Annotated in this window: 51 protein-coding genes and 1 riboswitch (1 of these 52 only partly in view); of the genes, 40 read left to right on the forward strand and 11 right to left on the reverse strand. The window is 73.0% G+C overall.

Going from position 1 to position 57,027, the window contains the following annotated elements:
• The 9 genes from infB to NMK34_RS08650 all read left to right on the forward strand — a co-directional run.
• Positions 1-2,122, forward strand: a 2,122-nt coding sequence (gene infB, locus NMK34_RS08610; RefSeq protein WP_318332946.1) for a translation initiation factor IF-2, incomplete at its 5' end; no start/stop codon positions are given.
• An 82-nt stretch (positions 2,123-2,204) separates the two neighbouring features.
• Positions 2,205-3,248: an SAM-dependent methyltransferase gene (locus NMK34_RS08615; protein WP_318332947.1), complete on the forward strand. Its 1,044-nt coding sequence runs from the start codon at positions 2,205-2,207 to the stop codon at positions 3,246-3,248.
• A gap of 41 nt (positions 3,249-3,289) precedes the next feature.
• The gene (locus NMK34_RS08620) at positions 3,290-3,583 is read left to right on the forward strand and encodes a DUF503 domain-containing protein (RefSeq protein ID WP_013284668.1); all 294 of its coding nucleotides are present in this window, start codon (positions 3,290-3,292) and stop codon (positions 3,581-3,583) included.
• 181 nt (positions 3,584-3,764) lie between these two features.
• Entirely contained in the window at positions 3,765-4,253 is a 489-nt protein-coding gene (rbfA, locus tag NMK34_RS08625; protein ID WP_262013630.1) for a 30S ribosome-binding factor RbfA, read from the forward strand.
• Positions 4,250-5,260, forward strand: coding sequence for a bifunctional oligoribonuclease/PAP phosphatase NrnA (locus NMK34_RS08630; RefSeq protein ID WP_318332948.1), 1,011 nt, complete (start codon positions 4,250-4,252; stop codon positions 5,258-5,260). Before rbfA ends, NMK34_RS08630 begins: the two co-directional genes overlap by 4 nt.
• A gap of 136 nt (positions 5,261-5,396) precedes the next feature.
• Positions 5,397-5,804, forward strand: coding sequence for a hypothetical protein (locus NMK34_RS08635; protein ID WP_145822828.1), 408 nt, complete (start codon positions 5,397-5,399; stop codon positions 5,802-5,804).
• Entirely contained in the window at positions 5,804-6,013 is a 210-nt protein-coding gene (locus NMK34_RS08640) for a DUF6186 family protein (protein WP_175438725.1), read from the forward strand. Before NMK34_RS08635 ends, NMK34_RS08640 begins: the two co-directional genes overlap by 1 nt.
• A gap of 550 nt (positions 6,014-6,563) precedes the next feature.
• A complete protein-coding gene (locus NMK34_RS08645; protein ID WP_240322302.1) occupies positions 6,564-7,073 on the forward strand; it encodes an adenylate kinase in 510 nt (169 codons plus the stop codon).
• A gap of 47 nt (positions 7,074-7,120) precedes the next feature.
• A complete protein-coding gene (locus NMK34_RS08650) occupies positions 7,121-8,443 on the forward strand; it encodes an MATE family efflux transporter (RefSeq protein ID WP_318332949.1) in 1,323 nt (440 codons plus the stop codon).
• Positions 8,444-8,450: 7 nt separating this feature from the next.
• Here NMK34_RS08650 and NMK34_RS08655 read toward each other — a convergent pair whose 3' ends face one another.
• Together NMK34_RS08655 and NMK34_RS08660 are read right to left on the reverse strand one after the other, a co-directional pair.
• A complete protein-coding gene (locus NMK34_RS08655; protein WP_114919687.1) occupies positions 8,451-9,392 on the reverse strand; it encodes a hypothetical protein in 942 nt (313 codons plus the stop codon).
• Entirely contained in the window at positions 9,386-10,390 is a 1,005-nt protein-coding gene (locus NMK34_RS08660) for a hypothetical protein (RefSeq protein ID WP_318332950.1), read from the reverse strand. The genes NMK34_RS08655 and NMK34_RS08660 overlap by 7 nt, the downstream gene beginning before the upstream one ends.
• A gap of 108 nt (positions 10,391-10,498) precedes the next feature.
• On the opposite strand from NMK34_RS08660, the gene truB reads away from it, so the two are divergent.
• The 7 genes from truB to NMK34_RS08695 all read left to right on the forward strand — a co-directional run bounded on the left by truB (position 10,499) and on the right by NMK34_RS08695 (position 18,205).
• Entirely contained in the window at positions 10,499-11,383 is an 885-nt protein-coding gene (gene truB, locus NMK34_RS08665; RefSeq protein ID WP_036310423.1) for a tRNA pseudouridine(55) synthase TruB, read from the forward strand.
• A gap of 32 nt (positions 11,384-11,415) precedes the next feature.
• Positions 11,416-12,342, forward strand: a complete 927-nt coding sequence (locus tag NMK34_RS08670) for a bifunctional riboflavin kinase/FAD synthetase (RefSeq protein WP_013284677.1) — start codon at positions 11,416-11,418, stop codon at positions 12,340-12,342.
• Between the two features lie 182 nt (positions 12,343-12,524).
• Complete coding sequence (gene rpsO, locus NMK34_RS08675; protein ID WP_013284678.1) at positions 12,525-12,794, forward strand: 30S ribosomal protein S15; 270 nt, start codon at positions 12,525-12,527, stop codon at positions 12,792-12,794.
• Between the two features lie 219 nt (positions 12,795-13,013).
• On the forward strand, positions 13,014-15,362 hold the full coding sequence (locus NMK34_RS08680; protein WP_318332951.1) for a polyribonucleotide nucleotidyltransferase: 2,349 nt from the start codon (positions 13,014-13,016) through the stop codon (positions 15,360-15,362).
• Positions 15,363-15,483: 121 nt separating this feature from the next.
• Positions 15,484-16,851 carry a pitrilysin family protein gene (locus NMK34_RS08685; RefSeq protein WP_318332952.1) on the forward strand — a complete coding sequence of 456 codons (1,368 nt, stop codon included), beginning with the start codon at positions 15,484-15,486 and terminating at the stop codon, positions 16,849-16,851.
• 54 nt (positions 16,852-16,905) lie between these two features.
• The gene (gene dapB / locus NMK34_RS08690) at positions 16,906-17,667 is read left to right on the forward strand and encodes a 4-hydroxy-tetrahydrodipicolinate reductase (RefSeq protein ID WP_318332953.1); all 762 of its coding nucleotides are present in this window, start codon (positions 16,906-16,908) and stop codon (positions 17,665-17,667) included.
• A gap of 76 nt (positions 17,668-17,743) precedes the next feature.
• Entirely contained in the window at positions 17,744-18,205 is a 462-nt protein-coding gene (locus NMK34_RS08695; RefSeq protein ID WP_318332954.1) for a GNAT family N-acetyltransferase, read from the forward strand.
• 68 nt (positions 18,206-18,273) lie between these two features.
• On the opposite strand, the gene NMK34_RS08700 is transcribed toward NMK34_RS08695, so the two are convergent.
• Positions 18,274-20,397: a glycogen debranching N-terminal domain-containing protein gene (locus NMK34_RS08700; RefSeq protein ID WP_318332955.1), complete on the reverse strand. Its 2,124-nt coding sequence runs from the start codon at positions 20,395-20,397 to the stop codon at positions 18,274-18,276.
• 174 nt (positions 20,398-20,571) lie between these two features.
• Here NMK34_RS08700 and NMK34_RS08705 point away from each other — a divergent pair, with 174 nt between their 5' ends.
• The 4 genes from NMK34_RS08705 (at position 20,572) to NMK34_RS08720 (ending at position 24,896) form a co-directional block, all read left to right on the forward strand.
• Positions 20,572-21,534: a LacI family DNA-binding transcriptional regulator gene (locus tag NMK34_RS08705; RefSeq protein WP_318332956.1), complete on the forward strand. Its 963-nt coding sequence runs from the start codon at positions 20,572-20,574 to the stop codon at positions 21,532-21,534.
• A 25-nt stretch (positions 21,535-21,559) separates the two neighbouring features.
• The gene (locus NMK34_RS08710; RefSeq protein WP_318332957.1) at positions 21,560-22,807 is read left to right on the forward strand and encodes an extracellular solute-binding protein; all 1,248 of its coding nucleotides are present in this window, start codon (positions 21,560-21,562) and stop codon (positions 22,805-22,807) included.
• Positions 22,808-22,891: 84 nt separating this feature from the next.
• Positions 22,892-24,010: a sugar ABC transporter permease gene (locus NMK34_RS08715; RefSeq protein ID WP_318332958.1), complete on the forward strand. Its 1,119-nt coding sequence runs from the start codon at positions 22,892-22,894 to the stop codon at positions 24,008-24,010.
• A 1-nt stretch (position 24,011) separates the two neighbouring features.
• A complete protein-coding gene (locus tag NMK34_RS08720) occupies positions 24,012-24,896 on the forward strand; it encodes a carbohydrate ABC transporter permease (RefSeq protein ID WP_318332959.1) in 885 nt (294 codons plus the stop codon).
• 78 nt (positions 24,897-24,974) lie between these two features.
• Here the strand turns inward: NMK34_RS08720 and NMK34_RS08725 are convergent, their stop codons facing one another.
• Positions 24,975-25,568 carry a GNAT family N-acetyltransferase gene (locus NMK34_RS08725; RefSeq protein ID WP_318332960.1) on the reverse strand — a complete coding sequence of 198 codons (594 nt, stop codon included), beginning with the start codon at positions 25,566-25,568 and terminating at the stop codon, positions 24,975-24,977.
• Positions 25,569-25,603: 35 nt separating this feature from the next.
• Here NMK34_RS08725 and NMK34_RS08730 point away from each other — a divergent pair, with 35 nt between their 5' ends.
• Entirely contained in the window at positions 25,604-26,908 is a 1,305-nt protein-coding gene (locus NMK34_RS08730) for a glycosyltransferase family 87 protein (protein WP_318332961.1), read from the forward strand.
• Here NMK34_RS08730 and NMK34_RS08735 read toward each other — a convergent pair.
• Entirely contained in the window at positions 26,813-27,358 is a 546-nt protein-coding gene (locus NMK34_RS08735; protein WP_318332962.1) for a GNAT family N-acetyltransferase, read from the reverse strand. The genes NMK34_RS08730 and NMK34_RS08735 overlap by 96 nt on opposite strands.
• 79 nt (positions 27,359-27,437) lie before the next feature.
• On the opposite strand from NMK34_RS08735, the gene NMK34_RS08740 reads away from it, so the two are divergent.
• The 6 genes from NMK34_RS08740 (at position 27,438) to NMK34_RS08765 (ending at position 34,875) form a co-directional block, all read left to right on the forward strand.
• The gene (locus NMK34_RS08740) at positions 27,438-28,667 is read left to right on the forward strand and encodes a winged helix-turn-helix domain-containing protein (protein WP_318332963.1); all 1,230 of its coding nucleotides are present in this window, start codon (positions 27,438-27,440) and stop codon (positions 28,665-28,667) included.
• A complete protein-coding gene (locus NMK34_RS08745; RefSeq protein WP_318332964.1) occupies positions 28,657-29,295 on the forward strand; it encodes a DUF2752 domain-containing protein in 639 nt (212 codons plus the stop codon). Before NMK34_RS08740 ends, NMK34_RS08745 begins: the two co-directional genes overlap by 11 nt.
• A 398-nt stretch (positions 29,296-29,693) precedes the next feature.
• Entirely contained in the window at positions 29,694-30,431 is a 738-nt protein-coding gene (gene thyX / locus NMK34_RS08750) for an FAD-dependent thymidylate synthase (protein WP_128138493.1), read from the forward strand.
• A gap of 52 nt (positions 30,432-30,483) precedes the next feature.
• A complete protein-coding gene (gene dapA / locus NMK34_RS08755; protein WP_318332965.1) occupies positions 30,484-31,410 on the forward strand; it encodes a 4-hydroxy-tetrahydrodipicolinate synthase in 927 nt (308 codons plus the stop codon).
• 51 nt (positions 31,411-31,461) lie between these two features.
• The gene (locus NMK34_RS08760) at positions 31,462-33,150 is read left to right on the forward strand and encodes a ribonuclease J (protein WP_135243833.1); all 1,689 of its coding nucleotides are present in this window, start codon (positions 31,462-31,464) and stop codon (positions 33,148-33,150) included.
• Between the two features lie 174 nt (positions 33,151-33,324).
• A complete protein-coding gene (locus tag NMK34_RS08765; RefSeq protein WP_318332966.1) occupies positions 33,325-34,875 on the forward strand; it encodes a S1 family peptidase in 1,551 nt (516 codons plus the stop codon).
• 63 nt (positions 34,876-34,938) lie between these two features.
• On the opposite strand, the gene NMK34_RS08770 is transcribed toward NMK34_RS08765, so the two are convergent.
• Both NMK34_RS08770 and NMK34_RS08775 read right to left on the reverse strand, forming a co-directional pair.
• Positions 34,939-36,636 carry a YbjN domain-containing protein gene (locus tag NMK34_RS08770; protein ID WP_412098860.1) on the reverse strand — a complete coding sequence of 566 codons (1,698 nt, stop codon included), beginning with the start codon at positions 36,634-36,636 and terminating at the stop codon, positions 34,939-34,941.
• Positions 36,585-37,064, reverse strand: a complete 480-nt coding sequence (locus NMK34_RS08775; RefSeq protein ID WP_194799809.1) for a YbjN domain-containing protein — start codon at positions 37,062-37,064, stop codon at positions 36,585-36,587. Before NMK34_RS08775 ends, NMK34_RS08770 begins: the two co-directional genes overlap by 52 nt.
• A gap of 113 nt (positions 37,065-37,177) precedes the next feature.
• Between NMK34_RS08775 and NMK34_RS08780 the strand changes: the two genes are divergently transcribed.
• Positions 37,178-39,634 carry an FtsK/SpoIIIE family DNA translocase gene (locus NMK34_RS08780; RefSeq protein ID WP_318332968.1) on the forward strand — a complete coding sequence of 819 codons (2,457 nt, stop codon included), beginning with the start codon at positions 37,178-37,180 and terminating at the stop codon, positions 39,632-39,634.
• An 89-nt stretch (positions 39,635-39,723) separates the two neighbouring features.
• Positions 39,724-41,493, forward strand: coding sequence for an ABC transporter ATP-binding protein (locus NMK34_RS08785; protein ID WP_318332969.1), 1,770 nt, complete (start codon positions 39,724-39,726; stop codon positions 41,491-41,493).
• A 16-nt stretch (positions 41,494-41,509) separates the two neighbouring features.
• Here NMK34_RS08785 and NMK34_RS08790 read toward each other — a convergent pair whose 3' ends face one another.
• Positions 41,510-42,445 (reverse strand): helix-turn-helix transcriptional regulator, encoded by a 936-nt coding sequence (locus NMK34_RS08790; RefSeq protein WP_318332970.1) that lies wholly within the window; start codon positions 42,443-42,445, stop codon positions 41,510-41,512.
• A 200-nt stretch (positions 42,446-42,645) separates the two neighbouring features.
• On the opposite strand from NMK34_RS08790, the gene lanL reads away from it, so the two are divergent.
• The 4 genes from lanL to NMK34_RS08810 are packed head-to-tail and all read left to right on the forward strand — an operon-like array spanning position 42,646 to position 45,897.
• Positions 42,646-45,396 (forward strand): class IV lanthionine synthetase LanL, encoded by a 2,751-nt coding sequence (lanL, locus tag NMK34_RS08795; protein ID WP_318332971.1) that lies wholly within the window; start codon positions 42,646-42,648, stop codon positions 45,394-45,396.
• Positions 45,396-45,584, forward strand: coding sequence for a hypothetical protein (locus NMK34_RS08800; RefSeq protein WP_318332972.1), 189 nt, complete (start codon positions 45,396-45,398; stop codon positions 45,582-45,584). Before lanL ends, NMK34_RS08800 begins: the two co-directional genes overlap by 1 nt.
• A 10-nt stretch (positions 45,585-45,594) precedes the next feature.
• Positions 45,595-45,750 (forward strand): hypothetical protein, encoded by a 156-nt coding sequence (locus tag NMK34_RS08805; RefSeq protein ID WP_318332973.1) that lies wholly within the window; start codon positions 45,595-45,597, stop codon positions 45,748-45,750.
• 12 nt (positions 45,751-45,762) lie between these two features.
• Entirely contained in the window at positions 45,763-45,897 is a 135-nt protein-coding gene (locus tag NMK34_RS08810) for an ALQxL family class IV lanthipeptide (protein WP_318332974.1), read from the forward strand.
• A gap of 66 nt (positions 45,898-45,963) precedes the next feature.
• Here NMK34_RS08810 and NMK34_RS08815 read toward each other — a convergent pair whose 3' ends face one another.
• A complete protein-coding gene (locus NMK34_RS08815) occupies positions 45,964-46,278 on the reverse strand; it encodes a multidrug efflux SMR transporter (protein WP_318332975.1) in 315 nt (104 codons plus the stop codon).
• 59 nt (positions 46,279-46,337) lie between these two features.
• Positions 46,338-46,403: riboswitch (guanidine-III (ykkC-III) riboswitch) on the reverse strand.
• A gap of 96 nt (positions 46,404-46,499) precedes the next feature.
• Between NMK34_RS08815 and NMK34_RS08820 the strand changes: the two genes are divergently transcribed.
• The 7 genes from NMK34_RS08820 to pspM all read left to right on the forward strand — a co-directional run bounded on the left by NMK34_RS08820 (position 46,500) and on the right by pspM (position 52,676).
• A complete protein-coding gene (locus NMK34_RS08820; RefSeq protein ID WP_318332976.1) occupies positions 46,500-47,423 on the forward strand; it encodes an ornithine cyclodeaminase family protein in 924 nt (307 codons plus the stop codon).
• 50 nt (positions 47,424-47,473) lie between these two features.
• On the forward strand, positions 47,474-48,976 hold the full coding sequence (gene rimO, locus NMK34_RS08825; RefSeq protein WP_318332977.1) for a 30S ribosomal protein S12 methylthiotransferase RimO: 1,503 nt from the start codon (positions 47,474-47,476) through the stop codon (positions 48,974-48,976).
• A 47-nt stretch (positions 48,977-49,023) separates the two neighbouring features.
• Entirely contained in the window at positions 49,024-49,605 is a 582-nt protein-coding gene (gene pgsA, locus NMK34_RS08830; RefSeq protein ID WP_318332978.1) for a CDP-diacylglycerol--glycerol-3-phosphate 3-phosphatidyltransferase, read from the forward strand.
• A gap of 122 nt (positions 49,606-49,727) precedes the next feature.
• Complete coding sequence (locus NMK34_RS08835) at positions 49,728-50,267, forward strand: CinA family protein (protein WP_318332979.1); 540 nt, start codon at positions 49,728-49,730, stop codon at positions 50,265-50,267.
• A gap of 211 nt (positions 50,268-50,478) precedes the next feature.
• Positions 50,479-50,919 (forward strand): helix-turn-helix transcriptional regulator, encoded by a 441-nt coding sequence (locus tag NMK34_RS08840; RefSeq protein ID WP_318332980.1) that lies wholly within the window; start codon positions 50,479-50,481, stop codon positions 50,917-50,919.
• A gap of 127 nt (positions 50,920-51,046) precedes the next feature.
• Entirely contained in the window at positions 51,047-51,898 is an 852-nt protein-coding gene (locus NMK34_RS08845; RefSeq protein ID WP_318332981.1) for a PspA/IM30 family protein, read from the forward strand.
• 16 nt (positions 51,899-51,914) lie between these two features.
• A complete protein-coding gene (gene pspM / locus NMK34_RS08850) occupies positions 51,915-52,676 on the forward strand; it encodes a phage shock envelope stress response protein PspM (protein WP_318332982.1) in 762 nt (253 codons plus the stop codon).
• A 203-nt stretch (positions 52,677-52,879) separates the two neighbouring features.
• Here the strand turns inward: pspM and NMK34_RS08855 are convergent, their stop codons facing one another.
• Complete coding sequence (locus NMK34_RS08855; RefSeq protein ID WP_318332983.1) at positions 52,880-56,536, reverse strand: fibronectin type III domain-containing protein; 3,657 nt, start codon at positions 56,534-56,536, stop codon at positions 52,880-52,882.
• Positions 56,537-56,666: 130 nt separating this feature from the next.
• Positions 56,667-57,027, reverse strand: the end of a protein-coding gene (locus tag NMK34_RS08860; RefSeq protein ID WP_318332984.1) for a DNA-formamidopyrimidine glycosylase family protein. 461 nt of this gene lie beyond the right edge of the window; only the last 361 of its 822 coding nucleotides appear in the window; its start codon lies off the right edge, out of view; the stop codon is at positions 56,667-56,669.

The raw sequence follows: 57,027 nt of genomic DNA on the forward strand, positions 1-57,027 counted from the left end.
CCGCGGTGGACCCGGTCCCGGCGGCGGTGGCGGTGGCTACCGCGGTGGWCCCGGTGGTGGCGGCGGTGGCGGTGGCTACCGCGGCGGTCCCGGTGGTGGCGGCGGTGGCGGTGCGCCCGGCGGTGGTTTCCGTCCGGGTGGTCCGGTCGGCGGCGGTGGCCGTCCCGGCGGCGGCGGCCGTGGCCGTGGCGGTGGCGCGGCGGGTGCCTTCGGGCGTCCCGGCGGCCGGCCGACCCGCGGTCGCAAGTCCAAGAAGCAGCGCAGACAGGAGTTCGACAACCTGTCGGCCCCGACCATGTCCTCGGGCGCGCCCCGCGGTCAGGGTCAGGTCGTCCGGTTGTCCCGTGGCGCCTCGCTGTCGGACTTCGCCGACAAGATCAACGCCAACCCGGGTTCGCTGGTCCAGGAGATGTTCAACCTGGGCGAGATGGTGACGGCGACCCAGTCGTGCTCCGACGAGACCCTGCAGCTGCTGGGTGAGCACCTCGGCTTCGACGTGCAGATCGTCAGCCCGGAGGACGAGGACCGCGAGCTGCTCGCGCAGTTCAACATCGACCTCGACGCCGAGGTCGCGGCGGACCGCCTGGTCAGCCGTGCGCCGGTCGTGACCGTCATGGGTCACGTCGACCACGGTAAGACCAAGCTGCTCGACGCGATCCGTAAGGCGAACGTGGTGGCCGGCGAGGCGGGTGGCATCACCCAGCACATCGGCGCCTACCAGGTCCACGTCCCGCACGAGGGCGAGGACCGCGCGGTGACGTTCATCGACACCCCGGGTCACGAGGCGTTCACCGCCATGCGTGCCCGTGGTGCCCAGGTCACGGACATCGTGATCCTGGTGGTCGCGGCCGACGACGGCGTCATGCCGCAGACCATCGAGGCGCTCAACCACGCCAAGGCGGCGGACGTGCCGATCGTGGTCGCGGTCAACAAGGTCGACAAGCCCGAGGCGAACCCGGACAAGGTCCGCCAGCAGCTGACCGAGTACGGCCTGGTCGCCGAGGAGTACGGCGGCGACACCATGTTCGTCAACGTGGCGGCCAAGCCCGGTATCGGCATCGAGGAACTGCTCGAGGCCGTGCTGCTGACCGCCGACGCGTCGCTGGAGCTGACCGCTCCGATCGACGGGCCGGCGCAGGGTGTCGCGATCGAGGCGCACCTGGACAAGGGCCGTGGTGCGGTGGCGACCGTGCTGGTGCAGAAGGGCACCCTGCGTGCCGGTGACTCGATCGTCGCCGGTGGGGCGCACGGCCGGGTCCGGGCCATGCTGGACGAGAACGGCAAGCCGGTCGACGAGGCCGGTCCGGCCCGTCCGGTCATGGTGCTGGGTCTGACCACGGTGCCGGGTGCGGGTGACACCTTCCTGGCCGCCGAGGACGACCGCACCGTGCGGCAGATCGCCGAGCAGCGTCAGGCACGGCGGCGGGCGGCGTCGTTCGCCAACTCCCGTGGCCGGGCCACTCTCGAGACGCTCATGGAGCAGCTCAAGGAGGGTGAGAAGACCTCGCTCAACCTGGTGCTCAAGGGCGACGTCTCCGGTTCCGTGGAGGCGCTCGAGGACGCGCTGTTCAACCTCGACATCCCGGAGGAGGTCCAGCTTCGGATCATCCACCGGGGCGTGGGCGCGATCACCGAGAGCGACGTCATGCTCGCGAGCGCCTCGTCCGAGGCGGTCACGATCATCGGCTTCAACGTGCGGGCCTCGAACAAGGTCCGCGAGATGGCCGACCGCGAGGGCGTGGAGATCCGGTACTACACCGTCATCTACCAGGCCATCGAGGAGATCGACGCCGCGCTCAAGGGTCTGCTCAAGCCGGAGTACGAGGAGGTCGAGCTGGGCACCGCGGAGATCCGCGACGTCTTCCGCTCGTCCAAGATCGGCAACATCTCCGGCTGTATCGTCCGGTCCGGCCTCATCCGCCGCAACGCCAAGGCGCGGCTGCTGCGGGACGGGGCGGTCGTGGCGGACAACCTCACGATCAGCTCCTTGAAGCGGTTCAAGGACGACGCGACCGAGGTCCGCGAGGGCTTCGAGTGTGGTCTGACGCTGGGCGGTTACAACAACGTCCAGGTCGGCGACGTCATCGAGACGTTCGAGATGCGCGAGAAGCCGCGCGCCTGACGACCACGCGTACGACCGGCCGGCGGCCGGGGCCTTCGGGCCCCGGCCGCCGCCGTCTGCGCAGGCTGCGACAATCTGCGGCGTGACCGGGTACGCACTGCTCCTCGCCCCCTCCGCCAACCGCGTCTACGCCGACGCGGCGGCCCGGCTGGCCCGCGCCGAACTGGCCGTGTTCGCCGGTTCCGGCGTGCTGGGCGTCGTACCGGCCGACGCGGAGGTGACGCGGATCGGCGGGGTGGAGTACCTGACGTTCACCACCGGCGGCCCCGGGCTGGGCGAGCGGGATCTGGCCCATCTGGCGAACCTGTCGGCGGCGTACGCGCTGTTCGAGCGGGTCGGCGACGACCTGCTGCGGCCGGTGCCGCTGCGCCCGCTGGCCCGGTACGACTCCGACCTGATCACCATTCCCAAGTACGCCGGCAAGACCAACGAGCAGTTCACCCGCCTGCTGCTCAACGTCACTGTGCTCGCCTCCGCCGCCGCGGCGCGGATGCTGGACGGGCCGGTGGTGGTGCTGGACCCGCTCTGCGGCCGGGGCACCACGCTCAACCAGGCGCTGATGTACGGCTACGACGGCATCGGCGTGGAGCGGGACAGTCAGGACGTGGAGGCGTACGCGGCGTTCCTGCGCACCTGGCTGCGTCGCAAGCGGCTCAAGCACACCGCGGAGACCACGTCGGTGCGCCGGGACCGCAAGCTGGTGGCCCGCCGGTTCGAGGCGGTGCTCGCGCCGTCGCGGGACGAGCACCGGGCCGGGGCCACCCAGCGGGTCACCGTGCTGAACACCGACACCACCCGGGCCCGGGAGGCGCTGCGCCCCCGGTGCGCCGACGTGATCGTGACCGACGCGCCGTACGGGGTGGCGCACGGCAGCCGTACCGATCAGGGGTTGTCCCGCAGCCCGCTGGAGCTGCTCACCGCGGCCGTGCCGGTGTGGCGGGAGCTGCTGCGCCCCGGCGGCGCGATCGGGCTGTCCTGGAACACCCACGTGGCGCCGCGGGCGCAGGCGGAGGCGGTGCTGGCCGCCGCCGGGCTGCACGTGCTCGACGGCCCCGGCTTCGGTGACTTCGCGCACCGGGTCGACCAGGCGATCGAGCGGGACGTGCTGGTGGCTGTCGCGCCTTAATCGCGTGCCGGGCCGGGCCGCCCGGCGTACCGTTGCTCGCCGTGTATACCGGAACCGCACTGTTCGACCTGTTGCTCCCGGGTGACTCCCGGTCCCTGAAGGCCAAGCGGTCCTACGTCCGGCCGATCGTCGCCGCGCTGCGCAAGTTCGAGGTCTCCGCCGCCGAGGTGGGGGCGCTGGACCTGCACGGCCGGGCCGAGATCGGGGTGGCGGTGGTGGCCGCCGAGCCGGCCCACGTCCGCGAGGTGCTCGACTCCTGTGAGCGGCTGGTCGCCGCCCGTCCGGAGACCGAGCTGCTGTCGGTGCGCCGTCGCCTGCACGGCGCGGACGACTGACGGCGCGTCCTGCCGCACTCCGGCCGTGCCGCGCGACGGCCGGCCGGGCGCGGGTAGTGTTCTTCAGCGTTGGGCGGTCGGACCCGGCGGCGCCCACGCGCTCGCCGTCTCCGGCCGACGGCCCGGGTCGTATGGTGACCCGGCGTCGTCATGGGTACAGGTGATCCCGGAGGTGGGGGACATGACGGATCAGGCAAAGGTTCGCCGGCACGCGGAGCGCATCCGGGAACTCGTCGCGTCGGTGGTGCGCAGCCAGATCAAGGATCCCCGGCTCGGCATGATCACGATCACCGACGCCCGGATCACCGCCGACCTGCGCGACGCCACTGTCTTCTACACGGTGCTCGGCGACGCGGCGGCTCAGGCGAGCACCGCCGCCGCGCTGGAGAGCGCCAAGGGCATGCTGCGCAGCACCGTCGGCAAGGCGCTCGGGCTGCGGCACTCGCCGACGCTGACCTTCGTCCTGGACGACGTGCAGGACCAGGTCAAGCACATCGACGACCTGCTGGCCGCCGCGCGTACCGCCGACGCCGAGGTGCAGCGGCTCGCCGCGAAGTCCTCGTACGCGGGCGACGCCCAGCCGTACCGGGTCGAGGACGACGAGGACGCCGACGACGCCTCGGCGGAGGACGAGGACGACGACGAGCCGCGCGCCGGCGAACGCCGGTGACCGAGGCGGGGCCCACCGAGACCGCGTGGGCGGCCGCCGTCGCGGCGGTACGCGACCTCCCCGCCGACGCGCGGGTGCTGCTGATCTGCCACGTGAACCCGGACGGGGACGCGCTGGGCAGCATGCTCGGCTTCGGGCTGGGCCTGCGCCGGCTCGGCGTACGCGATCTCCAGGCCACCTTCCCCGGCCCGCCGGAGGTGCCGGAGCCGTTCCGCTGGATGCCCGGGGTGGACCTGCTGGTGCCGCAGGACGACGCGTACCCCGCGCCGGACCTGGTGATCTGCTTCGACGCGGCGAGCGAGTCGCGGCTGGGCGAGCTGGCCGACCGGCTGGACACGGCGGGCGCCTCGCTGGTGCTCGACCACCACGCCTCGAACACCGGCTTCGGCCGGATCAGCCTGGTCGACCCGCACGCCGCCGCCACCTCGGTGGTCGCGCTGGAGCTGCTGGACCGGCTCGGCGTGACGCTGGACGCGGAGATCGCGACCGGGCTGTACGTCGCGCTGACCACCGACACCGGCTCGTTCCGGTTCGAGGCGACCACCCCGGCCGTGCACGAGACGGCGGCGCGCCTGATCGCGACCGGCATCCGGCCCGGCGACATCTCCCGGCGGATCTTCGACACCCGCCCGTTCGGCGCCGTCCGCCTCTTCGGCGAGGTGCTGGGCCGGGCCACGCTGGAACCGGCCGCCGCCGCCGGGCACGGGCTCGTCTGGACGTACGCGACCCGCGACGACCTGGTCCGCCACGACCAGCCCGCGTACGTGCTGGAGGCGCTGATCGACTCGGTGCGCTGCACCGCCGAGGCGGACGTGAGCTGTGTGGTCAAGCAGGCCGGCGAGGCCGAGTGGGCGGTGTCGCTGCGCAGCAAGGGCGCTGTCGACGTGAGCCGGGTGGCGGTGGCGCTCGGCGGCGGCGGGCACCGGTTCGCCGCCGGCTTCACCGGCCGGGGAGCGCTCGACGAGGTGCTCGGCCGGATCCGCGCCGAACTCGCTGTCGCCCCTTAGCGGATGGATTGTCCCTGAATTTCTGCCGTGCCGAGGTGCGGCGGCGATCTGAAGTGTGAGCTGATCGGCGGCTTTTCCGGGGATTACGAGGCGTGCCAGCCTTTCCGCCGTGCGTGACGCTGGGGACAATCGGGTGATGGATCATCCCCGTGAGCTCACCGTCGAGGCGCCCCGGGCCTGGGACCGGCCGGTCGTCTCCGTGCCGGTGCTGATCTGCCTCTCTCTGGTCGGCGGCCAGATGCCGTCCTTCTCGACCGCCGCGAACCTCTACATCCTCACCACCGGCGGGGGGTTGATCTGGGTCGGCCTGAGTAACCGGGTGCCCCGGCGTCCGGCGCCGCGCCGGCTGCCGTCGGTCGCGCTCTGGTGGCTGGTCCCGGTGACCGTCTTCGGGGTCTTCGAGGGGGCGACGTTCGTGATGGCGGCGGGTGACGACTTCCCCACCTTCTCCCGGCTGGCCGATCCGCTACTGGAGGACAACCTGGCCCGTTCGGCGGCCTGGTTCGCGTGGCTGTCCGCGTTCTGGGGACTGGTGCGCCGATGATGCGGGCACTGGCGATCGGCGGGTTCGGAGTCTCGATCGTGCTGTTCGCCGTCGTCGAGTGGGCCGCGCGCCGGGAGGGGTCGAGGATCCCGTCGCTGGCCGACGTCTGCGCGTTCGTGATGCGGTACGAGGTGGGCCCGGTACCGGTCGGCCGGATCGGGCTGTTCGGTTTCTGGTGGTGGCTGGGCTGGCACTTCCTGGCCCGCTGACCGCCCTCGCCGGGCCGGGACGACGACATTGATCTTTCCGCATTTCGGGAACAGTGGGCAGTATCTGGAAAGTGAACGTTAATTTGGGTGCGGGACCGGCGCTTCGCGGCGCTGGTCACGGGCGGTGGTGCCGCACCCGGCTTCGCCTCCCTCCAGGGTCAGACCGACCCGGGCTCCCGCTGCCAGGCGAGCCGCTCCGGTGATCCCGGACCGCTGCCGGGCGCTCAGCCGCCGACGACTCCCGGTCGCGGCGCGACCCGTCGTCGCGCCGAGCCGGAGCGCCGGGCGCCCGTAGGACCGCCACGTCCCGGCGGTCCGCACCCTGGAAGGACCTCACATGCCCAGCAAGCGCAAGCCGCAGACCGAGACCACCACCGACGAGGCGCGCGAGCAGATGCGCCGCGCGCTGCAGACCTCGATGGACACCCGTCAGTGACGTACGCCGTCCGGCGGTGACGCCGGCCGGGCCCGCGGACCACACCCCGGCCCGACGCCGACGTCACCGCCGCTCGGGGCACATCGCCGCCCCGCACGCCGCTACCGTCGCCCGGTGCGACGCATCCTCGTGGTCGGCAGCTCCGGCGCCGGCAAGAGCACGCTCGCCGGTGAACTGGCCCGGCGACTCGACCTTCCCCTGATCCACCTCGACCGGCACTACTGGCGCCCCGGCTGGACCGCCTCCGCCCCGGCTGACTTCCGCGCCGAGGTGGCCGCGCTCGCCGCCCGCCCGGCCTGGGTGATGGACGGCAACTACGCGAGCACGCTCGACCTGCGGCTGCCCCGCGCCGACCTGCTGGTGCTCTGCGACACCTCCCGGCTGCGCTGCCTGGTCCGGATCGTCCGCCGCCGGTGGGCACATCGCGCCGCGCCCCGCCCCGACCGGCCCGAGGGCTGCCCGGAGCGGCTCGATCTCGACTTCCTGCCCTACGTCTGGCGTTACCCCCGCGACTCCCGGCCCCGGGTGCTGGCCGCGCTGTCGGAGCACGCCCCCGGGCTGCCGGTGCGCCGCCTGCGCGGGCGCCGTGACACGGACCGGTTCCTGGCCGACGTTAGTAAGTAGTCCCCTGCCTTGCGGACCTTACCGAGGGCGTGCCAGGATCGGCGGCGATGAGCACCACTGCCGCCCCCGCCGTCACCGCCTCGCCGCGGCGGATCGCCGCGCTCGCGCTGCCCGCCCTCGTGGTGCTGGCCGCCGAGCCGCTCTACGTCCTGGTCGACACCGCGGTGGTCGGTCACCTCGGCCGGGTGCCGCTGGCCGCGCTCGCCGTCGGCGGCACGGTCATGACGCTCACCGCCTGGGTCGGCACCGTCGTCGCGTACGGCACCACGGGCCGCTCGGCCCGCCGGTTCGGGGCGGGGGACCGGGCCGCCGCGGTCGCCGAGGGCGTCCAGGCGTCCTGGCTCGCGCTCGCCACCGGAGTGCTGGTGGCGGTCGCCATCGGCATCGGCGGCGGCGCGTTGGCGCGTACCCTCGTCGGCGGCCCCGGCGAGGTGGCCGACGCCGCCGCCGGATGGCTGCGGATCGCGGCGCTCGGCGCGCCCGGCCTGCTCCTCGCCGCCGCCGGCAACGGCTGGCTGCGCGGCATCCAGGACACCCGCCGCCCGCTGCTGTTCGTGCTCGGCCCGAACCTGCTCTCCGCGGTGCTCTGCCCGCTGCTGGTCTATCCGGCCGGGCTCGGCCTGGTCGGCTCGGCGGTGGCGAACGCGATCGCGCAGACGCTCTCCGGGGTGCTGTTCGCGGCGGCGCTCGTGCGCGAGCGGGTCTCGCTGCGGCCCCGGCCCCGGATGATCGGGCAGCAGCTCGTGCTCAGCCGGGACCTGCTCGTGCGGGGCGTCGCGTTCCAGGCCAGCTTCCTGTCCGCCACAGCCGTCGCGGCCCGCTTCGGCGCCGCCGCGGTCGGCGCGCACCAGATCGCCGTACAACTGTGGTTCTTCACCGCGCTGGTGCTCGACGCGCTGGCCATCGCCGCGCAGTCGCTGGTCGGCGCCGCGCTCGGCGCCGGCGACGCAGCCGGCGCGCGGTTCCTGGCCCGCCGCGTCGCGCTGCTCGGCGGCCTGTGCGGCGTGGCCTTCGCGGTGCTCATCGCCGCCGGTGCCGGCGTGGTGCCGTCGTGGTTCAGCTCCGATCCGCAGGTACGCGAGCAGGCCATGACGGCCTGGCCCTGGTTCGTCGCGCTCCAGCCGATCGGCGGCGTGGTGTTCGCGCTCGACGGGGTGCTGATCGGCGCGGGCGACGTGCGCTACCTGCGCAACCTCACGATCGTGTGTGCGTTCGGCGGGTTCCTGCCGGCGATCTGGCTGGCCTACGGGTTCGACCTCGGGCTGGGCGGGATCTGGGCCGGGCTGACGCTGTTCGTGGTGCTGCGGCTGGTCGGCCTGCTGCTGCGGATGCGCTCGGGCGCGTGGGCGGTGGTCGGCGCGGTCCGCTGACCGCTCGTCAACAGGAGACCGGCAGCTCGATCGGGTGCTCCGGGTCGTACAGCGCGTCGGGGTCCTCGGGGGAGCCGATGCCGGCCGGGTCCAGGCCGCCGGGGCGGATCAGGCCGAGCTTCACGGCGTCGCAGTCCACGCCCGACCCGTAGCTCGACATCCGGTGCAACCAGAGCCCCCGGTCCGCCCGTGCCACGTCGTCGGCGTGCGGCAGCCGCCAGACGATCTCGTCGTGCAGCACGACCACCGAGTGGCCGGATCGGGAGCCGAGGTCGCGGAACCCGTAGACCCAGACGAAGTTGCTGGTCACCTCCAGCATCCGTACGCCGTCGGCCTGCCGGACGGCGCGGTAGGTGAACCGGCCCTTCGTCCGCGGCTGGTCCGGGGTGAGCCGGGCGTCCGGGGCCAGCCGGGTCGCGTACGTGGCGATCGTCTCGGTGGACCAGTCCTTCCGCACCGACTCCCGGGCAGCCGGCGCGACGTGACGCAGCAGCGGGGCCGGGCTACCGCCGGTCATGAACGCGCGGTCCAGGCGGGCGGTCAGCATGGCGGCGCGGACCCGAGCCAGCCCGGCGGACACCTCGGCGCCGGTGAAGCCGCCGGTCGGCCGGGCCGGTGGCAGCACGATCCCGGCCGCCCCCGCCGGCCAGTCCGCCGCCGGCGTTCCGGCGAAGACGTCCGGTGAGGCCGTCGGTCCCGCGGTCGCCGGAGCGCCGGTGACCGCGGGGGACGGCGCGGCTGCCGGACGCCGGAGCTGCCGGTGGCCGTAACCGGCGGCACCGGCCGCGGCGGCCAGCAGCAGCACCACGCCGAGCGCGGCCATCAGCCGGCGGGCGCGCCGCCGGCACCAGATCCGCAGGCGTACGGCGAGACTCGGCCGGATCTCCCGCTCCAACCGGTCCAGCCAGTCGGGGTAGCCGTCCCGCTCGGATCCCCTCGGGCTCAGCACGGGTCCGCGACCTTCAGCGAGCGGTCCAGGTCGTACACGGCGTCCGGGTCTTCCCCGGCGCTGCCGGCGTTCCCGTAGGTCGGCGTGATCTCCAGCTCCAGGAGGCCCTTGCTCAGACCGGCGCACTCCACGTTCGTCACGTAGGAGTTCGCGTCCCGCATCCACAGACCTCGGGAGCCGGTGACGACGTCCGCCGGGAGGGGCACCTCCCAGATCACTGTGTCGTGCACCAGGATGACGTCCGAGACCGACGGGGCGCGGGTGCTCCGGGCGGCGTAGACCCAGACGAAGTTGCTGGTGATCTCCAGTACGCGGATGTCGTACGCATCGCGGGTCGCGCGGTACGAGATCCGCCCCTGCACCCGGGGCGGGTCGTTCGTCAACCGGGTGCCGGGCCCGAGCCGGGTGGCGTAGTTGGCGGCGCCGCCGGCCGTGAAGTCCTTCCGGATGCTGGCGCGGGTGTCCGGGGCGAACTGGCGCACCAGCCGATCCGGGCTCTTCGCGGTGAAGAACGTACGGTCCAGCCGGCCGGTGACCAGGGCCTTGCGTACCTTGGCCAGACCGTCGGCCACCTGCTTCTCGGTGAACGGGCCGGTCCGCTTGGCCCGGGGCAGCGCGATCCCCGCCGCACCCTCGGGGAAGCCGGCCGCGGGGGTGCCGTCGAACGGGCCGGCGGCCGGCGGGGGCGACGCGGAGCTGACCGCCTGCTCGCCGCTCGGCGGGCTCGTCGTCGGGTATGCCGTCGAGATCTCGCGCCAGCGCTGGAAGCCCTGGTAGCCGAGGCCGCCGACGAGCCCGAAGAACGCGAGCAGCGCCAGCACGAGTACGCCGCCGAGCAGCTTGCCGGAGTGCCCGCCGAGCGCGATCCGCAGGCGGTCCGCCCGGCCGGGCGGCACCTCGGGCGCCGGCTGACGCAGCCAGTCGGGCACCCGTCCCAGCTCGTCCTCCGGCGGTCGGCCGGCGGCGTAGGGGTCGGGGGCGGAGCGGTGATCGGTCATCGGACTTCCCGGGCGGACGGGGCGGGGGCGCACGATCTTGACACCCCGCCGAAGCTGGGCGGTATCCCCCGCAGGGCCGATCACCGCCGTCTGGCAGGCTTGGCGGTCGTGAGCACAGACGGTCTGATCGTGGTCGACAAGCCCGGCGGCATGACGTCGCACGACGTCGTGGCCCGCATCCGGCGGCTCGCGCGTACCCGCCGCGTCGGCCACGGCGGCACGCTCGACCCGATGGCCACCGGCGTCCTCGTGATCGGGGTGGGCCGGGCGACCCGGCTGCTCACGTACGTGATCGGCGCCGGCAAGAGCTACGCCGCGACGATCCGGCTGGGACAGGCCACCGTCACCGACGACGCCGAGGGCGAGGTGGTCGCGACCACCCCGGCCGGCGCGGTCACCGACGACGGGGTACGCGCCGCGCTGGCCGCCCTCACCGGCGAGATCGACCAGGTGCCGAGCGCGGTGAGCGCCATCAAGATCGACGGTCAGCGGGCGTACAAGCGGGTCCGTGACGGCGAGGCGGTCGAGCTGCCCGCCCGCCGGGTCACCGTGTCGCGGCTGGACGTGCTGGCGATCCGCCGGGACGTCCCGGACGTGGTGGACGTGGACGTGGACGTGACCTGCTCGTCCGGGACGTACATCAGGGCGCTGGCCCGCGACGCGGGCGCGGCCCTCGGCGTCGGCGGTCACCTCACCGCGCTGCGCCGGACCGCGGTGGGCGGCTTCACGCTGGCCGAGGCGGCCACGCTCGACCAGCTCGAGGAGCGCGCGCCGGACGTGGTGAACCTGCCGCTGGACGCCGCCGCCGCGCGGTTCTTCCCGCGCCGGGACGCCACCGCCGACGAGACCCGGGTGCTCTCCCACGGCGGGCCGCTGGCGCCGGCCGGGATCACCGGGCCGTACGCGGTCTTCGGCCCGGCGGGCGGGCTGATCGCTATCGTCAGCGAGCGGGACGGTCGGGCCCGCGCGGAGATCGTGCTGGCCCCGGCCTGAACGGCGCGCGGGCGGACAGGGGGAGGAACGGCATGCAGCGGTGGCGGGGGTACGAGGCGGCGCCCGGCGGCTGGGGACGCTCGGTGGTCACCATCGGCGTCTTCGACGGCGTGCACCGGGGGCACCAGGCCACCATCGGTCACGCCGTGGCGCGCGCCCGGGAACTGGGCGTCAAGTCGGTGGTGGTGACGTTCGACCCGCACCCGGCCGAGGTGGTACGCCCCGGCTCGCACCCGGCCGTGCTGACCGAGCCGGCCCGCAAGGCCGAGCTGATCGAGGCGCTCGGCGTGGACGTGCTCTGCGTGGTGCCGTTCACCGTCGAGTTCTCCCGGCTGCCACCCGAGGCGTTCGTGCACGACGTCCTGGTGGCGCACCTGCACGCCGCGCTGGTGGTGGTCGGCGACAACTTCCGGTTCGGGCACCGGGCCGCCGGTGACGTGCCGCTGCTGGAGCGGCTGGGCCGTACCTTCGGGTTCGCGGTCGAGGGGGCGCCGCTGGTCGCCGAGGCGGGGACGGTCTTCTCCTCCACGTACATCAGATCCTGCGTCGACGCGGGCGACGTGGGCGCGGCGGCGGCGGCGCTCGGCCGCCCGCACCGGGTCGAGGGCGTGGTGGTCCGCGGCGACCAGCGCGGACGTGAGCTGGGTTACCCCACCGCCAACCTGCTGACCCACAGGTACGCGGCGGTGCCCGCCGACGGCGTGTATGCGGCCCGCCTGGTGCGCCGCGACGGCGAACCGCTGGCCGCGGCCGTGTCGATCGGCACCAACCCGACGTTCTCCGGCCGGGAGCGGCGGGTGGAGGCGTACGCGCTGGACTTCAGCGGCGACCTGTACGGCGAGCGGCTGGCCCTGGACTTCGTGGCGCACCTGCGTGAGCAGCGGACATACGACGCGATCGAACCGCTGGTGGCCCAGATCGCCGAGGACGTGGAACGCACCCGCCGGGCGGTGCTCTGACCGGCACGGGTGCACCTTGACCGCCCGTCCGTCCCGAGGGCTGGTAGGCTGACGGAGACGTCGGCTGACCGACGGGGGCCTCGCGTGCCTGCACGACGCCGCGGGTGCGAGGAACCGGTCCGTTGCACCGGTCACCACGACCGCTCCGGACCTCATCGAATGACCCACGAAACAGGGAGAACATGGCGCTCGACCAGGAAGCCAAGGCCAAGATCCGCCAGGAGTACGCCACCGCCGAGGGCGACACCGGCTCGCCCGAGGTGCAGGTCGCGGTCCTGACCAAGCGGATCGCGGAGCTCACCGAGCACCTGAAGGTGCACAAGCACGACCACCACAGCCGCCGTGGGCTGCTGCTGCTGGTCGGCCGGCGCCGCCGGCTGCTGAACTACGTCCAGAAGAAGGACATCAACCGCTACCGGTCGCTCATCGAGCGGCTCGGCCTGCGCCGATGACCTGACGGGGGAGTGGCCGCCTGGCCGCTCCCCCGTTCCGGTACCACCGAAGAACCCGGCCGCGCGACACCCGAGAGGGAGCCGGTCAGCACCGGTCTCCGGTAGTGGCCCCCGGGAATCCCGGCACGACGCCGGCCGTCCCGGGCGCTTCGATCGAAGACCGGCCGCCTGAGCAGTTCCCGTGTCGTCGGCCGACGACGCGAAGGAGCACCACAGCACATGACCGAGACCAACCTCGGCACCGAATCCCGCACCGCGGTGATCGACAACGGGGCCTTCGGCACCCGCGAGATCACCTTCTCCACCGGCCGCCTGGCCCGCCAGGCCGCCGGCTCCGTCGTCGCCCAGCTCGGCGAGACGGTCGTCCTCTCCGCGACCACGGCCGGCAAGCAGCCGCGCGAGTCGTTCGACTTCTTCCCGCTGACGGTGGACGTCGAGGAGCGGATGTACGCCGCTGGCCGCATCCCCGGCTCGTTCTTCCGCCGCGAGGGCCGGCCCAGTGAGGACGCCATCCTCACCTGCCGGCTGATCGACCGGCCGCTGCGCCCGTCGTTCGTCAAGGGCCTGCGCAACGAGGTCCAGGTCGTGGAGACCGTGCTGGCACTCGACCCGCAGCACCCGTACGACGTGGTGGCGATCAACGCCGCCTCGATGTCGACCAAGCTCTCCGGCCTGCCGTTCTCCGGCCCGATCGGTGCGACCCGGGTCGCGCACGTCGACGGCCAGTGGGTCGCCTTCCCGACCCTGGAGGAGCTCGAGCGGGCCACCTTCGACATGGTCGTGGCCGGCCGCACCCTGGCGGACGGCGAGGTCGCGATCATGATGGTCGAGGCCGAGGCCACCCCGAACGCCGTGACCCTGATCTCGGGCGGCGCGACCGCGCCGACCGAGGAGATCGTGGCCAGCGGCCTGGAGGCCGCGAAGCCGGCCATCCGCGAGCTGTGCCGGGCGCAGAGCGAGCTGGCCGAGGTGGCCGCCAAGCCGGTCGCCGAGTTCCCGATCTTCCTGGACTATCAGGACGACGCGTACGACGCGGTGGCCGAGGTGGCCCGCGCCGACGTCGCCGAGGCGCTGAAGATCGCCGGCAAGGCCGACCGCGAGGAGGCCCTGGACCGGATCAAGGCCAAGGTCGCCGAGGAGCTGACCGGCCGGTTCGAGGGGCGCGAGAAGGAGCTGTCCGCCGCGTTCCGTTCGCTGACCAAGTCCGAGGTCCGCAACCGGGTGCTGCGCGAGCAGGTCCGCATCGACGGCCGCGGCCCGCGTGACATCCGTCCGCTGACCGCCGAGGTCGGCGTGCTGCCGCGGGTGCACGGCTCGGCGCTGTTCGAGCGCGGCGAGACCCAGATCCTGGGCGTCACCACGCTGAACATGCTCCGCATGGAGCAGATGGTGGACACGCTGTCCCCGGAGAACCGCAAGCGCTACATGCACAACTACAACTTCCCGCCGTACTCGACCGGTGAGACCGGCCGGGTCGGCTCGCCGAAGCGGCGCGAGATCGGCCACGGCGCGCTCGCCGAGCGGGCGCTGATCCCGGTGCTGCCCTCGCGCGAGGAGTTCCCGTACGCCATCCGGCAGGTCTCCGAGGCGCTCGGCTCCAACGGCTCCACCTCGATGGGTTCGGTCTGCGCCTCGACGCTGGGCCTGCTCTCGGCCGGTGTGCCGCTGAAGGCGCCGGTCGCCGGCATCGCCATGGGCCTCATCTCCGACGAGGTCGACGGCAAGACCCAGTACGTGACGCTGACCGACATCCTCGGTGCCGAGGACGCGTTCGGCGACATGGACTTCAAGGTCGCCGGCACCCGTGACTTCGTCACCGCGCTCCAGCTCGACACCAAGCTGGACGGCATCCCGTCGGACGTGCTGGCCGCCGCGCTCCAGCAGGCGCACGAGGCCCGGCAGACCATCCTCGACGTGATGCAGCGGGCCATCGAGGCGCCGGCCGAGATGTCGGACTACGCCCCGCGGGTGACCACCGTCAAGATCCCGGTCGACAAGATCGGCATGGTGATCGGCCCGAAGGGCCAGACCATCAACGCGATCCAGGACGAGACCGGCGCCGAGATCTCCATCGAGGACGACGGCACGATCTACGTCGGCGCCACGAACGGCCCGTCCGCACAGGCCGCGGTCGACCGGATCAACGGGATCGCCAACCCGACGCTGCCCAAGGCCGGGGAGCGGTTCCTCGGCACCGTGGTGAAGACCGCCGCGTTCGGCGCCTTCATCTCGCTGCTGCCGGGCCGCGACGGCCTGCTGCACATCTCCAAGGTGGGCGACGGCAAGCGGGTCGAGAAGGTCGAGGACTACCTCAACGTCGGCGACAAGGTCGAGGTGGAGATCGCGGACATCGACGCCCGCGGCAAGATCTACCTGGACAAGGTCCGCCCGGAGGGCGCCGAGGCGCCGGCCGCCGCCGAGGGTGGCGACCGTCCGTCCGGCCGGGACCGCGGCGGCGACCGCGGCCCGCGTGACCGGGGTGGTCGTTCCGAGGGTGGCGAGCGCCGCTCCGAGGGTGGCGAGGGCGGCGGCGAGTCCCGTCCGCGTCGCCGGACCCGGCACAGCTGATCCACCGACCGGCCCGGGTGACGTCCGCGTCACCCGGGCCGGCCCACGGCTCCAGGTCGCCTGCGCGAGCTGGAGCCGTCGTACGTCCCGCCGTTCCTCGTCATCGGAGAGCAGGTTTCTCGTGAGTTCGTCAGGCGCCTCGACGGGACGGGGGGTGGCGCCGGCCGGCTCGGCGGCCCGCGCGGTCACCCGTACGCTCAGCGACGACCCGCTCGGCGGCACCGTCCGCCGTACCGTGCTGCCCAGCGGGCTGCGGGTGCTCACCGAGGCGATCCCGGCGATGCGCAGCGTGTCGTTCGGCATCTGGGTGGCGGTCGGCTCGCGCGACGAGACCGGCACGCAGGCCGGCGCCGCGCACTTCCTGGAGCACCTGCTGTTCAAGGGCACCAACAAGCGCAGCGCGCTGGAGATCTCGGCGCAGATCGAGGCCGTGGGCGGCGAGACCAACGCCTTCACCACGAAGGAATACACCTGCCACTACGCGCGGGTGCTGGACGAGGACCTGCCGCTGGCCATCGACGTCATGTGCGACCTGGTCGCCGACTCGGTGCTGGCCCCGGCCGACGTGGAGACCGAACGCGGCGTCATCCTCGAAGAGATCGCCATGCACGACGACGAGCCCGGCGACGAGGTGCACGACCTGTTCGCCCGCGCCGTCTACGGCGACCACCCGCTGGGCCGGCTCATCTCCGGCACCGAGGAGACGGTCACGCCGATGACCCGGCGGCAGATCCAGGGCTTCTACCGCCGCCGCTACACCGCGCCGCAGATCGTGATCGCCGCCGCCGGGAACCTCGACCACGCCGCGGTGGTCAAGCTGGTCCGGCAGGCGCTGCGCGGCACCCCGCTGGACACCGACCCGGCGTCGCCCGCGGCGCACCGGTCGGCCACCCCGGCGGTACGCACCAAGCCGGCCACCACGCTCGTCGAGCCGAAGGAGACCGAGCAGGCGCACGTCATCCTCGGCTGCCCGGGGATCGACCGCACCGACGACCGGCGGTTCGCCCTCGGCGTGCTGAACAACGTGCTCGGCGGCGGCATGTCCAGCCGGCTGTTCCAGGAGATCCGGGAGCAGCGCGGCCTGGCGTACTCGGTCTACTCGTACGCCAGCCAGTACGCCGACAGCGGCGTGTTCGCCGTCTACGCCGGGTGCGCGCCGGGCAAGGTGGACGAGGTGCTGGACCTGACCCGCGCGGAGATGGCGCGGGTGGCCGCCGAGGGGATCACCGAGGCGGAGCTTGCCCGGGGCAAGGGGATGAGCAAGGGCTCGTTCGTGCTCGGGCTGGAGGACACCGGCTCGCGGATGAGCCGGCTCGCCAAGGGCGAGCTGCTCTACGGCAACCTGATGCCGGTGGACGACCTGCTGTCCCGGGTGGACGCGGTGACGCTCGACGACGTGAACGCGCTCGCCGCCGACCTGCTCGGCCGGCCGATGTCCCTGGCGGTGGTCGGCCCGTTCGACTCCGGCAGCTTCGCGGCCACGAGCTGAGCGACCCGCCGGTCCGCCGGACCGCGTGCCCGGCGCTGGGATAGGTTGTGGCCCGTGACTGAGCAGCAGAGGACGGCGGCCCGGGTCGGTGTGCTGGGCGCCCGGGGCCGGATGGGCATGGAGGTCTGCAAGGCGGTCGACTCCGCCGCCGACCTGGAACTGGTCGCTGCCGTCGACCAGGGCGACGACCTGGACGCGGTGGCCAAGGCGGGCGCCGGAGTGGTCGTCGACTTCACCACCCCCGACGCGGTCATGGACAACCTGCGCTGGTGCGTCGAGAACGGCGTGCACGCGGTGGTCGGCACCACCGGCTTCACCGAGCAGCGGCTCGCCGAGGTGCGGGGCCGGCTCGCGGACCGGCCCGGCGTGGGCGTGGTGATCGCTCCCAACTTCGGCATCGGCGCGGTGCTGATGATGCAGTTCGCGGCGCGTGCCGCCCGCTACTTCGAGTCGGTCGAGATCGTCGAGCAGCACCACCCGCGCAAGCTGGACGCGCCGAGCGGCACCGCCACCCACACGGCCCGGCTGATCGCCGCGGCCCGCGCCGAGGCCGGTCTGGGGCCCGCGCCGGACGCCACCCGCGACGAGGTGGCCGGCGCCCGCGGCGCCGACATCGACGGGGTACGCGTGCACGCGGTACGGGCCACCGGCCTGGTCGCCCACCAGGAGGTGCTGTTCGGCACCACGGGTGAGACGCTCACCATCCGGCACGACTCGTACGACCGGGTGTCGTTCATGCCCGGCGTGCTGCTCGCGGTCCGCGAGGTGGGTCGCCGGCCCGGTCTGACGGTCGGCCTGGACGCCCTGCTCGACTGACCGGCCGCGGTGTGCCCCCGGCCTGCTGAGGGAAACCGTTTTGCCTGGTCGGGGGGCGTCGACCTAGGCTGTTTCCATGATCGATTCCGGACACTCCGACCGTACCGGCCGCCGGGTGACGCTGCGCCCGGTGGACGACGACAACTGGCGGGCCGTGGCGGACGTCGCGCCGCACGACGAGCAGCGCGCCTTCGTGGCCGCGCTCGCCGCCCGCTACCTGCTTCTCACCGAACGCTCGGACGTCTGGAACTCGCTGGCCGTCTACGCCGGTGAGACTGTCGTCGGCCACGTCATGTGGGGCGTGGACGACGACGAGTCGCGCTGGATCGGTGGCATGGTGATCGACGCCGCCGAGCAGGGCCGGGGCCTGGGACGCGCGACGGTGCGGACGCTCGCGGACTGGCTCGCCGAGGCGGGCCGGCCGATCCGCCTGAGCTACCACCCCGACAACAAGCCCGCCGCCGCCCTCTACACGTCCCTGGGCTTCCACCCCACGGGCGCGATGGAGGACGACGAACTGGTAGCCGAACTCCGGTGACCGACCCGCGCCGTCGATCATGGAGTTGACGGCGTTCCGAGAGATCCACGATGCCGTCAACCTCATGATCAACCCGTCGGGGCGGTGGGGGCCAGGGGGGACGGGGTGCGGGGGAGGGGGATCTGGGGCAGGTGGTTGGGGCGCAGGAAGGCGGGCAGATACTTCAGAGTGGGGTGGCCGGTGTGGTCTACCACCGCCGACACCGGGGTGCCGGCGATGCGCAGGTCGGCCGCGCTCAGCGCGCCCAGCTCGGGGCCGGCCAGGGGGCGCAGGTCGACCCGGCCGTTCGGCACGTCGGGATAGACGCCGAGGCCGGCCTGGAGCAACAGCACGGACGCCGCCGCGGACCAGGCCTGCGGGCGGCAGGCGGCCGGGTAGGGCACCGGCCGTCCGAGCGTCGCCCGGCCGTCACCGCCGTACAGTTCGGGCAGGCGGTAGTCGAACGCCTCGGCGGCGGCGAGCAGGCCGTCGGCGAGGCGGAGCGCCGCCGCCCGGTGACCGTCGCGGGCCAGCCCGGCGAGCACGATCGCGGTGTCGTGCGCCCAGATCGAACCGCAGTGGTACGACAGCGCGCTGAACCCGGCGTCGTCGGTGGACATGGTGCGCAGCCCGAAGCCGTCGGCCATCGACTCGGTGGTGAGTAGCGCCGCGACCTGGGCGGACTCGGCGTCCGACAGCAGCCCGGTGCCGAGCAGGTGGCCGATGTTGCTGGTCAGTGAGTCCACCGGGCGCTTGTCCCGGTCCAGCGCCAGCGCGGGCTGCGGGCCGTGGCGGCCGTCGACCCAGAACGTGGACCGGAACCGCGCGGCGAGGCGGTCGGCGTATCCGCGCCAGCGGTCCGCGCCGGGGCGGCCGAACGCGTCCAGCAGGTCCGCACCGTCGGTCGCGGCCCGGTACGCGTACCCCTGCACCTCAGCCAGCACGATCGGGGGCGCGGCCAGCCGGCCGTCGCGGAAGCGCACCGCGTCGCCGGAGTCCTTCCAGCCCTGGTTGGCGAGGCCGTGGCCGGTGGTGTCGATGTACTCGACGAAGCCGTCGCCGTCGGCGTCGGCGTGCTCGGCGAGCCAGCGCAGCGCCGCCTCCAGATGTGGCAGCAGCGGCTCGACCTGGTCGGCGGGCAGCCCCCAACGCCAGGCGTCGTGGAGCAGGCTGACCCAGAGCATGGTGGCGTCGACGGTGCCGTAGTAGGCCGGCGGCAGCCGGAGCCCCTCGTTCGGGGCGAACTCGTGCCGGCGCAGCTCGTGCAGGATCTTGCCGGGCTGCTCCCCGGTCGCCGGGTCGACGCGGGTGCCCTGGCGGCGGGCCAGTACGCGCAGCGTGCCGACGGCCAGGTCGGTGCCGAGTGGCAGCATCATCCGGGCGGCCCAGAGACTGTCCCGGCCGAACAGGGTGAGGAACCAGGGCACGCCGGCGCCGAGGAAGACGTCCCCGGGATGGGCGGGTTCGGCCAGCCGCAGCCCGCGCAGGTCGGCGAGGGAGCGGTCGAGCAGCCGCAGCAGGCGCCGGTCGTCGGCGGTGACCTGCGGCTCGGCCCAGCCGGGCTCGGCCGGTGCGGCGGTCACCACCGCTCGCGGGTCGGTGACGGCGAGTCGCCAGCGCAGCGTGACCGCGGCGCCCGGGTCGACGGTGACCGGCCAGCTCAGCCGCGGCGCGGTGGTCCGCTCGCCGGTGGCGTCCACCGTGGAACCTTCGCCGGTCACGGTGACGGTGAGCCCGTCGGCCGCCCACCGCACCCGGCCCGGCTCGCCGGCCTCGGTTGCCAGCGGGGCGACCGCGCGGCCGATCTTGACCTGCTCGATCGGGGCGAGGTCGCAGGCCAGGTCCACGGTGACGGTGGTGTGCACCGGCTCGGTGGCGGTGGAGGACACGACGATCTCCTCGGTGAGACCGCGCGGGCCGGCCTGCCGGGTGCGCTCGACCCGGACGGTGGGGTCGGGGGTGGCGTCGCCGAGCCAGCGGGCCAGGCTGACGAAGCGGACGCTGTCCGGGCCGGTCGCGCCGTGCCCGATCGGCTCCGGCTCCCGCTCGTCGAGGCGCAGCTCGGCGCGGGAGAGCACCCGGGAGTCGGCGTGGAAGGCGCCCTGGACGCCGTGCGGACGGAGCTGGCCGGCCGCGTCGCCGAGCGCGCTGGTGGGGGCGTGCACCACACCGACCAGGTCGTGCAGCAGCGGCTGGAGGTGGCGTTCGGTCACGGGGGACTCCTGGTGCTGATCGGTGGCGGCGGACGTCTTGACAGATGGCCGCAGCGGGGTGCACAGTGCGAAACATTCCAGAAACTTTGAACGATCTAATCGTGCCCCATGGACATTGGATCGTTCAAGGTAGGCGAGAGGGATTTCGTGGGAGAAAAGGTAACGATCGCAACGGTGGCCCGGCATGCCCAGGTCAGCCGGCAGACCGTCTCCAATGTGCTCAACACGCCGCACATCGTCCGCGAGGACACCCGGCGGCGGGTGCACGAGGCCATCGCCGCGCTCGGCTACCGGGCGAACCAGGCCGCCCGGCAGATGCGCACCGGCCGGTCCCGCCTCATCGCCGTCCGCATCGAACCCACTCGCGACGGCATCAACGGCTCGGTCCTCGACCGCTTCCTGCACGGCCTCACCGAGACCGCCGACGCCGCCGGCTACCGGGTCCTGCTCTACACCGCCCGCGGCGACGAGCAGGAGATCGCCACCTACGACGACCTGCTCGGCGCGTACGACCTGGACGCGTTCGTGCTCACCGGCACCAAGCACGGCGACCCGCGCACCGCGTGGCTGGCCGAGCGGGAGGTGCCGTTCGTGACGTTCGGCCGGCCCTGGGACACCCCCGAGGCGCACCCCTGGGTCGACGTCGACGGTGCCGCCGGCACCGCCCAGGCGACCCGGCACCTGCTCGCCGCCGGGCACCGCCGGATCGCCTTCCTCGGCTGGCCCGCCGGCTCGGGCGTCGGCGACGACAGGCGCGCCGGCTGGCGTACCACGATGGCGGAGGCCGGCCTGGACGGCGCGGCACCGGACCGCGCCACCGAGGACGGCATCGCCGAGGGGGAGCGCGAGTCGCGCGCGCTGCTCGCCCTCGACGTGCCGCCGACCGCGGTGGTCTGCGCCAGCGACTCGCTCGCCCTCGGCGCCTGGCAGGCCGCCCGGGACACGGAGGCCGATCTGGCCGTCGTCGGCTTCGACGACACCCCCGTGGCCGCCGCGGTCGGGCTGAGCAGTGTCAGCCAACCGCTCGGCGAGGCCGCCGCTCGCTGCGTCCAGCTGCTCACCGGGCTGCTCGACGGGCAGCAGCGCGACCCCCAGCTCCTGCTCCACCCCTCGCTGGTGCTCCGGCACTCGGCGTGACCCCATCCCCCACCAGGAGAAACAGATGAAACCTCGGATTCTCGCCCGGGCTGCGGTGGCCGGCATCGCCGCCGTCGCCCTGCTCGGCTCCGCCGCCTGCGGCAGCGGCTTCGACGACTCGGCCGACGACGCCAAGCAGTCCAGCGGCCCGGCCGACCTGCAGATCCTGATCGGCTCGTCCGGCGACGCCGAGACCAAGGCCGTCAAGGACGCCGCCGCCGCATGGGCCGGCTCCTCCGGCAACAGCGCCACCGTCACCCCGGCGCAGGACCTCACCCAGCAGCTCGGCCAGGCGCTGGCCGGTGGCACCCCGCCGGACGTGTTCTACGTCGACGCGGCCCGCTTCGCCGACTACGCGAGCGTCGGCGCGCTGGAGCCGTACGGCGACAAGGTGAGCAACCCCGACGACTTCTACGAGAGCCTGCGCACCGCGTTCACCTACGACGGCAAGCTCTACTGCGCGCCGAAGGACTTCTCCACCCTGGCCCTGCAGATCAACACCGACCTGTGGACCAAGGCGGGCCTCACCGACGCCGACGTGCCGACCACCTGGGACCAGCTCACCGCCGTCAGCCAGAAGATCAAGGCGAAGGGCCAGGTGGCGATCGCGCTCGGCGACACCCGGGACCGCATCGGCGCGTTCCTGGTGCAGAACGGCGGCTGGCTGATGAGCTCCGACGGCAAGCAGCCGACCGCGGACACCCCGGAGAACCTCCAGGCGCTCCAATACGTCAAGTCGCTGCTCACAGGCGGCTACGCGAAGTTCCCGAAGCAGCTCGACTCCGGCTGGTCCGGCGAGGCGTTCGGCAAGGGCAAGGCCGTGATGACGATCGAGGGCAACTGGATCAAGGGCGCGCTGCAGAACGACTTCCCGAACGTCAAGTACAAGGTGGTGCCGCTGCCGGCCGGCCCGAAGGGCCAGGGCACGCTCTCCTTCACCCAGTGCTGGGGCATCGCCGCCAAGTCCAAGTACAAGGAGCAGGCGATCAAGTTCGTCGAGGCGATGACCGCCGGCGAGCAGCAGATCGGCTTCGCCAAGGCGTTCGGCGTGATGCCGTCCCGCCAGTCGGTGCGCGACCAGTACACCGGCGCCTTCCCGGCGGACAAGCCGTTCATCGACGGCGTCGAGTACGCCCAGGGCCCGGTGAACGCCCCGAAGATGGACAGCGTGCTGCGTGATCTGGAGGCCGGTCTGCAGGGCCTGGCCACCGGCGACCCGAAGACCATCCTGTCCACCTTCGACAAGAACGCCAAGGCGGCGCTCGGCGGCTGAGGTGTAAGGAGGGGCCCCTTGTTAACAGACGGGTGTTAACAAGGGGCCCTTCCTTCCACCTCCCCCGATGAGGGAGGAGGGGAAGTGGCAACGGACACGCTCGCCTCGCCGGGCACCGCGCCGGCCGGCCGGCCGCGCCGCCGTACGGGCGGCATCCGCAGCAACGAGAACATCGCCGGCTGGCTCTTCGTCGCGCCGGTGATCGTGATCCTCGGGCTCTTCCTGTTGCTGCCGATCCTGATGGCGCTCTGGGTGAGTCTCACCGACTGGAACGGGCAGGGCAGCCCGTTCACCGGCGACGTGCCGGTCGTCGGTGCCGACAACTACAGCCGGCTGTTCACCGAGGACGGCCTCGCCCGGCGCGACTTCATGACCGCCATCCGCAACAACATCTACTATGTCGGGATCGTGGTGCCGGTGCAGACCGCGCTCGCGCTCGGTCTCGCGCTGGTGGTCAACAACCGGCTGCTCAAGGGTAAGAGCTTCTTCCGCAGCGCGTTCTACTTCCCCTCGGTCACCAGCTCGGTGGCGATCAGTGTGGTGTTCCTCTTCCTGTTCGCCAACTCCGGCGCGGTCAACCGGCTGCTCGCCCTGCTCGGCATGGACGGGCCGGAGTGGTTCGCCGACGGTCGGGGTGTGCTGCACCTGGTGCTCGGCGCGTTCGGGCTGGACACCCCGCCGGCCGCGCTCACCTCGGGCGGCCCGTTCGGGCTGAGCTGGTGGGAGTGGCTCTCCGGACCCAGCGTGGCGATGATGTCGATCATCTGCCTGGTCATCTGGACCACCTCCGGCACGTTCATGCTGATGTACCTGGCCGCGTTGCAGAACGTCCCGGTGGCGCTCAACGAGGCCGGCATGCTCGACGGGGCGAGCCGCTGGCAGCGCTTCCGGTACGTCACCCTGCCGCTGATCAAGCCCACCACGTTCCTCGTGGTCACGCTGGGACTGATCGGCTCCTGGCAGGTCTTCGACCAGGTGTACGTGATGAGCCAGGGCGACCCCGCCAAGACCACGCTCACCCCGGCGTACCTGTCGTACCGGACCGCGTTCCGCGACTTCGACTACGGCTCCGGCGCGGCCATCTCGTTCGTGCTGTTCCTGATCATCATCCTGCTCACCCTGTTCCAGCGTCGCCTGATGGCCGACCGGGACGAGCCCCGGCGCGGCCGGTGGTGGCGGCGACGCGTACCGGAGAGGTCCTGACATGGCCGTGCTGACCGACCGGCCGGCGCCGGTCGCGCGCCGCCGCGACCGCGAGCCGCGCGCCCGGGTCAACCGCTTCTTCGGGTACGCCGTCCTGATCTTCTTCGGACTGGTCTACCTCTACCCGTTCGTGATCCAGCTCGGGAACTCGTTCAAGACCGAGCCGGACGCGGCGGCGAACCCGCTCTCCCCGATCCCCGACCCGATCACCCTGGCCGGATTCGAGCGGATCTTCGCCGGCACCAACTTCCCGCTCTGGCTCGGCAACTCGGTGCTGGTCACCGTGCTGGTCACGGTCGGCCGGGTGTTCTTCGCCTCGCTGGCCGGATACGCGCTGGCCCGGCTGCGGTTCCGGGGCCGGACCGGCCTGTTCGCCGCCGTCATCGCGGTGATGGCGGTGCCCCCGGTGGTGCTGCTCATCCCGAAGTTCCTGGTGCTCAATCAGCTCGGTCTCTACGACAGCTACGCCGGCCTGGTGGTGCCGCTGCTCGCCGACGCGGCGGGTGTCTTCATCATGAAGCAGTTCTTCGAGTCGATCCCGGTGAGCGTGGAGGAGGCGGCCCGGATCGACGGCGCCGGCGTGTTCCGCACGTTCTGGTCGGTGGTGCTTCCGATGGCCCGGCCGGCGCTGATCACGTTGACCATCCTGTCGTTCCAGGGCTCCTGGAACGAGTTCCCGCACAGCCTCGTCTCGGTGCAGGATCCGGACCTGTTCACGCTGCCGCGCGGGCTGGCCGACCTGGTCAGCGGCTCGCTCGGCAAGGGCACCCAGTATCCGCTGAAGCTCGGTGCGGCGCTGCTGGCCACCATCCCGGTTGCGGTGCTGTTCCTGATCTTCCAGCGCTACTTCGTCCGGGGTGCCAACGAGGGCGCGGACAAGGAGTGAGCGGGGGCCGGCGGTCCCGCCCCGTGCCGGGACCGCCGGCCCACCCACGACAGGGTGGACCGGCGGCCGGGCGGAGACTCATCGGCCGGCTGAGGAATTTTCCTCCGCGGTCTCGGGAACCGCCACGTGGAAGCGGAGCTGGGGGACGAGCATGTCGTCCACGTCCAGCGCCCGGGCCGCGCCGTCCGGCTCCCAGCCGGTCGAGCCGAGGAACTTCCGGGTCGCCGCGTCGGCGTCGAACGTCCACGCCACCGCCCGGGTCAGCCCGTCGGCCCGCCAGTGGTCGACCGCCGCGGCGAGCAGCCGGCTGCCGTGCCCGCGCCGCCCCCACCGGGGCTCGACCAGCAGGTCCGTCACCGCCGCGACGTCCGAACCGAGCGCCGCGGCCGGCTCGTCCGGGGCGAGCGCGTCGGCGTCGGCCGGACCGGAGGCGACGAACCCCACCAGATAGGATTGCGCCGCCTGTTCGACGGCGACCAGCACCCGATGTGCGCCCGAGGGCGGCTCCTGCACCGCCGCACTCCACCGCCGCGCGAGGTACGCCTCGTCGAGGTTGTCGAGCACGTGCCGGGGCAGGATCCGGCGGTACGCGACCCGCCAGGTCGCGAGCTGGATGCGTGCGATCTCGCCGGCGTCCTCGGGACGCGCGGGCCGGACGTAGCCTGCAGCCATGGCACGTGAGCCTACGCAGGGCGAGGAGGGTGACGGTGGCGCAGGGTGCCGGGCGGACGATCACGCAGGTCGTCGCCGTGGTGGCGCTCGCCGCGGCGGTCACCGTGTTCCTCTCCGTGGCGGCGGTGCGGCACGGCTTCTTCGACCTCCAGGTCTACTACGGCGCGCTGACGTACTGGGCGCGTGACGGCGGGGAGATCTACGACTTCCTGCGCCCCGGCACGCAGTACGGCTTCACCTACCCGCCGTTCGCCGCGCTGGTGATGCTGCCGATGGCGTACCTGCCGTGGAGCGCCGCGATCGTGGTGAGCGTGATCGCGACGGTGCTGGCGAGCGCCGTGGTGATCTGGCGGCTGCTCGACCCGGTGGCCCGCCGGTCCGGCTGGACGCGCTGGTTCGCGCTCGCTGTCGCGCTCTGCCTGGCCGCCGCGTACGAGCCGATGCGCGAGACGGTCAACTTCGGCCAGGTCAACATGCTGCTGCTGTTCCTGGTGGCGGTGGACCTTCTGTGGCTGCTGCCGGCGCGCAGCCGCTGGGCGGGCGTGGGCATCGGCCTGGCGACCGCGATCAAGCTGACGCCCGGCATCTTCATCGTCTACCTGCTGGTCACCGGCCGCTGGCGGGCCGCGCTGACCACAGTCGGCACGGCCGCCGTCGCCACGCTGGTGGCCGCCGGTCTCTTCCCCGACGCGTCCCGGGAGTTCTGGACCGAGGCGCTGTGGAACACCGACCGGGTCGGCGAGCTGGCGTTCGTCTCCAACCAGTCGCTGCGCGGGGTGGTGGCCCGGCTCGACCCGCAGCACCCCAGCACGATCGCGTGGCTGCTGCTCGTACTCGTGACGCTCGTGATCTGGGGGTGGCGGTCGCGGGCGGCGGTGGCCGCCGGCGACGAGGCCACCGGCCTGGCCCTCACCGGCGCGGTGATGTGCCTGGTCAGCCCGGTGACCTGGGTGCACCACCTGGTCTGGCTGCTGCCCGGGCTGATCCTGCTCGTGGACAACGGCATGGCGGCGCCCGCGCGCAGCCGGCGGCGCCGTCTGCTGCTGGCCGCCGCCTTGATCGGGTACGCGCTGCTGTGCAGCCGGATCGTCTGGTCCTGGGAGAAGGACTTCACCGGCGTGGACGGCTTCCTCGGCAGCAACACGTACGTGTGGATCAGCCTGGCGCTGCTGCTCGGGCTGCCGATCCGGCGCCGGCTCACGCCGGCCGGCGGTGGGCGTCCCGGCGACGGCGTCCCGGCCGGGTCAGCCTCCGGCGGTGTACCGCAGCTCGCGGAGCAGGATCGGGGTGCGCCCGCCGGAGAGCGGCACCGGATAGGTGGACTCCTCGCCGTCCGGTAGGTGCCCGGCCCGCTCGTAGAAGCGGCGGGCGCGGGCGTTGTCGGCGAGCACCCAGAGCCGGTACCCGGTCCAGCCCCGCTCGGCCAGCCCGTCGCGCGCCGCCGCGAGCAGCGTCCGCGCGGCGCCCGAGCCCCAGTGCGCCGGCTCCAGGTAGATCGCCAGCAGTTCGCCGTGCGCCGGGTCCAGGTCGCCGCGGTCCTGGTTGTTGCGGTACGGCCCGAACGTGGTGAACCCGACGATCGTGCCGCCGTCCTCGGCGACGAGCGTGGTGAACGGGTGCTCCGGGTCGGCGGTGCCGAGGTCGCGGCGGCGCTGCGCCCAGGCGTGGGGGTTCAGCCGGGTCAGCACCTCCTCGGGCATGATCCCGGCGTACCCGGCCTGCCAGCCGTGGACGTGCACCCGGGCGATCGCCTCGGCGTCGTCCGGTTCCTCCCGGCGAATGGTGAGCACCTGTCCGTTCTATGCCCCGACGGGCGATCGGTCCAGCCGCCGCTCCCGATGTCGTACCGCTGGATTAGGGTCGCCGGCGATGGCCGTACCGGAATCGCTCTCCCTCGCCCAGGCCCGCCGGATCGCCCTGGCCGCCCAGGGCTTCGCCGACCCGGCGCCGACCGGCGTGCCCACCCGCCGCCACCTGCGCCGGGTGCTCGACCGGGTCGGGCTGATCCAGATGGACTCGGTGAACGTGCTCCAGCGGGCGCACTACCTGCCGCTCTACAGCCGGCTCGGGCCCTACCCGACCGCGCTGCTGGACACCGCCGCCTACCGCCGCCCGCGTGAGCTGTTCGAATACTGGGCGCACGAGGCGTCGCTGGTGCCGGTGGGGCTGCACCCGGCGTTGCGCTGGCGGATGGCCAAGGCCCGCGACGAGGCGTGGGGCGGGATGCGCCGGATCGCCGAGGAGCAGCCCGAGCTGGTCGCCTGGGTCCGTGACGAGGTGGCCGCCCGGGGGCCGCTGACGGCGGCCGAGATCGAGCACGACGCCCCACGGGAGACCGGCAACTGGGGCTGGAACTGGTCGGCCGTGAAGCGGGCGCTGGAGTTCCTGTTCTGGGCCGGCGAGGTCACCGCCGCCGACCGCACCAACTCGTTCGCCCGCCGCTACGACCTGCCCGAGCGGGTGCTCCCGGCCGCCGTGCTGGACGCGCCCACCCCGACCGACGCCGAGGCGCACCGGTCGCTCGTGTCGATCGCCGCCCGCGCGCTCGGCGTCGCCGCCGAACCGGAGCTGCGCGACTACTTCCGGCTCCCGGTCGCCGGGGCGCGGCGGGCGGTGGCCGAGCTGGTCGAGGCCGGCGAGCTGACCCCGGTCACGGTGCAGGGCTGGCGGCAGCCGGCCTACCTGCACGCCGACGCGCGGCTGCCCCGCTGGGTCCGCGGCAACACGCTGGTCAGCCCGTTCGACCCGCTGGTCTGGGAGCGGGCACGCACCGAGCGGCTGTTCGGCTTCACCTACCGGATCGAGATCTACGTGCCGGCGCCGCAGCGGGTCTACGGCTACTACGTGCTGCCGTTCCGTCAGGGCGAGCGCTTCACCGCCCGGGTCGACCTGAAGGCCGACCGGAAGGCCGGGGTGCTGCTGGTGCCCGCCGCCTGGGTCGAGCCGGGCGCCGGCCCGGGGGAGACCGCGGTGGCGCTCGCCGCCGAGCTGTACCGGCTCGCCGGCTGGCTCGGCCTGGACGCGGTCGCGCCGCCCGCCGCGGGCGACCTCGCGGGGCCGCTGGCCGCCGCGCTGGTGGGTGTGGCCGGTGTACGGTGAGCGCGTGACGAGCGTTGACCGGCCTGCCACCGCGCCCGACCCGCACACCGAGCCGCACCCGCACCCGCACGGGCACGCGCAGCCGGAGTCCGGATCGCCGGCGCATGCCGGTCCGCCTGCTCCCACCGGAGCGCCGGGAGAGCCGTGGCCGGGTTACCCGGTGGCGTACCAGCCGGTCGAGAGCGACCGGCTCACCCGGCTGGTGATGCGTCTGCACGCCCGCGCCCCGCGCTGGGCGGTGCCGCTCGCCGCGCTCGGCTGCGTCGGCCTCGGCGTCGCGTACGCGCTGATCAGCGACCCGACCCGCAGCGACCCGGACGCCGCACCGACCTGCCTGCTCAAGCTGACCACGGGGCTGGACTGCCCGGGTTGCGGCGGCACGCGCGCGCTCTGGTACGTGCTGCACGGCGACCTGCCCGCCGCGGCCCGGCACCACTTCCTGTTCGTCTTCGCGCTGCCGTTCCTGACCTGGCTCTTCGTGGCCTGGGCGGGCAACCGGGCGTTCGGCTGGAAGCTGCCCGAGGCCCAGTTCAGCCCCAAGGTCATCGGTGTGTTCCTGGCCGCGTGGGGGGTCTTCTCGGTGGTCCGAAACCTCCCCTGGGCCCCCTTCACCTCGCTGTACGTCTGACCGGAGCCGCGCCCTCGCGAGATCTTGGTACGAAACGGCCGCCAGAAGGGCTGTTCAGTCCCATGACATCTGTCAGCGTTGAAGTCCCGATACATGTGTCACGTGGTAGGGATCTTGGGTCGGGTGGTATGTGCTGCCGGGCATGGCTTCTCGGCGGCATGTTATGAACCTGCTGGACGCGCTGCAGATCCACCCCTCACCCCCACCCCCACGATCCACAACCCCTGACACATCTATCGGGACTTCCCGTTGACACATGTCCCGGGACATGACAGCCGCCAGAAGGGCGCTTTCCTACCAAGATCTCGTTCGCGGCAGGCCGCCACGTCGACGGCTGCGGCCGCGTGCCCGATTTCCTCGGCGACGGCGCGGCCACTACAGTCGCAGGAATGCCGGAGATGGTTCAGCCCCAGGTCAAGTTGATCGCGTGGACCCAGTTCCAGGCGCCCGAAGAGGTGCCCTGGTCCACCGACGCCGACGGTGGGCAGGCGCTCGCCGAGTTCGCCGGCCGGGCCTGCTACCAGAGCTGGAAGAAGCCGAACCCGGCCACCGCCACCAACGCCGGCTACCTGTCGCACATCCTGGAGGTCGGCCACCTGAGCGTGCTGGAGCACGGCTCGGTGAGCTTCTACTTCAGCGGCGTCTCCCGCTCGTTCACGCACGAGCTGATCAGGCACCGGCACTTCTCCTACTCGCAGCTCTCCCAGCGCTACGTGCCCGAGCGGGACGCGGCGATGGTCGAGCCGTCGGTGATCGCCGACGACCCGGAGCTGCACAAGAAGTTCGTCGAGGCCACCGACGCGGCGGTGCGGGCGTACACCGAGTTGCTGGAGGGGCTGGAGGCCCGCTTCACCGACGAGCCCAACCCGACGCTGCGCCGCAAGCAGGCCCGCCAGGCGGCCCGGGCGGTGCTGCCGAACGCCACCGAGACGCGGATCGTGGTGACCGGCAACTACCGGGCCTGGCGCCACTTCGTGAAGATGCGCGCCACCGAGCACGCCGACGTGGAGATCCGCGAGCTGGCGGTGGAGTGCCTGCGCCAGCTCAAGGGCGTCGCGCCGAACGTCTTCGCCGACTTCGAGATCTCCACCCTGCCCGACGGCACCGAGGTGGCAGCGTCGCCGCACGCCGAGTGACTCGTCGCCCTTCGCCGCCGGGCCACCGGCGGCCGTCCGCTAGGTTGTGAGCATGACGCACGACCACTCCGCCGCCCCGAGCCGGGGCGCGTCGCGCCCGTTCGGGCGAGTGATGACGGCCATGGTGACCCCGTTCACGCCGGACGGCGGCCTGGATCTCGACGGCGCCGCCCGGCTGGCCGAATACCTCGTCGACGAGCAGGGCAACGACGCGCTGGTCCTCAACGGCACCACCGGCGAGTCCCCGACCACCACGGAGGCGGAGAAGGAGTCGCTGATCCGCACCGTGGTCAAGGCGGTCGGCGACCGGGCCCGCATCGTCGCCGGGGTGGGCACCAACGACACCCGGCACACCGTCGAGCTGGCCACGCAGGCCGAGAAGGCCGGCGCGCACGGCCTGCTGGTGGTCACGCCGTACTACAACAAGCCGCCGCAGGCCGGGCTGCTGCGCCACTTCACCACGGTCGCGGACGCCACCGGTCTGCCGGTCATGCTCTACGACATCCCGCACCGCGCGGGCGTGGCGATCGCCACCGAGACGCTCGTGAAGCTGGCCGAGCACGGCCGGATCGTCGCGGTGAAGGACGCCAAGGGCGACCTGTTCGCCACGTCGGAGGTGCTCAGCCGCACCGACCTGGCCTACTACAGCGGCGAGGACGCGCTCACCCTGCCGATGCTGTCGATCGGCGCGGTCGGCGTGGTCGGCACCTCCACCCACTTCACCGGCGCGCTGACCAAGCAGATGATCGAGGCGTTCGAGGCGGGCGACAACGCCCGGGCGCTCGCCCTGCACCGGCGGTTGCTGCCGCTCTACACCGGCATCTTCCGCACCCAGGGCACGATCCTGGTCAAGGCCGGCCTGGGGACGCAGGGTCGCCCGGCCGGTCCGGTGCGGCCGCCGCTCGTCGACGCCACCGGTGACGAACTGGCCCAGCTGCGCGCCGACTGCGCCGCGGCGGGCCTGCCCCTGCCCGAATGAATCAACGACACGACGGACGCCGCGCGACGGCGTCGCAGAATGAGGTGACGCGTGACCGAGGCGCACATCGAGGGTGAACTGCCCCCGCCGCTGCCCGAGGGCGGCCTGCGGATCATCCCGCTCGGCGGACTCGGCGCCATCGGCCGGAACATGACCGTCTTCGAGTACGACGGCAAGCTGCTGATCGTCGACTGCGGGGTGCTGTTCCCCGACGTCGAGCAGCCGGGCGTGGACCTGATCCTGCCCGACTTCGGCCCGATCCTGGACCGGCTGGCCGACGTGCAGGCGATCGTGCTCACGCACGGCCACGAGGACCACATCGGCGCGGTGCCGTACCTGCTCGCACACAAGCCGGACATCCCGCTCGTCGGCTCGCAGTTCACGCTCGCGCTCGTCGAGGCGAAGCTGGCCGAGCGGCGGATCCAGCCGTACACGCTGACCGTGCGGGAGGGCGGCCGGGAACGGCTGGGCCCGTTCGAGTGCGAGTTCTTCGCGGTGAACCACTCGATCCCGGACGCGCTCGCGGTGGCCATCCGTACGCCGGCCGGCCTGGTGCTGCACACCGGCGACTTCAAGATGGACCAGCTTCCGCTCGACGGGCGGATCACCGACCTGGCCGGGTTCGCCCGGCTCGGCGCCGAGGGCGTCGACCTGCTGCTGTCCGACTCGACGAACGCGGAGATCCCCGGGTTCGTCACGCCGGAGAAGGAGATCGGCCCGGTCCTCGACTCGATCTTCGCGAAGGCCAAGGGGCGGATCATCGTCGCCTCGTTCGCCTCACACGTGCACCGGGTGCAGCAGGTCTTCGACTCCGCCGTCGAGCACGGCCGCAAGGTGGCGCTGATCGGCCGGTCCATGGTCCGAAACATGGGCATCGCCCGCGACCTGGGCCTGCTCAACATCCCGGCTGGGCTGGTGGTCGGGATCGAGGAGGCCACGAACCTGCCGCCCGAGCAGATCGTGCTGATGTCCACCGGTTCGCAGGGCGAGCCGATGAGCGCGCTGGGCCGGATGGCCAGCGGCGACCACCGGCACATCACCATTGCGCCGGGCGACACCGTGGTGCTGGCGTCCTCGCTGGTACCGGGCAACGAGACCTCGGTCTACCGGGTGATCAACCGGCTGGCCCGGGCCGGTGCCGTGGTGGTGCACAAGGACGTCGCGAAGGTGCACGTCTCCGGCCACGCCCCGGCCGGTGAGCTGCTCTACCTGCTCAACGTCGTACGCCCGAGCAACCTGATGCCGGTGCACGGCGAGTGGCGGCACCTGCGGGCGCACGCCCGGCTCGGCATCGAGTCCGGCGTCGCGCCGGACCGGGTCGTGCTCTGCGAGGACGGCGACGTGGTCGACCTGGTCGAGGGCCGCGCCAGCCTGGTCGGCCGGGTCAAGAGCCGGTACGTCTACGTCGACGGCCTCGCCGTCGGTGACGTCAGCGAGTCGCTGCTCACCGAGCGCCGCATCCTCGGCGACGGCGGGTTCATCGCCGCGACGGTGGTGGTCGACTCGGTCACCGGCAAGGTGGTCGCCGGCCCGACCGTCTCGGCGAAGGGCTTCTCCGAGGATCCGGAGGCGTTCAACCCGGTGGTCCCGCTGGTCACCGAGGCGCTGAACCGGGCCGCCGCGGACGGCATCACCGACCCGCACCAGCTCCAGCAGATCGTCCGCCGCACGGTGGGCCGCTGGGTCAACGACGCGTACCGCCGTCGGCCCATGATCGTCCCGACCGTCGTCGAGGTCTGACCCGGCAGCGCCGCGCGCCGGTCCACCGTCCGCGGTGGGCCGGCGCCGTCGCTTTCCGGGTACGCCCCGACACGGCGCGTCGAAACGTGCCGCCGGCACTCATCCGATCGGCGTCCGTCTCCGTACCTCCCGATGGCCGGCGTGCCCCTGCGCCGGTCGGGAGGAGCGTGGCGGATGGACCGCAGACGGATGACAGTCATCGGCGTACTGGTGGCGGCGGCCGGGTTGACGGCGGCGGTGACCGTACCGTCGTTCGCCGGTGAGGAACCCCGGCGGGCCGCGCCGGCGGCCGACGGCATCGCGCCGGAGGTCCTCGACGCGATGGGCCGCGACCTTTCGCTGACCCGCGACCAGGCGGCGAAGCGGCTGCGGACCGAGCGGTGGGCGGCCGGTACGGTCACCCGGCTGCGCGGCGAACTCGGTGCCGGCTACGGGGGAAGCTGGCTCAGCGCGGACGGCGCCACGCTCACCGTGGCGGTGGCCGACCCGGCCGGCGAGGCGCGGGTACGTGCGGCGGGCGCGGTCCCGAAGCGGGTGGCCCGGGGCGTCGCCGAGCTGGACGCGGTCAAGAGCCGGCTGGACGCGGCGGGCGCCGACGCCAGCCCGGACGTGGCCGGCTGGTACGTCGACGTGGCAGACAACGCGGTGGTCGTGATCGCCCGGCCGGGCGCGGAGGCCGACGGCCGACGGCTCGCCGCCGCCGCCGGGTCGAAGGCCGGGATGGTCCGGGTGCGGACCGCCGACGAGGCCCCGCGTCCGCTGTTCGACGTGCGGGGCGGCGACGCCTACCTGATCAACAACGCGGGCCGCTGCTCGGTCGGCTTCTCCGTGGTCGGCGGGTTCGTCACCGCTGGGCACTGCGGCCGTCCGGGGGACCGCACCACCGGATCGAACCGGGTCGCCCAGGGCACGTTCGCCGCGTCCTCGTTCCCGGGTGACGACTGGGCGTTCGTGCGGGTGAACGCCGACTGGACGCCGCAGGGCGTGGTGACCGACTTCGCCGACGGCGGCACGGTGGCGGTGAACGGCTCCACCGAGGCTCCGGTGGGCGCGTCGATCTGCCGGTCCGGCTCCACCACCGGCACCCGCTGCGGCCTGATCCAGGCGAAGAACGCCACAGTCAACTACCCGGAGGGGACCGTCACCGGGCTGACCCGGACGAACGTCTGCGCCGAGCCGGGTGACTCCGGCGGCGCGTGGCTTTCCGGGGACCAGGCGCAGGGCGTCACGTCCGGCGGATCCGGCGACTGCACCCGGGGCGGCACCACGTTCTTCCAGCCGGTCAACGAGATCCTCCAGCGCAACGACCTGACGCTCGTCACCGCGGGCGACCAGCCCGCGCCCACGCAGCCGCCGGCGGGCGGCGGCGAGACCACCCCGCCCGCGACCGCCGAGCCCACCCCGCCGGCGGACGACACCGAGTGCTCCGGGCAGGTGAGCCGCACCGGCCGGATCGCCGCCGGACGAACCCAGGTCCAGCCGGACGGGCGCTTCTACCGGGTGCCCGACGGCACCCAGGAGGCGTGCCTGTCCGCGCCGGCCGGCGCTCGCATGGTGCTGGAGCTGCAACGCTTCACCGGCGGCGCGTTCCGCACGGTGGCCCGCGCGGCCACCGCCGACGGCACGGCCCGGCTGACCGCCGAGACGTCGGCCGGCGCCTATCGGTACCGCGTCGTCGGGTTGTCCGGCTCCGGCGAGTACACGCTGGCGTTCTCCGCCCGCTGACCGCCGCACCCAGACCGCGGCCCCCGATCACCACCGCCCGGTGGTCGGGGGCCGCGCCATGTGTCAGGGCAGCGCGGCGACCGCTTCGGCGTACGCGGTGCCCGTGCGGACCGCGGCGGCCACCAGCACCGCGAGCTGCGCCGGGGCCACCCCGCAGGACAGGTCGGTGGAGACGCCTGCGGCCAGCACCAGCGTCCCGTCGCCGGGCTCGTGCACGTACGCGGCGGGTAGCAGCCGGTCGTGGTTCCAGGCGTTGCAGAACGCGTACGCCTCGGCGCGCCGACCGGCCGGCAGCCGCCGCTGCGCCACCACCCGGGCGTGCAGCACGTCGCCGTCCCGGCCGAGCAGGCGGAACTGGATCGTGGCCTCGCCCCACCGGCCGGCGAGCGTGCCGTCCGGCTCAGGCGTGTACGGCTCGCCCCGGGCGTCGAGCGCGGCGGCGAGCAGCGCCGCGTCCAGCGGTGCCGGTTCGTCCGGCCCGGGCGGCAGGGGTTCGGCCGGATCGTCGGTGTCCGGCTCCTCGTCGAACTCGCTCTCGGCAGCCAGCGACACCGGCGCGGCGAGCGGCCGCTCGGCCAGCCAGGAGGCGATCCGGCCGGACTGGTGCCCGGTGCCGTTGCGGGCGTCGAAGCTGCCGGCGAGCGCCGTCGCCAGCGCCTGCAACTGCGTACCCAGCGTCGCCACGTCCACCTCGGCCGCCGGCCGGGAACCGTGCCCCGGGCGGTGGATGCGCCGCCCGCCCAGCCCGGCCTCGGCGGCCAGTCCGCACAGCAGCGCGCCCGCCGCCGCGAACTCCATCGCGGACAGGTCGTCGGCCGGGCGGTCCAGCTCGGGCAGCTGCTCGGTGAGGATCTCCAGCCCACGATGCAGGTAGCCGCCCAGCGCGCAGAAGCGCAGATGCGCGGCGAGCAGCGGGAACGCCGTCTTCTCGCTGCGGTGCCGGCGGTACGCGTACACGTGCGCCCGGGCCGCCCGCGTCACCGCGCCGGTACGCAGCCACGGCAGCAGCCCCACGGTGAGCGCCCGTTCCGGCTGGTCGGTGCAGGCCGTCGCGCCGGCCGCTGCCGCCTGCCGCTCGCCCCGCCGGGTCGGTGGCGCCTGCGGCTCGACCCAGCCGGTCAGCGCCGGTGCCAGCGCCGCCAGTGCCGCGTCCGGCTCGCCCCAGCCGGCCAGCAGGTCGGCCCGTCGCGCCGGGGCGCACCCCGCACAGCCACCCACCGGGTCGTTCGCGTCCGCCGCCGACCAACGCTCGTACGCCCGCCGGGCCGCCGGCTCGTCGCCGAGGTGGTCGGCGAGCCGGCAGCGCAGCTCCGCCACCGGTGCGGCGTCCTCGCCCAGTTCCCCGGCGAGCGCGTCCAACAGGGACCGGGCCTGGTCCAGGCCCACCCGGGGAGTGCCGAACGACGCCTCCACCGCCTGCCGCTGATGCCGGCGCAACCGGGTCAGCTCGTCCGGGCGGGCGTCCAGCAGCCCGGGGTGCCCGTCCAGCGTGGCCCGCATCCGCCGGACCGGCTCCACCGCCCGCCACCGCTCGCCCCGGTGCAGGTACGCCTCGACCAGCGCGAACCGCGCCGACACCGCGGTACGCGGATCGCCGGTGGCGTCCGCCCGCGACGCGATCCGCTCCAGCTCGGCGCAGCGCTCCGCGCCGTCGGGCCGGTCCCGGGCGTCGGCGAGCGCGGCGGCCAGCCCCCTGTCGCGTGCCGTGGTCACCGGAGCGTCCCGCCGGCCAGCTCGTCGACGGCGGCGGCGAGCTGGCATCCGGTGGTCACGCCACAGTCGACTAGCCGGTCGAGCTGGTGCGGCGTCACCCCGCGCTCGAGGTCGGTGGTGACCTCGCCGCACACCTGGGCCGACCCGTCGTCGGCGACGTGCACGTACGCCTTCGGCCAGAGCCGGTCGTGGTTCCACGTGTTGCAGAACGCGTGCAGCTCGGGCACGCGCTCGATGCCGAAGTGGTGCGCGACGACGGTGCGCACCTGGAGCAGCTCACCGGCCGCGCCCCGGCGGTGGAACCAGATCAGGTTCCGCTCCCAGCGGCCGACCAGCGCGCCGTCGGGTTCCTCGGCCACCGCGTACCCCCGGTGGCCGAGCACGGCGGCGATCAGCTCGCCGGTCAGCGGGCGCAGTTCCTGCGGGTGTCCGGCCAGCGGGCCGTCCGGACCGTCCTCGATCTCCGGCGACGCCATCGGGCATCCCTTCTGAGGCGAATAACACAAACGACGGTCCGACCCGTGCTGCGACGCGCGGACACGACCCGGAAAAGCGGCGATCCACCGGGTGCCGCCGTTACCGTGACTCTATGGCGGGCCGTACCTCTCAGGCGAGCCGGCGGCGCGGCGCGTCGCCGCGTGGCACCACGAACAACCGCGCCCGGCAACCGGCGAAGAAGGCGGCGGCGCGGAAGCCGGCGCGGCGGCGACCGGCTCCCGGGCCGAGCCCGGCCGCGTTCGTCGGCCGGGCGGTCGGCGCCGTCTGGATGGGACTTGCGCACACGGTCGGCTGGACGTTCCGGGCGGCCGGGCGGCAGGCCGCGTCCACCCGGGAGCTGGATCCGGAGCACCGCCGCGACGGCGCCGGGCTGCTGCTGTTCGGCCTGGCCATCCTCAGCGCGGTGGGCATCTGGGGCGGCGGCGCCGGGCCGGTGGGCCGGCACCTGGCCGACACCGTACGGCTGTTCATCGGCGCCATCTCGATAATCCTTCCGGTGCTGTTCATGGTGGGCGCGTGGCGGCTGATGCGGACCCCGGCCGACCCGGAGCACCGCGGTCGCGGCCTGGTCGGCTGGGGCTCGATGATGCTGGCTACCGCCGCGATGCTGCACATCGGGCAGAACCCGGTCGACGAGGTCCAGCGTGACTTCGCGGGTGGCCTGATCGGCGCGGGCGTGGGTGACCTGCTGAAGTCGGCGGTGACCGCCTGGGTGGCCATGCCGCTGTTGCTTCTGCTGCTGGTGTTCGGCCTGCTCGTGGTCACCGCGACGCCGATCAACAAGATCCCGGAGCGGCTCGGCCTGCGCGCCGGCCCGGCCGGGGCCGACGCCGACGAGGAGTTCGCCGAGGAGGAGGCGCCGGCGAAGCCGGCCCGCAAGCGGCCCGCGAAGCGGATGCCGTCGCCGCTGGAGCCGCTGGATCCGGACGACGAGCTGGCCGGCGTCGACCTCCAGGAGACGCTTGTCCTGCCGCGCAAGCCGCCGAAGGTGCCGGCGAACCGCAAGCCGGTCGAGCCGCCGGAGCACTCGCCGCTGCCCACCCGCGCCGAGCAGCTCGCGCTGACCGGGCTCGCCGGCGACTACACGCTGCCGCCGGCGAACCTGCTCGGCAGCGGCGCCAAGCCGAAGAGCCGCAGCAAGGCCAACGACGAGGTGATCGCGGCGCTCACCGGCGTCTTCGAGCAGTTCGACGTGGACGCCGCCGTCACCGGCTTCACCCGCGGCCCGACAGTCACCCGGTACGAGGTGGAGCTGGGCCCGGGCGTCAAGGTCGAGCGGATCACCCAGCTGTCCCGCAACATCGCGTACGCGGTGAAGTCGCCGGACGTCCGTATCCTCAGCCCGATCCCGGGCAAGAGCGCGGTCGGCGTGGAGATCCCGAACACCGACCCGGAGAACGTGTCGCTCGGCGACGTGCTGCGCTCCCGCGAGGCGACGAGCGACCACCACCCGATGGTGGTGGCGCTCGGCAAGGACATCGAGGGCGGCTACGTGGTGGCAAACCTCGCGAAGATGCCGCACATCCTGATCGCGGGCGCCACCGGCGCGGGCAAGTCGTCCTGCCTCAACTCGCTGCTGGTCTCCATCCTGACCCGGGCCACCCCGGACGAGGTGCGGCTGCTGCTGATCGACCCGAAGCGCGTCGAGATGACCGGCTACGAGGGCATCCCGCACCTGGTCACGCCGATCGTGACCAACCCGAAGAAGGCGGCCGACTCGCTGGAGTGGGTCGTCCGCGAGATGGACATGCGCTACGACGACCTCGCCGCCAACGGGGTCCGGCACATCGACGACTTCAACCGCAAGGTGCGCAACGGCGAGATCAAGGCGCCGCCCGGCAGCGAGCGGGAGATGCGGCCGTACCCGTACCTGCTGGTGATCGTGGACGAGCTGGCCGACCTGATGATGGTCGCGCCGCGCGACGTGGAGGACTCCATCGTCCGGATCACCCAGCTCGCCCGGGCCGCCGGCATCCACCTGGTGCTGGCCACCCAGCGGCCCTCGGTCGACGTGGTCACCGGCCTGATCAAGGCGAACGTGCCGTCCCGGCTCGCGTTCGCCACGTCCTCGCTCGCCGACTCCCGGGTCATCCTGGACCAGCCGGGCGCGGAGAAGCTGCTCGGCCGCGGCGACGGCCTGTTCCTGCCGATGGGCGCGTCGAAGCCGCAGCGCATCCAGGGCGCCTGGGTCACCGAGCGCGAGATCGCCGACGTGGTGAAGTTCTGCAAGGACCAGCGCGAGCCGGAGTTCCGCCCGGACGTGCTCGCCCCGGCGCAGGACAGCAAGAAGAAGATCGACGAGGACATCGGCGACGACCTGGACCTGCTCGTGCAGGCCGTCGAGCTGGTGGTCACCTCGCAGTTCGGGTCGACCTCGATGCTGCAGCGCAAGCTGCGGGTCGGCTTCGCCAAGGCGGGCCGGCTGATGGACCTGATGGAGACCCGGGGCGTGGTCGGCCCGTCCGAGGGCTCCAAGGCCCGCGACGTGCTGGTCAAGCCGGACGAGCTGGAGGAGGTTCTGGCCGGCCTGCGCGGCGGCGAGGACTGACGCCGCCTGCGGCAACTGTCGGCCAGTGGCAGGATGTCCTGCCACCGGACGGCTCGGCTCGGTCGTGTGCGGCGGATTAGCCTCACGTCATGTCGATGAATGGCGGTTCCTCCTCGGCGTCGTCCTCCTCGGTCACCTTCCGGTCGCTCACCCCGTACCTGCGCGGACGGTGGGGGAGCGTGGCCCTGGCCGGGCTGCTCTCGTTGCTCGGAGCCGGTCTCGCGCTGGGTCAGCCGCTGTTGACGCGTGCGGTGATCGAGTTGCTCTCCGCCGGACGCGGCGTGACGGCGTTGGTCGCACTGCTCGTGGTCGTCCTCGTCTCCGCCGCTGTCGTCACCGCCGTCCGGGACCTCGTCCTGCAGCGGACCGGGGAACATGTTGTCCGGGAGACCCGGCGGCGGCTGGCGCGGCACATGCTCCGGCTGCCGATCGCCGAGTACGACGACCGCCGCCTCGGCGACCTGCTGTCACGGCTCGGCGCCGACACCACCCTGTTGCGGGCGGTGGTGACATCCGGGCTGTTCGACCTGGCGACCGGCGCGATCCTCGTTGTCGGTGCCACGGTGGGCATGGCGCTGATCGACTGGAAGCTTCTCGCGGCCACGTTGATCGGGCTGGCGGTCGTCGTCGCGGTCGGTTCGATCAGCGTTCGTCCGATCCGGAAGCTTTCGCGGGAGGCACAGAGCCGGGTCGGGGACATGACGGCCGCGGTCGAGCGAGCGCTGACCGCCATCAGGACCATTCGTGCGAACCGGGCGGATGACCGCGAGGCGGAGGTCATCGGTGTGCACGCTGATGCCGCCGCTGCCGCCGGTATGCGGCTGGCGCGTCATCAGGCTCTGGTGGGGCCGCTGAACTCCGTAGCCCTACAGTTCGTTCTGCTGCTCGTCCTCGGCTTCGGAGGCAGCCAGGTCGCCGCCGGCCGGATGACGGTGGGGTCTCTCGTGGCCTTCGTGCTCTTCCTCTTCTACATGTCGATGCCGCTGGCTCAGGCGATGCACGCCTACGCACAGTTACAGAGTGGCCTGGCGGCGTTGGAGCGCATCGAGGAGGTGCTCCGGATGCCGAGCGAGCGATCCGGGCCGGGGGTCGAGTTCGTACGGGACCGGCTGGTCGTGGGGCCGGTCCAAGCGGCGGTCGAGTTCGACCGGGTCAGCTTCAGCTATCCGGATGGCCCTCCCGTGCTCAGAGATGTGAGCTTCAGGGTGCCGGCGGGGACGCACACCGCGCTGGTGGGTCCGTCCGCGGCCGGAAAGTCGACGATGCTCATGCTGATCGAACGCTTCTACGACGTCGGGTCCGGATGCGTACGGGTGGGCGGGGTGGACGTGCGCTCGTTGTCGTTCACCGACTTGCGCGGTCAGCTGGGATACGTGGAGCAGGAGGCGTCCGTCCTGGCCGGAACGCTGCGGGACAATCTTCGTCTGGCGGCGGCAGACGCGGACGACGAGCAGATGATGCGCGTGCTGCGGCGGGTGCGGCTGGAAGATGTCCTTCGCCGTTCGACCCACGGGCTCGACACCGAGGTCGGCGAGCACGGAGTGCGGCTGTCCGGGGGTGAGCGCCAACGCCTCGCAATAGCCCGCAGCCTCCTGGCCGATCAGCCGATTCTGCTGCTCGACGAACCGACCAGCAATCTCGACGCGCGTAACGAAGCGCGGTTGCGGGAGACCATCGGTCGGGCCGCTGAGGGACGGACTCTCATCGTGGTCGCGCACCGGCTCTCGACCGTGGTGAACGCCGACCAGATCGTCGTGCTCGATGAGGGTCGAGTGGTCGACGTCGGATCCCACGGCGAGTTGACCGACCGCAGCGGCCTCTACCGAGAACTGGCGCGCCACCAGCTGCTCGTCGCGTGACCGGTCGCCCGCGCTGTCACAGCCAACCGCGACGTTGCGCCTCGACGCCGGCGGCGAACCGGGTGTCCGCCGACAACAGATCCATCACCACGCCCACATGGCGTCGTACGGTTCGAACACTCATGCCGGTCCGCCGCGCGATCGCTTCGTCCTTGAGGCCGCACGACATGAGCACCAGCACGTCATGCTGCGCCCGCGTGAGGTGGCCCTCCTCCTGCCGGTGTTCGCCCAGCGGCCGGGCCCGTTGCCAGAGCAACTCGAAGTAGTGCCGCAACGCTCGGGTCACCAGTCGTGACCGGATGAAAAGGTAGGAGCCGGCCCGCAGCGGGATTACCGCAGCCCGCTCGTCGACGATGTGCAGCTCGAGGGGAACCCCGCTCAGAGCCCGCATCTCCTCCGGCGCTTCCCGCGGATCGTCGGCTGTCCCGTCAGGCAGGCTGAGCGCGGACGGGTCGTAGAGTACGCGTTTGCGCACGGGCTGGTCGCGCCGTAAGGCGACGTCGCTGCGGATGGTGCTCATGATGGCGCCGTCGGTGTCGTTGACGATCGCCATCGCGTCCTCGGTCGCGGTGTTGGCCATGCCCACGGTCACGTCCAGGACCTCGTCGTCGCTCAGGACGCGGAAGGGCTGGGAGGCCGGGCCGTCAGCTCCACCGGCGAAGTAGTCACGTTGCAACTCCCGAAGCCGGTGGTGCCCGTCGAGGAGTGCGCGGTGACGCCGCGCCAGTTCTTCGTGCAGGTGCTCCAACGAGCTTTCCAACGCCACCAGCGGCTCCACCGGCCTCAGTTCCGGTCTGACCGTCCCCTGCCGACGGGCCAGGCCCCAGTCCACCAGATCCTCGACCAGTTCTCGGTCCTCGACCGGGCTCGAGCCGGTGAGGTCGACGGTCCCGTGGCTCACCAACGTCGAGTAGCCCTCGGCCAGCCGATCCGGTACCAGCCCGGCAAGCATGTCCGCGTCCGGATCCCGGCTCTCTGCTTCCCCGTGCAACATACGTCCCCCGTAGATGCAGCTTTGAGTTGTCATACAGGAACCGAGTCGGCGGTTGGCCTAAAGCTGTCAACGGCAACTCCATCCTGTTAAGGCAGGGTTACCGGCCGATACGTTACTTAAACATTGACGCGCGTATCGATCGGACCGGCGGAGGCGAGATGAACGAACTGTCGGAGTTGAGATATTCGCTGGAGTCACATCCGGTGGATGAGGAATACCTCCAGGCGTTGCACCGCGCGATGGCGAAGGTGGCCACCGAAAGCTGGCGGTTGCGGGCCAACGAGGCGTGGTGCTATGTGGAGCCGCCGTCCCACTGCCGCCGTCTCCAGGGCTGGAAGCTGCACGTGTCCACGACTCTTCCCGAGGCGGCGCAGACGCTGGAGCGGGCCGCCATGGTTCTCCTCGCCGAGCAGGCGGCATTCAAGTTCGCGCGTAGCACGTCGCTGGTGGAGGAGTTGAACTCGCCTCGCTGCCCTCGAGGCAACAGCGGCAAGTTCATCACGGTCTACCCGGACGACGACGACCACTTCCGGCTGCTCGCCGAGGCCCTGCACCGGGCGACCGAGGGAATGGTGGGACCGGCCATCCTGTCCGACCGGCCGTACCGGCCGGGCGGCGTGGTGCACTACCGCTACGGCGGATTCCGCGCCAACGACGTGCTCAACAGCGACGGCAGCTACTCACCCATGCTGGTGGCGCCGGACGGCACGTGGATCAAGGACGACCGGGAGGCATGGTTCAGCCCACCCGAGTGGGCGCCCCGGCCGTTCGAGGACATGCCCGAACCGAGGCCGGCGGATCGACGCGGCGGGCCGGTGAAGCTGGCCGACCGATACGTGGTGCGGAAGGCGATCCGGCACTCCAACCGCGGAGGTGTCTATCGCGCCGAGGACACGGCCACCGATGCGACGGTGGTCATCAAGCAGGCTCGTCCGCACGTCGGTGTTGACCCCTCGGGGGAAACCGCGCAGGACCGGCTGCGGTATGAGGCGCGGATGCTCGAACAGTTCGAGCCACACGGCTTCACCCCGCGCAAACTGGCCCTCTTCGCGCAGAGTGACCACATCTTCCTGGTTCAGGAGGAGATCCAGGGCCAACCGTTGCGCCACTGGGTGGAGGAACGTTCACGTCAGCGGGACGGCGGCCTCCTGACGGCTGACGAGGTGCTCGACGTGGCGCGTCAGCTGGCCGCGGCGGTGGCCACGATCCACGGGGCGAACCTCGTGCTCCGGGACCTGTCGCCCGGAAATGTGATCATCGAGGACAACGGGCGGGTACGCCTCATCGACGTCGAGTTCTTCGCCGGTCCCGGCGACATGGTGCCCCGGGTCTACACGCCGGGCTACGGTGCGCCGGAGGTCGTGCGGACAGCGAGCTGGGGGCCGGCGTCAAGCTACCCGGCCGATCTCTACAGCCTCGGTGCGACGTTGCTCTACCTGGCCAGTTGCATGGAGCCCTACCTGCACGCCGACGAGGCGCCCGGCCGGACGGTGGGCGATCGGATCGCGACCATTCTTGCCGTCGCCCTGCCGCAGAGCGAGGCCGCGCGCCAACTCGCGCCACTGATCGGCGGTCTCCTCACCGAGCAGCCCGGAAAACGATGGACGATCGACCGGGTCGTCGACTTCCTGGATGACCCCGGGCAGGCGGTCCCCGACGTTCGGGTGCCCGAACCGGCGGGTCGCGCGTCGGAGGACGTGGTGCGGCTGCTGGTGGACGACGGCACCGCATACATCGTGGAGGCGATGAGGCCTGACCAGCCCCACCTGTGGCCACCGATGGAGGCGTTGGGTGTCACCAACGATCCCTGCAACGTGCAGGCTGGCGCCGGTGGGGTGGTGGCCTACCTGGCGCGTGCGGCGGGCACTCCGGCCGCTTCCGACCTGCGTCCCGGCCTGGCTGTGGCCAGCCGCTGGCTGGCGGCGCGCCTGCGCGACGACACCCGCGTCCTGCCCGGCCTCTACTTTGGCCGCTCGGGTGCGGCCTGGGCGCTGCACAGTGCGGGGACGGCGTTGGACAACCCCGATCTCGTCGCTCAGGCTGCCCGCTACGCCAAGCTGGCCCCGGTCCGGTGGCCCAATCCGGACATGACGCACGGGACTGCCGGCCTGGGGATGGCGCAGCTGTACTTCTGGTCGGCGACCCAGGACCCCGACTTCAGGCAGCGGGCGAAGGCCGCCGCTGACGGCCTGGCAGACGCCGTGGTGACGGGCCCGGACGGGGTGCGCTGGATGGTGCCGGAGTCGTTCGACTCGGCGTTGGCCGGGCTCACGCACTTCGGGTACGCGCACGGAGTCGCGGGCATGTGCCACTTCCTGCTCGTGGCCGCGCACGCCCTGAACGACGACAGGTACCTGGAACTGGCCCGCGCGGGCGGCGACCTGCTCGCCTCGGTCGTGGAGTGGGAGGGCCCGGCCGCCCTCTGGCCCAGTGGAGACGCCGCCAAGCGGGAGGCCGGCATCGACCCCGGCATCACCTGGTGGTGTAGCGGATCCGCCGGAGTCGGCGCCTTTTTGCTCCGCCTCTGGCGGTCAACCGGGGACGCCCGCTACGAGGAACTGTTGCGGGGCGCCGCCGTCGCGCTGCGCCGGGACAAGTGGTTCCTGACCCCGGTGGCCTGTCACGGTCTCGCCAGTAGCGGCGAGCTCCTGCTGGACATGGCCGCCGCATTCGACGACGACACCTATCGCGAGTGGGCTGAGGAAATCGCCGCATGTATTCACGCTCGCAATGCGTACCACCGCGGGCGCATGGTTGTCCCGGGCGAGTCGGGCCGGGATATAACAATCGGATTCAACGTCGGGCTGGCGGGTGTTCTCGCATTCCTGCATCGCCTCCGAAATGGTGGAGAGCGATTGTGGATGCTGGATGGTCTGCTGCCGGACCAAACCCCGGAAAGGAGGAAGTAATGGGGAACGCACTGCTTGAGCGGGAGTACGTCGTCGACGACGTGCAGGCGCTGCAGGAACTGGCGGAACTCGACCCGTCGGTAGGCATCGCGGCGGCCGGGTGCTGCTGCATGGTCAGCGCACTGTGCGGCTTGGCGAGCGTTTACAGCTGGGTCACCTGCGGCACCTGCACGAACACCGACAACTGAGGAGGCGGGAATGAGCGCACGATTCGACTGGCCGGAAGCGGCCATCGAACTCGAGGTACTCGAGCAGATGCCCGAGACCGAGCACCTGAACCTGCGGGCGTCGGCGACCTGCTGCGACCCGTGGCTGTCCGTGGTCACCTGCTTCGGCTGCACCATCTCGCGATAGGGGAGGCGATCCGTGAGCTACGACGTGGACGCACTGCAGGAACTGCCGGAGGACGGCGTCGGCACCCGGGCGGAGGGATGCTGCGTGGCGGGCTCCTTCATCACCTGTGACACGTGCACGTTCCTGTGCAGCAAGGACAGCGTCTGACCGAGGTCGGACGCGTAGGCACGGGCCGTCGGGGCTGCCGGCGGCCCGTGCCGCGCGTCCACCCGATCAGTGGAAGAGCTTCAGCCCGATCACCCCGGCCACCACCAGCAGCAGGCAGGCCACGCGCGGCAGGTTGACCGGCTCGCCGAGCGCGAGCATCCCGACCAGCGCGGTACCCACAGCGCCGATGCCGACCCACACCGCGTAGCCGGTGCCGACCGGGATGTCGCGCAGCGCGTACGCCAGGCCGGCCATGCTGCCGACCAGGGTGACGGCGAAGACGGCGGAGGGGAGCGGACGGGTGAAGCCGGCGCTGCGGTCAAGCGCGATCGCCCACGCGGTCTCCAGGAGTCCGGAGATCACCAGCACGATCCAGGCCATGGGACATCACCTCTGACGGGCGGGCCCGGCGCGGAGCGGGCCGGGCGGCGGTTGGGTCACGCGGGGCGTCTTGGCCTGACCGGGTACGCCCACCACTCGTCCGGGACGGCCCGAGGGCCGTCGTGGCCGACGGTAGCACCGGGCGGGCCGGACCGGCGGCGGGGTGAGAAAGCCCACCATGAGTGGAGTTGACGTCAACTTCAAGTTGCACGATGGATGCCATGACCCTGCTCTTCTCCGACGACGACGTCGCGGCCGCCGTGGACGCCCCGCTCACCGTCGCGGCCATGCGGGACGCGCTGCTGGCCGCGCACGCCGGGCGGCTCATCGCCCCGCCCCGGGCGTCCGCGCCGCTGGGCGGGGGCCGGATGGTGCTCACCGCCGGGCACCTCACCGGACAGTGGTACGGCTTCCGCTCGTACGACACGTTCGGCCACCCGGAGAGCGGCCAGCTCGTCGTGCTGCACGACGCGAGCACCGGCGCGGTACGCGCCATCGCCGTCGGCGAGGAACTCGGCTCCCGGCGTACCGGAGGACTCGGTGGCGTGGCGGTGGACGCCCTGGCCCGCGCGGACGCCGCCACCCTCGGCGTGGTGGGGTCCGGCCGGCAGGCGTGGACCCAGGTCTGGGCCACGGCGGCGGTCCGGCCGCTGCGCGAGGTGACCGTGTACAGCCGTTCGGCGGCCCGGCGGGACGCGTTCGCCGCGCGGGTCCGCGCCGAACTGGGCGTGCCGGCCCGCGCCGTCGGCTCGGCCGCCGCCGCGGTACGCGACCGCGACGTCGTGGTGCTCGCCACCACCAGCACCGTCCCGGTGCTCGACGCCGCCGACCTGGCCCCCGGCACCCACGTCAACACCGTCGGCTTCAAGCAGGTCGACCGGCACGAGTTCGGCCCCGACCTGCTCGACGCCGCCGACCTGCTGGTCACCGACTCACCCGGGCAGGCCGCCGCGTACGTGCCGCCGATGCTCGCCGCGGTCGAGCCGTACGCCGGGCGGCTGCGCGACCTGGGCGCGGTGCTGGCCGGCGCGGCTCCCGGCCGGACCACCGCGGACCAGATCTCGGTCTTCTGCTCCACCGGCCTGGCCGGCACGGAGGTGTTCCTCCTCGATCGGCTGGCCCGGGTGGCCGTGTCCGCGCGCTGACCCTGGCCGGACGGGTGCGCGGCGCACCGGAACCGGCCCGGTACCCTCGGATGGTGTCTGCCTCCTCCTCCACCCCGCGATCCGACGGGCGCCGCGTCGCCCTGCTGACCCTCGGCTGCGCCCGTAACGAGGTCGACTCGGAGGAGCTGGCCGCCCGGCTGCACGCCGACGGATGGCACGTCACCACCGACGGCGAGGGCGCCGACGTGGTGGTGGTGAACACGTGCGGGTTCGTCGAGAAGGCCAAGCAGGACTCGATCCAGACGCTGCTGGCCGCCGCCGACACCGGCGCGAAGGTCGTCGCCGCCGGGTGCATGGCCGAGCGGTACGGCCGTGAGCTGGCCGACAGTCTCCCCGAGGCGCAGGCCGTGCTCAGCTTCGACGACTACCCGGACATCGCCGCCCGCCTCGACTCGGTGCTCGCCGGCGAGGCGCTCGGCGCCCACACCCCCCGCGACCGGCGGGAACTGCTGCCGCTGACCCCGGTGAAGCGCCGCGACGCGGCGGTGTCGCTGCCCGGGCACGGCAACCCGGCCCGGGTCGCGCCGGAGACCGACGAGCACACCCCGGCCCACCTGCGGCAGGTGCTGCGGCACCGGCTCGACACCGGCCCGGTGGCCTCGCTGAAGCTCGCCAGCGGCTGCGACCGGCGGTGCGCGTTCTGCGCCATCCCGGCGTTCCGGGGCGCGTTCGTCTCGCGTACCCCGGACGAGTTGCTCGCCGAGGCCGAGTGGCTGGCCAAGACCGGCGTCCGCGAGCTGGTGCTGGTCAGCGAGAACTCCACCTCGTACGGCAAGGATCTGGGTGACCCCCGCGCGCTGGAGAAGCTGCTGCCGCAGCTCGCCGCGATCGACGGGATCGTGCGGGTCCGCGCCAGCTACCTCCAGCCCGCCGAGACCCGGCCCGGCCTGGTCGAGGTGATCGCCACCACGCCCGGCGTGGCCGCGTACTTCGACCTGTCGTTCCAGCACTCCAGCGAGCCGGTGCTGCGCCGGATGCGGCGCTTCGGCTCCACCGACCGGTTCCTGGAACTGCTCGCCTCCGCCCGCGCGCTGGCGCCGGACGCGGGCGCGCGCAGCAACTTCATCGTCGGCTTCCCCGGCGAGACGAAGCAGGACGTGGCCGAGCTGGTCCGGTTCCTGACCGAGGCGCGGCTGGACGCGATCGGCATGTTCGACTACAGCGACGAGGACGGCACCGAGGCCGCCGGACTCACCGGCAAGGTCTCCGCCGCCACGATCAAGCGGCGGTACGACAAGCTCAGCGCGCTGGCCGACGAACTCTGCTCGCAGCGCGCCGAGGAGCGCCTCGGCGCGACGGTGGAGGTGCTCGTGGACTCGATCGCCGACGGCGTGGTGGAGGGGCGGGCCGCCCACCAGGCGCCCGAGGTCGACGGCTCGACCACGCTCGTCGCGCCGGTCGGCGGCGGCGTCGATCTGGCCGCTCTGCGCCCCGGCGACCTGGTCCGGGCCACGGTGACGGCGACCGAGGGCGTGGACCTGGTAGCCGTACCGGATGAGATGATCTCGGCGGCGCCCGGCGCGGTACGGTGACGGCGGGCCCTGATGGAGCGGGGAAGCCACGTGGGGCGATGCGGGACATGACGGGAGCGGAGTCGACGGCCGCTGCCCCCGTACCGCTGCTCAACGCGGCGAACGTGCTCACCGGCGCGCGCCTGATGCTGGTGCCGGTCTTCGTGGCCACCGTGATCGCCTCCGGCATGAGCCACGCGGGCTGGCGGATGACGGCCTGCCTGATCTTCGTGGTGGCCTCCGCGACCGACCTGGTCGACGGCTGGATCGCCCGCCGGTACGAACTGGTCACCTCGCTGGGCAAGGTCGCCGACCCGATCGCCGACAAGGCGCTCACCGGCGCCGCCCTGCTGTTGCTCTCCGTCTACGACCGGCTGCCCTGGTGGGTGACGGTGGTGATCCTGGTCCGCGAGCTGGGCATCACCGGGCTGCGCTTCTGGGTGATCCGGCACGGCGTGATCGCGGCCAGCCGGGGCGGCAAGGTCAAGACGGCGCTGCAGATCCTGGCCATCACCTGGTACCTCTGGCCGATGCCGGAGGCGCTCGCCGCGGTCGGCCCGTGGATCATGGGCGCGGCCGTGGTGGTCACCGTGGTCACCGGGTTCGACTACATCGCCCAGGCGTTGCGGCTGCGCCGCCCGGCCCGTTGAACCGGTCGGCGGGCCCGTCGGTCCGGGCGGTCGGTCCGCCGGTCCGGGTCGCGGGTCCGTCGGCTCGGGCGGCTCGGGCGGCGGACGAGTAAGCCGGCGTGGGGCGGGAAATGGGGGCGGGCATGGACACCGACGCGAGTAACCAGCGGCCCGCCGGCAGCCCGGCGGCCGCCGTGGTGCACCGCCTGCACGAGTGCGGCGAGACGCTGGCCACCGTCGAGTCACTGACCGGCGGCCTGCTCGCCGCCGCGATCGTGGAGATCGCCGGGGTCAGCTCGATCTACCGGGGCGGCATGGTGGTCTACGCCACCGAACTCAAGGCGACGCTCGCCGGCGTACCGGAGGACCTGCTGGCCGACCGCGGCCCGGTCGACCCGGACGTGGCGGCGGCGCTGGCCGAGGGCGGACGGCAGCGCTGCGGCGCCGACTGGGGCCTGGCCACCACCGGCGTGGCCGGTCCGGAGCCGCAGGACGACAAGCCCGTCGGCCTGGTCTACGTGGCGGTCGCCGGACCGGACGGCACCGAGGTGCGCCGGCTCGACCTCAAGGGCGGCCGCGACCACATCCGCTCGGCCGCGGTGATCGAGGCGCTGCGGCTGCTCGCCGACCGCATCCAGCTCCCCGCCGACGCCGCCGAGGCGGCGGGAGCCGGCCGCCGATGAGCCCGCGCGGCGCCGACACGCCCGGCGGCGGGATCGCCGGACCTGTCGATCCGCCCGGATTTTCAGAGGCGGGGTGGGATGTCGCCGTGGCGACCAACGGGTACGGTTGCGGGAAGGCTCCGGCGGTCGCCGTCGGCGCCGGGAGCGGTCCACCGCGTCCGGCGCGACGTGTTCCGGCCGGAGATGGTGGTCCCGTTCAGGGGGAGGTGCGATGGTCCTGCTACGCCGGGTGATCGGTGACGCGCTGCGAGCACGCAGGCAAGGGCAGCACCGCACCCTCCGCGAGGTCTCCTCCGCCGCCAACGTCAGCCTCGGCTACCTCTCCGAGATCGAACGCGGCCAGAAGGAACCCTCCAGCGAACTGCTGGCCGCGATCTGCGACGCGCTCGGCGCCCGCCTGTCCGAGCTGCTCCGCGAGGTGAGCGACACCGTCGCCCTGGCCGAGCAGATGCCCGGCGTGCTGGTTCCGGTGGCCGACGAGCCGGCCTCGGTGACGCCGGCCGCCGTCCGCAAGGCGACGAACAGGAGTGTCCGGCAGGTCACCTCCGACGGCGGGGTCGCCGTCCAGGTCCGGCAGGACTCGCCGCTCAAGGCCACGCTGCGCAGCACCCGCGTACGCCCCGCCGAGCGGGATGTGGTCTGCGCCGCCTGACCCCGGCTGTCACGTCGTGGGCAGTGCTGGCGTTCGCGTCGTACTGTTGATCAGGAGCGTACGGGTGCCGGAGTGGCGTCCGGCTGGAACGATGTAGGCGCGACGCTACTGAGGGGACGAGGCGGAGATGGCGAACCCGTTCGTCAAGGGTTGGAAGTACCTGATGGCGCTCTTCGGCGCGAAGATCGACGAGCACGCCGATCCGAAGGTGCAGATCCAGCAGGCCGTCGAGGAGGCACAGCGCCAGCACCAGGCGCTGGTGCAGCAGGCGGCCGCGGTGATCGGCAACCAGCGCCAGCTGGAGATGAAGCTGTCCCGGCAGATGACCGAGGTGGAACAGCTCCAGGGCAACGCGCGGCAGGCACTCGCCGTGGCCGACCAGGCCCGGGGCCGGGGCGACGAGGCCGAGGCCGGGCGCTACGAGCAGACCGCCCAGATGCTTGCCACCCAGCTGGTCTCCGCCGAGCAGGCGCTGGAAGACCTCAAGACCCTGCACGACCAGGCGCTCGGCGCGGCCGCACAGGCCCGCAAGGCGGTCGAGAACAACTCGATGATCCTCCAGCAGAAGCTGGCCGAGCGCACCAAGCTGCTCAGCCAGCTGGAGCAGGCCAAGATGCAGGAGAGCGTGGCCCGCTCGCTGGAGTCGATGTCGTCGCTCACCGCACCCGCCACCACCCCCTCGCTGGACGAGGTCCGCGACCGGATCGAACGCCGTTACGCCACCGCCATGGGCCGCGCCGAGCTGGCCGGCAACTCGGTCGAGGGCCGGATGCTGGAGATCCAGAAGGCCACGCTCGACTCGGCCGGATCGGCGAGACTGGAACAGATCCGGTCGAGCATGGCCGGCGAGCAGCTCGGCAGCCGGTCCGAGACCCCCGCCGTGGGGCAGCCGGCCGACCCGGCCGCCGCCGCCCGGCTCGACGAGATCCGGGCCAGCATGAGCCGGGAGCGTGGCACCGGGGAGACCACTACCGGCTGACGGAGGGGCGGACACGATGGCGGACGAACGGGCCCGGCACTTCCGCAGGCTGCGCAGACTACGCAACTCGGCGCGGCGGTGGAGCGTACTGGCCGGAGGGCTCGGCGGTGCCGCCGCGGTGCTGACTCCGTACGCCGGACTGGGCCTGGCGGACGCGGCCTGGGCCGGCGCCGCGGGCAGCGCGATCGCGGTGGCCGCCTGGCGCTGGGCCGACCACCGGGCGCTGGCCGCCGTGCCGCCACCGCCCGCCCTGGATCCGGCCGAGGCCGCCGCCCGCTCCCGCGCCCGGCTGGTCGCCGCCGTCGAGCGGCTCCCAGTCGGGCCGGGCGTCGTGGCCGAGGTACGCCGGGTCCGCTCCCGCCTCGCGCTGCGCGGCACCGCCGCGGCCGAGCCGTGGGCCCGGCTGGACCGGGCCGCGCTCACCCTGGCCGGGCTGGCCGGGCGGCTGACCGGGCTGGCCGAGCCGGCGGTCCGGGAGGCGGCCGAGGCCGACCGGTCCCTGCGTGAGCTGGCGAACCGGGTGGCGGGCGTGGAACGCGCGGCGAAGCTGACCCCGCAGAGCCAGCTGAACGAGGTGCACGCCACGCTCGTGGCCCAGTTGGAGGACGGGGTGGCCGCGTACGAGCGGCTGGTGGTGGCCGCCGCCGGTTACGTGGCCGAGGACGCGCGCCCGAACACCGAGCACCCGTCCGCCGCGCGCCTGACCGAGGCCACCGACCTGCTGCACGGCGTAGCCTCCGCCCTGGCCGAACTCCGCACCCCCCTCCGCGCCCCCTGACAGTCCCCTCCCCGCCCCGGCCTCCCCGTTGATCAAGGGGTTCGTGTCCCACCCACAGCCGGATCCCGGCCCAAATCCCTTGATCACCGCCCAGGCACGCCCGACCAGCGCGGTCGATCATGAGGTTGACGGCAGTTTCGATCTCCATTTCGGCCGTCAACTTCATGATCAACCCCTGTGGCGGCCGGGGGAGAGGGGGCGGGTCAGGTGGGGGTTTCGGTGCGGGCTGAGGGGGTCCAGGGGGACGTCCCTACGACGTTCGTCGCTCGTACCCGGTAGTGGTAGGTCATTCCTCGCGCGAGGCCGGTGTTGGTGAAGCCTCGGCCGGTCACGTGGAACGTCGCCGGTTCGCGCGTGAAGGCGGCGTCGGTGGCGCGCTGCACGACGAACCCGGCGCCCGGTCCGGCCGGCGTCGGTGCCGACCAGGTCACCGTCACGCTGGCGGTGTCCGGCCCGGACACGCTCGCGGTGACGCTCACAGCGGTCGGTGCGACCGGCCGGGCCGGTGTGGTCACCGTCGCCACAGTCGACCACGGTGAGGCGGCACCCAGGTACGTCGTGCGTACCCGGTAGTAGTACGTGGTGTCCGGCGCGACCGCCGGGTCCACGTGGGACTCGCCCACGGCGATGGCAGTGGTGCCCGGACCGCTGGTGAACGTCGGGTTGGTGGCCCGCTGCACGTCCACGCCTGTCGCGAAGGAGTGGTTGGCCCAGCGCAGCGCCACCCGCAGCGGCCCGGTCGGCGGCAGCACCGCTGTCACCCGGGCGGGCGCGGACATGTGCACCGCCGCCGGTACCGCATTGGACCAGGACGAGCAGCTCACCGCGTTCTCGGCGCGGATCCGGTAGTGGTAGGTGACGCCGGGCGTGACGGTGGCGTCGGTGTACCGGGTGGCGGTGGCGGCCACCGTGATCTCGGTCAGGCCGGTGGTGAAGGTGCTGTCGGTGGCGCGTTGCAGCCGGTGGCTGGTGGGTACGGGCCGGCTGCCGTTGCCGGTCCAGGTCAGCGCGATGGCGGGGAGCGCGGTGGCGCTGCCCGGTGCCGGGGTGGCGGTGAGCCCGGTCGGCGCCTTGGGTGCCACACGCACCACCAGCGGTCGGCTCATGCCCTGGTCGCGCAGTCCGGCCGAGCGGGTCTGCCAGCGGTACTCCCAGCCGAGGTTGACCAGTTGGTTGACCACGACAGCGGGACGGCCGTCAACGGGGCTGACCGGGCCGGCGTCCAGCCGTGCGCCGGCCGGGCGGGTCGGGTCGAGCAGCCGTACGCTGTCGCCGATCTTGAACGGCAGGGCTGGTGGTACGGGACGCAGCGCCACCACGACGTCCTCCCGGGGGTTGACCCGGACGGTGTCCTTCCAGCCCAGCTCGCCCGGGTCGGGCGGGCGGACCGTGCCGTCCCAGCCGACCCGGTTGACGATCTGTACGTCGCAGCCCTCGATGTGGACGGGATGGGTACGCGGGGCGTCGCCGACGATCCGCCAGAGCTGCGTGCCGTCGCCGGGCGCCCCGACCGCCACCGCCGGGTCGGTGGCGTGCAGCACCTCGGTGGCCGGGTCGGCCGGGCCCAGCGGCAGGGTGGCCGGGGCGAGTGGCCCGGCGACCGGGTGGCCGACGCCGAGCCGTCCCACCGCGCGGCCGTGCCGGGCCTCGAACACCTGCCCGACCGACTTCACCGCCAGCGGCAACGTGACCGGGGCGGTCGCGCCCGCCGGGGTGAACGTGACCGAGGTGGCCCGCGCGGCGACGAGCGTCGGGCGCGGGGTGGAGGTGCCGATCGCGGTGTCGTACGCGGGTTGCGGCACGATCGGCGGCGGCTGGCTGCGGGCGTACGCCCCGGGTAGCCGCTCGGCGAGCCGCCGAGTGTCGTACGGCTGCGCGGGGGTGCCGGTGACCCGGATCTGGAGCAGCGTACGGGTGTTCGGGCCGTACCCGGGGCGGGTCGGCGGCAGGCCACCGGCGGCGGTCCGGTCGGGCACGCCGGTGTGGTGGTCGTAGCGCGGGTCGAACCGGGGCAGCGGCGCGGGGCAGTCGTTGTAGAGGATGAGCGTGCTGCCCGGCGGCACTGTGGAGAAGTCCACCACCACGTCGGCCCGTTCGCCGGGGGCGAGCAGCAGCGCGTGCCCGTCCACGTTGAGCACCGTCGGGTCCTGCCTGTCGTACCGGTAGTCCACCGGTCGGTTGGTCAGCACCACCGGGGCGGGGAGCAGGCCGCCCTCGTTGCCGATCTGGATCATCTCGGGCCCGGCGGCGGCCGGGTCGGGCACGCCGCCGTCGCGCCCGTCCGCCGGCCAGTAAGCGGGCCGCCCGGGGGTGCGTACCGCCTCGACCATCGGCACCTCACCGGCGTCCGGGTCGGCCGGGCTGCCGTCCTCGGCCCACATCGGCGCGTCCGAGGCGGCCCGGTAGAGCTGGAGGTTGAGCGCGCGGTCCGCGCAGGCGTTGAGGATCCGGAACCGGTACGCCCGCGGCGCGACCTCCAGGTACGGGTAAGCCACGCCGTTGACGAGCGGGGTGTCACCGTACGCGTCGGGGACCGCCGACGGGTGCGGCACGCCCGGCACCAGCGGCGGCTCGTCCGGATCGGTGTCGGGGTCGTGGTGCGGGTTCGGCACCGGGGCGACCCACGGGCTGGCGCCGCCGTCCGGGTCGTGGGTCCACGGCCCGTAGTCCCAGCGGCCGGTCGGGTTGGTGCCGGTGAGCCGGTACGGGTTCTGCCGCGGCTGGTAGACGTGCGGGTGCCACAGGCTGCCCTTGGCACCCCAGCGGTCCCGGTCCCAGGTGGGATCCTGGGCGGCGAGCTGCGCGTCGTCGGGGACGAACGTCTTGTCCTCGATCACCAGCGGGAGCTGGTCGGCGGGGAGCACGCCGTCGGCGACGAGCCGATCCTCGGCCGGGTCGGTGAGCAGATAGAGCGCGATCTGCCCGGAGTAGACGGTGAGCCGGGACAGGCCGAGCGTGTTGTCGTGCAGCCACATGAGCCGGCCGCTCTGGTCGTTCGGGAAGTACAGCGTGGTGGCGCCCGCGCCGGGCGGCGGCATGTCCGGCACCGGCGTCAGACCCACACCCGTCGGGTACGGGGTGATCTCGCCGGCCGGGGTCACCCACTGCCACGGGTTGCCGGCGCTGATCCACCCGGTCTGCGCGCCGGACAGGTGCGGCACGGCGCGGTTCTGCGGGTACGGCGCGGGACCGTCGAGCGGCCCGGCACCGGCGCCGTCGACAGTCTCGTCGACAGGCAGGAACAGCTCGCCGGCCCGTCCGGTGGGGAGCTGGTTGATGAACTTGATCCGCACCGGGCGGCCCCGCCGGGCCACGATCATCGGGCCGAGGTGCCAGGGGCGGCCGGGCGGGCTGACCGTGTTGTGCCCGGAGGCGTCGGTGCCCAGGTTGAGCTGCCGGTAGCCGCGCAGCCGGGTGGCGGGCAGGTCGCGGTGCAGGCGCTGCGCGTACTCCTGGAGGCCGATCTCGTAGTAGTCGCAGCCCGGCCAGGTGATGGTGTCCGGGACGGCGACGGGCAGGCGGGCGCCGAGCCCGGCGGTGGCCGGCTGCCCGGGTAGCGGCAGCGGGTCGACGAACTTGCGGATGCCGGTGCCGGGTACCGGGCGGCCGTCCGGGTCGAGCGTGGGCAGCGGGCTGGCGGCGGTGTTCGGCACCGGGCCGAACAGGCGCGGGACGGCGGCCGGGTCCAGGCTCGCCGGCGCCGGACCTCGCTCGTCGTCGCCGTCCCGGGCGGCGGGGACGGCGGGCGCGACGGAACCGGCCGGCGTCGGGTCACCGGTGGGCGCGGTCTCCTCGGCGGCGACGGCGACGACGGCGGCGCGGTCCGGGCGTCCGGGCCGGCTGCGGCGGAACAACACCATGGCTCTCCCCGGGGTCGGGGCGCGCCGGCCGACACCCCGGCGTGGCGGGCGTACGCGCTGCTGACGATCCGTGAGCGGTCCACCGCAGCATGCGACGTCACAGGGGTGAGGCGGAAGTACCCAATCGTCCCTATCTCGGCCGATCTTGGGCGTTTCGTGGAAGTTCCACGCCGGGCTGGCAGACGGGGCACCAGTAGGTGACCCGTTCGCCCAGTTCCTCCTTGCGGATGGCGGTCCCGCAGCGGCGGCACGGCTGGGCCCGGCGGCCGTACACGTAGCTGGTCCCGCCCCGGTGCAGCACGCCGGTGGTGCTCTGCGTCCAGCGGCCCCGGTTGGCCGCCAGCAGCCGCTGGGCCAGCGCGACGGTGCCCGGTAGGTCCGGCACCGCGCCCACCGGCGTCCACGGCGACACGCCGCGCAGGAACAGCACCTCGCACTTGTAGAGGTTGCCCACACCGGCCAGGTTGCGCTGGTCGAGCAGCGCCTCACCG

Source organism: Micromonospora sp. BRA006-A, from assembly GCF_033433935.1.
In the GTDB taxonomy this organism is placed as follows: Bacteria; Actinomycetota; Actinomycetes; order Mycobacteriales; family Micromonosporaceae; genus Micromonospora; species Micromonospora aurantiaca.

What these genes read in the sequence shown, in the direction of transcription:
- rbfA (WP_262013630.1), top strand. Translation starts at nt 3,765, where the DNA reads ATGACGGATCAGGCAAAGGTTCGCCGGCACGCGGAGCGCATCCGGGAA.
- NMK34_RS08635 (WP_145822828.1), top strand. Translation starts at nt 5,397, where the DNA reads ATGGATCATCCCCGTGAGCTCACCGTCGAGGCGCCCCGGGCCTGGGAC.
- NMK34_RS08640 (WP_175438725.1), top strand. Translation starts at nt 5,804, where the DNA reads ATGCGGGCACTGGCGATCGGCGGGTTCGGAGTCTCGATCGTGCTGTTC.
- NMK34_RS08650 (WP_318332949.1), top strand. Translation starts at nt 7,121, where the DNA reads ATGAGCACCACTGCCGCCCCCGCCGTCACCGCCTCGCCGCGGCGGATC.
- NMK34_RS08660 (WP_318332950.1), bottom strand. Translation starts at nt 10,390, where the DNA reads ATGACCGATCACCGCTCCGCCCCCGACCCCTACGCCGCCGGCCGACCG.
- NMK34_RS08670 (WP_013284677.1), top strand. Translation starts at nt 11,416, where the DNA reads ATGCAGCGGTGGCGGGGGTACGAGGCGGCGCCCGGCGGCTGGGGACGC.
- rpsO (WP_013284678.1), top strand. Translation starts at nt 12,525, where the DNA reads ATGGCGCTCGACCAGGAAGCCAAGGCCAAGATCCGCCAGGAGTACGCC.
- NMK34_RS08680 (WP_318332951.1), top strand. Translation starts at nt 13,014, where the DNA reads ATGACCGAGACCAACCTCGGCACCGAATCCCGCACCGCGGTGATCGAC.
- NMK34_RS08695 (WP_318332954.1), top strand. Translation starts at nt 17,744, where the DNA reads ATGATCGATTCCGGACACTCCGACCGTACCGGCCGCCGGGTGACGCTG.
- NMK34_RS08710 (WP_318332957.1), top strand. Translation starts at nt 21,560, where the DNA reads ATGAAACCTCGGATTCTCGCCCGGGCTGCGGTGGCCGGCATCGCCGCC.
- NMK34_RS08720 (WP_318332959.1), top strand. Translation starts at nt 24,012, where the DNA reads ATGGCCGTGCTGACCGACCGGCCGGCGCCGGTCGCGCGCCGCCGCGAC.
- NMK34_RS08725 (WP_318332960.1), bottom strand. Translation starts at nt 25,568, where the DNA reads ATGGCTGCAGGCTACGTCCGGCCCGCGCGTCCCGAGGACGCCGGCGAG.
- NMK34_RS08740 (WP_318332963.1), top strand. Translation starts at nt 27,438, where the DNA reads ATGGCCGTACCGGAATCGCTCTCCCTCGCCCAGGCCCGCCGGATCGCC.
- thyX (WP_128138493.1), top strand. Translation starts at nt 29,694, where the DNA reads ATGGTTCAGCCCCAGGTCAAGTTGATCGCGTGGACCCAGTTCCAGGCG.
- dapA (WP_318332965.1), top strand. Translation starts at nt 30,484, where the DNA reads ATGACGCACGACCACTCCGCCGCCCCGAGCCGGGGCGCGTCGCGCCCG.
- NMK34_RS08765 (WP_318332966.1), top strand. Translation starts at nt 33,325, where the DNA reads ATGGACCGCAGACGGATGACAGTCATCGGCGTACTGGTGGCGGCGGCC.
- NMK34_RS08770 (WP_412098860.1), bottom strand. Translation starts at nt 36,636, where the DNA reads ATGCCAGCTCGCCGCCGCCGTCGACGAGCTGGCCGGCGGGACGCTCCG.
- NMK34_RS08775 (WP_194799809.1), bottom strand. Translation starts at nt 37,064, where the DNA reads ATGGCGTCGCCGGAGATCGAGGACGGTCCGGACGGCCCGCTGGCCGGA.
- NMK34_RS08780 (WP_318332968.1), top strand. Translation starts at nt 37,178, where the DNA reads ATGGCGGGCCGTACCTCTCAGGCGAGCCGGCGGCGCGGCGCGTCGCCG.
- NMK34_RS08785 (WP_318332969.1), top strand. Translation starts at nt 39,724, where the DNA reads ATGTCGATGAATGGCGGTTCCTCCTCGGCGTCGTCCTCCTCGGTCACC.
- NMK34_RS08790 (WP_318332970.1), bottom strand. Translation starts at nt 42,445, where the DNA reads ATGCTTGCCGGGCTGGTACCGGATCGGCTGGCCGAGGGCTACTCGACG.
- lanL (WP_318332971.1), top strand. Translation starts at nt 42,646, where the DNA reads ATGAACGAACTGTCGGAGTTGAGATATTCGCTGGAGTCACATCCGGTG.
- NMK34_RS08800 (WP_318332972.1), top strand. Translation starts at nt 45,396, where the DNA reads ATGGGGAACGCACTGCTTGAGCGGGAGTACGTCGTCGACGACGTGCAG.
- NMK34_RS08805 (WP_318332973.1), top strand. Translation starts at nt 45,595, where the DNA reads ATGAGCGCACGATTCGACTGGCCGGAAGCGGCCATCGAACTCGAGGTA.
- NMK34_RS08815 (WP_318332975.1), bottom strand. Translation starts at nt 46,278, where the DNA reads ATGGCCTGGATCGTGCTGGTGATCTCCGGACTCCTGGAGACCGCGTGG.
- NMK34_RS08820 (WP_318332976.1), top strand. Translation starts at nt 46,500, where the DNA reads ATGACCCTGCTCTTCTCCGACGACGACGTCGCGGCCGCCGTGGACGCC.
- rimO (WP_318332977.1), top strand. Translation starts at nt 47,474, where the DNA reads ATGGTGTCTGCCTCCTCCTCCACCCCGCGATCCGACGGGCGCCGCGTC.
- pgsA (WP_318332978.1), top strand. Translation starts at nt 49,024, where the DNA reads ATGACGGGAGCGGAGTCGACGGCCGCTGCCCCCGTACCGCTGCTCAAC.
- NMK34_RS08835 (WP_318332979.1), top strand. Translation starts at nt 49,728, where the DNA reads ATGGACACCGACGCGAGTAACCAGCGGCCCGCCGGCAGCCCGGCGGCC.
- NMK34_RS08840 (WP_318332980.1), top strand. Translation starts at nt 50,479, where the DNA reads ATGGTCCTGCTACGCCGGGTGATCGGTGACGCGCTGCGAGCACGCAGG.
- NMK34_RS08845 (WP_318332981.1), top strand. Translation starts at nt 51,047, where the DNA reads ATGGCGAACCCGTTCGTCAAGGGTTGGAAGTACCTGATGGCGCTCTTC.
- pspM (WP_318332982.1), top strand. Translation starts at nt 51,915, where the DNA reads ATGGCGGACGAACGGGCCCGGCACTTCCGCAGGCTGCGCAGACTACGC.
- NMK34_RS08855 (WP_318332983.1), bottom strand. Translation starts at nt 56,536, where the DNA reads ATGGTGTTGTTCCGCCGCAGCCGGCCCGGACGCCCGGACCGCGCCGCC.